This is a genomic window from Cyanobacteria bacterium GSL.Bin1, from assembly GCA_009909085.1.
Lineage (GTDB): Bacteria > Cyanobacteriota > Cyanobacteriia > Cyanobacteriales > Rubidibacteraceae > Halothece.
Map to the genome: position 1 here is coordinate 1 of JAAANX010000044.1, position 57,671 is coordinate 57,671.

Below are 57,671 nucleotides of genomic sequence, written 5' to 3' on the forward strand. Positions count from 1 at the left end.
GTGTAGCCTAAGAAAATGTGAGTCTCAACCGCATCGAGCGGTATCGACTCACCCGCTTTCCTCCCCCACCTGTTCCGAGGTGGGGGAGTCCCACGGATCTTTTGTTGAATCTTTATCATTGGTTGTTGCTGATTCTCACCAGCACTTCATTGATCATTTTTGCAGCGGAACAACGGACTCGACAACCGGGCTGAATTTCCCACCAACCCCAAGCACGATCTGGGCTTTGCCACAGCCTTAAATGCGGAATCGCTGGAGAGCAATAAAAGTTTTCGCATCCCTTCCCGAGTAACTGAGACGTGGTGTAAGTGAAGAAATCATGACTGACCCGGTAAATGGGAAAAGAACCGAATAAAGGGACTCCCCAGCCATCGAAAGCGATTAATCCGTTCACTGTTCCTCCCTGTTGCTGCCAAACTAATGCAGTTCCCATGGCACCGACGACCCCCGCACTAAAACCAATGAACGTTAAGGAGGTTCTCTTGCGGTCGCACTGTTGAGACAGCCACTGGTAAAGATCTAGAACATTGTAAGAAAGAATTGTTGGCGGAATGACTAATAAATCAAGATCAGTTTCCTCACGCCAGCCCATCGCAGTGATAAAATCTTCAGTCAGTTGGGGAGGATGAAAGCCCGGGCAAATAATAATCACGTTTTTTAGATATTTCATATTAGTTGCTAGAAGTTTATAAAGGCAGATTGGACAAAATAATATGATTTTAATCACAAAAACTTTCTACAAGATGCACCGCGATCGCGCAACATCAAGAAATTTTCACGCTCTCAGAACCGCCCAAATTCTTCGGTAAAGGCGTTAACAGTGAACAGTGATTCGTCACTCAACGTAAGTGCAGTCGGTCAAAAGGGAAGGGCATGACCTCAACTTTCCCTATTTTCTGGATTTTCCTGTGCTTCATCAAGAGGATCTGGCTGGGGAGACATTTCTTCTTCATTCTGGCTAGATTGCTCTTTTTTCTGAGAATGTCTTTTTCGAGAAGCCCGTTTTCGGATCTGTTTCAACCAGCGGATTTCCCACCAAGAACGAATTAAAAAACTGCCAATCAGCAAGGCTTGGAGATTGACCCGTATCGATTGTCCAACAAGCTGACGAGAACGATTGCCCTTTTGGTTGGTCACTTGTTGTCTTAGCTGTTTTTTTCGGTCCTCAATTTCTTCGATTAAGGTGGTACCTAGTTGAGAAGAATTAGACACCTCTTGTAAATTTAAAGCGACTGCAAGACGCTGGAGTTGCTGTTGAGATAATTGCTCACTCTCAAGCGTTTGTTGTAAGTTATTTAGCTGTTCGGTGCGAGCGGTTTCTTGACGACTAAATTGAGCAACTGTATTTTGCTGAATCCGGATTGTATTCATGATGCCTAACGGCACTAAAAGAATAAATAAGATACCGCCCAATAAAAGACCCCAACGAATTAGGTTTAAAAAGTTAAGTTCTAAGCGACGGACAAAATCCCGTTTGGGTAAGAAAATAAGCAGGATTGCCAGCAACAAAGCCCAGGCATTATTCACCATTTGGGTAAAGGCTTGAAATTCCCAATTTGGATTAGTTAACTGTGGCGGATACAGAATTAAAAGATAATCAATGACTGAGCCTAATAAGATAACGTATCCGAGCCAACTCAGTAGAAATAGGGAATTGGTTTCTTCTTGCCGAGAATAAGAAACTTGCTGAAAAGGGGAAACGAGATTAAAGGAAGGAAGTTTGAAAGTAGGAAAACTTAGCCCACGTTTCTTCCGACGAGACTTTTTCCGGAAACGAATGTTCAGAGAAGGAAGACGGAACTGAGAGTGCTTCCAAGAACGTTTCAGCCGACGGAACTTCCTGGATAAACCAAAATTGAGAGGAGGTAGCTGTAATGGTAACGATTTAAAAAAACGTTTGACCGGATTTCGTTTGCGAGTGGAACGTCTTGTCATGAAGTTTCATCGATTGTCAATAAAGGTCTATGATTTCGACATGAACTAATCATGATGATAATACCATTGAAAGTTATCGAATGTAGAAAATTAAAGGGATAGCACTCGCCACTATCCCTGTTTACGAATTAATTAACTGTTATTCCATCTAAAGGGTCAACTGTTCGATACTCAAGGGAAATGTTCAGAGTAAACCCGTTTCTTTCTGAGTAATTGCCTATTTCATCAAAATCATGAAGATTAAGCCCTTCAAATCTTCGATTCGGTGCCAGAGGCGATCGCGCTGAGACAACTTTTGCTTATGATCCAAGATTAATTTTCCTGAAGCTATTTCAGAATATTAATACCATCTCTCAGATTGGAAGTGACAGTCCCAGTGCTTCCATTCTCTGTGTTCTCTGTGACTCTGTGGTTCAATTTGTAGCAATCGTTTTCAGAAATAGTATAAGTTTTCTACTTTTCTGCCATTGGATCACTTGCTGGCAGTAAATTAATTAACGGTAAGGGGAGTAGTGTGGAAAGATTTGTGCAAATTACTAATAACCAAAGCCGGTCAAAATTATTTTCTGTTACCCCGAATAAAGCAGTTAATAACCCTCCTAATTCCTGAGATAGAAAACCTGCTAGATTGAAAATGGACATGATTAAGGCGAAAAACGTTGCTTCAATGCCCGCCGGGCATAGACGTGCTGCGAGGACTAAAATTGGCATCAAAGCAATTTCACCGATCGCGCTTAAAATTAAGTTATCACCGAGACTAAACCAATAATCATCAATTCCTAAGGCTCGGTTGGCATGAGTAACCAGCAGTAGAACACTCATTCCTAAAACCGAGGAAATAACGGTACTCCACCCTAAAACTTGCCGAAACGGAACCGTTTTCAAAAAACGTTGAAAAATCCAAACCCCAGCTAAAGAGGCAAAGCTACTCACTAAGCGCACCCGTCCCAAAAATTCAGGTTCAAAGCCTAATTCGTTGGTAATAAAGAAGAAAATGGCTGAGTCTGAGGTGGGAGTGGATTGCCAGATAAAAATAAATAGAGTGGGCAATAAAATCCGCTTTTGGCGAATCGCTTGCCAAAGTTGTTGAATTTGCGTTTGAATATTAGTTAAGGCTTGCTCCTGTTTTGCTTGGGGAAGCGGTTGTTCTGCAATCAACCACGCCATGGTGCAAAATACTAAGGGAAAGACGGCTGTCATGGCAAAAATCGTTTTTGGCGCAAATAACTCTAATAGCGAACCACTAAAGTAAGCTGTAATTAATCCCCCGAAAGCCGTTGCCCCCCAACTAAGCGATTGCAGCGAACCAGCATTGGCTAAAGATTCTTCTCGGGCGCGTTCGACAACTTGCGAATCGACAATGACATCGCTGATCGCGATCGAAGCGGAACTGATTAATAGTGCAATTGTAGCGGTCCAAGCACTATTGACCACTGTTGCCAAGGCTAACCAGGAAAAACTTCCCAGCAATCCAGAGAGGATTAAATAAGGACGACGACGATACCCTAAAATCGGAAACCCATCGGAAAGGAAACCAAACAGGGGTTTAATCACCCAAGGTAGAACCGCCAACCCAGTTAAGACAGAGACTTCTGCTGGCGTTAAGCCTAACTCATCTTTCAGGAAAAAGCTAATTGCCAGTCGGGCTAAATTGAGAACGCCCCGCACCACATAAATACTGACAATTGCAATTAATTCGGGTGTGGGATCATTGCCTAAAAATAGTTTGTCTTTAATAAAGGTTCGTACCCGCGTTTTCAGCTGCTGGGTACGAGACGCTGTAGAAATACTCATAAATATTTTGAATTGAGTTAGGTTGAACTGTCTTCAACTCAACCCACTGTTTCCGGATTACCCGCGACTGCTGTCATCACCCAATCTTTAATTTTTTCGTCCACCTCCTGTGGCACTTCATCATGGGGACAATGTCCAGCATTGAGAAAATGTTCTGTGATGTTGCTGTAATATTGATGAAACTGGCGCGATCGCGCTTGGGTATTCATCCAGGGATCGCCTTCTCCCCACAGTAACAACAACGGTGCTTCTAAACGCTGCAATAACTCATCAACTTTGTCTCCACGGGGACTTTTAAACACCGACGCAAATACCTTAGCTGCCCCCGGATCACAAGATGGTCGATAAATATCCTCGACCAACTGATCGGTTACGGCACTTTGGTCCACATACACTTGCTTCAACGTGCGCCGAATCATCGATTTACGGCGGGTATATTGAAATAGTAAAAAACTACTCCAAGGGTGTAATAGTATAGATCGCACTGCCTTTTGTAACCGTTGCTTAAACGTTAGTTTTGACGGCGTTTCTCCTTTTTCTTCAGAGTCGGAAAAAGGACCAGCACTATTGAGTAAAATCACACCTCGCGCCAATTCTGGATGATTGCCAGCAACACACAGCGCCGTATACCCCCCTAAAGAATTGCCAGCCAAAACCACTGGCTGACCAATCACCTGCTCAATAAACTCACACAGTTGTTCTTGCCATAATTGGCCACTGTAAACCCAGTTTGGTTTACTGGAACGTCCGAATCCTAGTAAATCAATGGCATAAACTTGAAAATCGTTTTGTAGTTCCGCAATATTTTTTCGCCAATGGTCAGTGGAGGCACCAAAACCATGAATTAACAAGAGAGGGGGATAGGTTGCTGTAGCACTTCCCGCTTGCACATAATAAATATTTTGTTCACGCCACTGCCAATAACGACCGGTCACCGTTGCTGAAACTGCTTGATTCACTTCCATAAACTAAAAATATTAAGTTTTGTAAACTACAAGCCCAAATACCTCCAGCATAGTTGAAAGCGAAAAGGATTTGCTATGGATCAATAGGAAGAACTTACTCTCATGATTACCCACTTTAACGGCATGAAAAAGAACTATCGGCGCTGCTTAAGCTGTCGGCGCATTGCTCCCAAAAGTGAATTCTTACGCATTGTTCGGGTTCATCCGACCAAAACGATACAATTAGATCAGGGAATGGGACGTTCGGCTTATATCTGTCCTTGCGCGAGTTGTCTCAAAAGCGCACAGCACAAAAACCGCCTAGGACGTGCCTTGAAGGTAAAAATCCCTGCTAATATCTATGAACAACTGTGGGAGCGGATTAACCAATCCTCCCCACCCTCGACGTTCACTTCAAAGAGGTGAGTCGAAATTCTAGAAAACGCTAACAATGTTGGTACAATAGGATACTCAGGGTTAAATTATAGGAGAAGTCATCTTCGCTTAAATATACATAATAAACTAAACTGAGATTCATCAAACATCAAATTTGGTGAAAAACTGCAAACAACTACTGTGATTAAGGGCCAAAACTTATGCTCTAAAAAAACAGAGAACTACAAACAACACGGGGGATAGTGGATGACTAAGGTCAGAATATACGATTTGTCACGAGAATTAGATTTAGAAAATAAACAAGTCTTGGATATTTGTAACAAGCTGAATATTACTGCCAAAACCCATAGCAGTAGTATTCCAGAAGCAGATGCAGAACGCATTCGTGCTGATGTGCAAAAAGGGGGTGTTCGTAACCAGCATGAGAATGGCAAAACTGGCACCAAAAACGGTAAAATCCCTAAAAAACATCAACAAAAAATTTTAGAAGTTCGACACCACAAACGGGAAGAAACCGAAGCCTCAGACAGCAAAAATGGGGATACAAGTCAGAGTTCACCCCAACTGAAAGGACCGCCGCGTCGTCCAGCCGGTCAAACAGATGTTGATCAAGACATTAAATCGAAACCAAAGATGAAACAGCCTGTAGAGGAAACCTCATCATCTTCCCCAGACTTAGCCAGTGCTGAACAAAAACTGGAACAACCGACAACCCCTGTCGAACAAACAACCGAGCAACCTGTCGCAAAAACCACTACACCCAAACAACCCCCAACCGTTTCCTCACCAGCATCGGCTCAAACAGAAGCACAATCTGAGCTGACACCTCAATTTGATGAAAGTAAAGAGCTGATTGGTCCGCCAAGTAAGCCCAAACCACCGCAGAAAGACGGTAAAAAAGTAGAAAAACCCAAAAAAACAGAAAAACCAACGCTGAAATCGGCAAAACCGAAGCCGGAACCGGAAAAAGGGCAAGCCACATCAGAAACAGCGGGGAAAACAGAAGAAAAACCAGCCCCCAAAAAACCCGCTAAACCGAAAATGCTGGCTAAACCGAAGCGGGTCGCCGATCAAGAAGCTCCCTCGGATGAGGAACAATTTACAAAAACTGCTAAAGAGGAAACTTCCGAAGAAGAGAGCAGTGATGAGAGTGAGTTACTATTAGAACAACCGAAACGTCCTCGCCCGAAACGAGTAGAAGGGCCAACCCGCACTGGTAAGAAAAAAGGTTGGGAAGAAGAAGAGGAGGATTCCGAAAAAGCAGAAGCGAAAGCACAGAAAAAACGTCGTCCAAAACCCATTATTGAAGATGACGACGAAGAATTGGCATTGGAAGAAGAACTGGAACAACCAGAAGAAGACTCCATCGCGCTGCGATCGCTGGAACGTCCTCCGAAACCTGAAGCATTGCAGAAAAAATCCTCTCCTCCAGCCAAAGCAGCACCGAGTAAACCCAAGAAAAATAAAGGAACCAGTCAACAAACCAGCCAACGGGGTCAACGTCAAGAAAAAGAATCCCGCCAAGAGCGTCCAGAAAGTATTACGCTGACCCAGGAATTATCTGTTCCTGCTTTGGCGGATCTGTTGGCCGTATCGGAGACGGAAATCATTAAGAATCTCTTCTTCAAAGGAATTCAGGTGAATATCACCCAAACCTTGGAAATTGAGACCGCGCGGATGGTTGCCGAAGATTTAGGGGTAACAGTAGAAATCCCAGAAGAAAAATCGGCAGCAACCAAAACCGAGATGCTGGATACGGAAGACTTGGAAAACTTACAGTCTCGTCCGCCAGTAATTACGATCATGGGTCACGTTGACCACGGGAAAACCAGTCTCCTCGACTCCATTCGGAAAACGAAAGTGGCAGAAGGAGAAGCGGGTGGCATTACCCAGCATACTGGCGCTTATCATGTGGATGTGGAACATGAAGGAGAGACCAAACAAGTGGTCTTCCTCGATACGCCCGGTCACGAAGCGTTTACCGCAATGCGGGCTCGGGGGGCAAAAGTAACGGATATTGCTGTGCTAGTTGTTGCCGCAGATGATGGGGTGCAACCGCAAACCCAAGAAGCGATTAGTCACGCGAAAGCAGCAGGAGTGCCCATTGTGGTTGCCATTAACAAAATGGACAAAGAAGGGGCACAACCGGATCGCGTGAAGCAAGAATTAACCGAACATGAGTTAGTTCCAGAAGAATGGGGGGGCGATACTCCCATGGTTGGGGTGAGTGCCATTACCGGGGATAACTTAGATGAGCTACTAGAGATGATTATTCTGGTCGCTGAACTCGAAGAGCTCTCTGCTAACCCAGATCGTCTGGCAAAAGGAACAGTTATCGAAGCCAACTTAGATCGCGCTCGCGGTCCCGTTGCTACCCTACTGGTGCAAAACGGTACGCTGCACATTGGCGATGTCATTGTTGCGGGTCCCTGTTTTGGAAAAATCCGTGCCATGATCGATGATCGCGGGGAACGGGTGGAAGCTGCTAGCCCTTCCTTCGCCGTGGAAATTCTTGGCTTGAGTGAAGTGCCTTCGGCTGGGGATGAGTTTGCCGTTTATAAAGATGAAAAAGAAGCGCGCGCGATCGCGCAAGAACGGACTGCCGATATGCGTACCTCCCGCTTGCAAAGAGCGGCTAGTTCCCGTCGCGTGACCCTGAGCAATGTTTCCGAACAAGCGCAAGAAGGTGAACTCAAAGAACTGAACCTGATTATTAAAGCGGATGTACAAGGTTCTGTAGAAGCGATTCAAAGTTCCTTATCCCAAATCCCTCAAAACGAGGTGCAAATTCGTGTCTTATATGCAGCACCAGGCGAAGTTACCGAAACGGATGTTGATCTTGCAGCCGCCAGTGGCGCCGTCATCATTGGTTTTAATACCACCCTTGCCTCGAATACCAAAGCCGCTGCCGATAAAGAAGGTGTGGATATTCGAGAGTATGACATTATCTACAAACTCCTTGATGAAATCCAAGGGGCAATGGAAGGTCTACTTGATCCCGAAGAAGTCGAATCTCCCTTAGGAACCGCAGAAGTACGAGCAGTATTCCCGGTGGGACGCGGGTCCGTTGCTGGCTGTTATGTCCAATCTGGGCGCATTGTCCGCAATCGTCAGATGCGGGTTCGTCGTGATGGCGAAGTGGTCTATCAAGGCAATATTGACTCGCTCAAACGGGTCAAAGAAGATGCCAAAGAAGTCCAATCAGGGTTTGAATGTGGTATCGGTTCCAATAAATTCAATAATTGGAAAGAAGGCGATATCATTGAAGCCTACGAAATGGTCATGAAACGGCGCACCTTAAATCCTAAGAAGTAACTTCTCATTCCCTCTCTCTACTGTTGTGGGGAGAGGGGCTGAGTGGGGGAGTATGGGAGAAGAGGTGACAAGGAAAAAACAATGACCAATGACTAATGACCAATGACTAATGGCTATGTATAAAAAAGATCCTTACTTATGGATTCATTTAGCGGGACTGGCGATTCTTCCCTTGTGGTTGGAGTTAGTGTGGTTAGGGCTAGCCGCCGGAAAACCGATTTTCCCCGTGGTCGTCGAACTGATTTTAGTGGCTGCAGTGGGCACAATGCCCATTACTTTCATGCAATGGGCACGTCCCTTTGACATTTTTAGCGTGTTAATCCTGGCGGTACAACCCGATCAGTTGAGTGAACCGCAACGACAAATTTTGCAAGTCTTTAAAACCTTAAAACATCGCATTCTAACTGGTTTAGGCGCGATCGCGCTCCTAGCTGGTTTATGGATTATTGCTCGTTATGCCCCTTTGGTTGCACCTGTCACTCCGTTTGCCAATCATTGGCTGGGATTAGCCGTTGCAGCGATCGCTTTTTTAGGAAGTAATTTGTTTTTACAAGTCCCCCTCAGCGTGATTGCTGTCTTCCTGACCAGTAATCATCAATTGGCTGAGTTGACCCCAGAAGCTCCAGAACAAATCACCAGTAATTATTTTGTTCCTGGATTTCGGGTGAAAAAGATTTTACCAGCAATTACTGTTGAACAGGGGCAATCTCCGTCCCCTGAACAATAACCTAAGCTTTATGGGATAGAATCAGGAGAGGGAGATGAGGGTGGCATTTCTTCTCCTGAAACAGCAGAAGCGGAACGATCATAAAGCTGACGGAACTCTTTACTCACTCCCGCTAGACGTTCTTTCCAATCAGGGTTTGGTTCAATTCCTTCAATGGAGCGATGATAGGCTAATAAAGTAACTGCCATTGCATAAGCATCTGAAATGGCTAGTTTAAACATCCACACCCCAACTAAAACTAAAACTCCCAGTAAGGTGCGAATTGCAGTCACTGGAATAATCGCTCCTAAGATAATTGCGGGAATGCCCAATACCATTAAAACCACAATCATTTCTAGATAGTTAAGAATAGTCAGCGCCGCGGCATTTGCCAGCACGGGTTTCCAAGATTGAGCATAGAGAATAATGCCATCTTCAGCCACTGACCAGATATTCGCTTCTCGATATTGATACGCTCGACTTAAAATCGCTTCATCAATATAGGTGGTAGCAAATTTAGAAACTTGGGTAACCAGTTTATTGAAGTTATCGAATTGGTTGAAACTTTTAAAATCGGGCAGTGGCATGATTCGTATTAATTGGGCAAATGTACAATTCATCCGCTGAACAATTCGATCAATCATTTGATCTACAGCAAACATCAACGTGGTATCTCTAAACCGCGCTTTGACTTGTTGCCGACCATATTTTATTTGTGATCCTTGAGGGGTTTGACCGTAAACAATATACTCGGTCATCACTGCAATATGAGCAGCCTGTAAGAGGTAGAAGAAATAGCGTTTTGCCCATTGCACCAACGCCCAAGCCCCGCCTAGAGCAACAACAAATACAATCACTCCTAGTAAACTGAACGCTTGACCCAATAGCCAGGCAATTCCTGCGGCAACTGCCAAGTAAACCGCAAGCCCTAGACCCAGTAAAGCGTAAGTGCCAAGTCGAATCCAGATAAACGGCATGGTTTTCCGAATCAGTCCGATTGCTTCCCTTAAATAAAGCTTGATTTCCATTTAATTAACTCCTATTATGTGATTTAATTAAATGATATTCAGCGAATTCGATTCTCAGCCATAATATGTTTGTTTTGTATCCCGAGTAGCAGAAACTGCTTAACAATTTGAGCTATGTTAGAAAGTAGAGTGAATAATATTGGGAACGGTATGGCAAGTACAACGATCAAAGAACAACAATTTTCGGACGACCAAGCCATTTGGGAAAACTTACGCAGCGCGATCGCTGCTAGTTCTGGTTTTGCCAGTTGGCAAGCCGAAAAAGGGCTCAAACACACCGAATCCCACGAAAACCTAGACGAGCAAGTCCGTAGCTACCTCCGAGAAACTCTAGAAACCCTTGCTTATTAAACCCAGTCTCACCACCGCGGAAAATACTCCCCTGCGATGAGTCTACTCTAAGGGGAGTTTTGTTATTCTAGGCTATCATCGTTCTTAGAACTACTATTAATTCGTTAACAATGGGTTTTTTACAACGTCTTTGGCGCCTTATCAAAGCCAATATCAACAGTTTATTAAAGAAAACCGAAGATCCTGAAAAAATTCTTGAGCAAGCTGTCTCTGATATGCAGGAAGACCTGGTAAAAATGAGGCAAGCGGTTGCTCAGGCGATCGCGTCGCAAAAACGCACGGAACGTCAAGCCAACCAAGCACAAAGTACAGCTGAAGAATGGAAAAAACGTGCTCAACTGGCCCTAGAAAAAGGCAATGAAGAGCTAGCAAGAGAAGCGCTGACCCGTCGTCAAAACTATCAACAAACTGCTGACAGCTTGAATGGACAGCTAAGCCAGCAAAATCAAGTAATTGACAAACTCAAATCGGATATGCGGAAATTAGAAAGTAAAATTTCCGAGGCGAAGAACAAAAAAGATATGTACATTGCACGAGCCCGTTCAGCAGAAGCCACCCAACGGGTCAATGAGTTTCTGCAAGGAGTGAATACGGGGAGTTCTCTCAGCGCCTTTGAACAAATGGAAGAGAGAGTCTACGAAATGGAAGCCTCGGCAGAAGCCAGCCAAGAAATGGGGCAAGATGATATTGAACAACAATTTGCTGCCCTTGAACAAGGCAGTAATGTGGATACTGAACTTAGCGAAATGAAACAGCAATCACAAGCCAGTTCCCGCCAAAAAGAACTTCCTGCTAGCCAACAAGCAGCAGTGGATCAAGAACTGGAACAACTTCGCTCAGAATTGAAACAGTAGGACATGGAACGAGGATTAATTTGGCTTCCCCTCTTGGCATTATTCATTGGCTTAGCATGGGCGGGGTGGAATGAATATCAAAAAGTGGAAGCCTATCGCCATTGGGCAGAACAATTTGATCGGGCAAAATATGACATTTACGCCGTTTTAGGGCAAAAAGCCGATCAGATTACTTGGGGAAAACCCACTCGGGGGAAACCGGAGGCCTTACAAACTTTTTCCCTTAATGATGTCGCTGAAATTCAACTGTTCGTTGATCGCACACCGGTTTCCCTAGAGGCTTTACCTCGGAAAGGCAAACCAACAATTCATTTTGCTTTTCCCGACGCCGAAGACATAGAAATCCCCTTTACTGATATTTCCCTAGCTGCCCGTTGGACAGAAAAATTGCAAGCACTGGCTAGGGAGCAAACCATTAGTCATTAGTCATTGGTCATTGGTCATTGGTCATTGGTCATTAGGGAATAGGCAATAAAAAATTCTCCTGGTCTCCCTGGTCTCCCTGGTCTCCTTGTCTCCCCCTCACCTTGTCCCCCTACGTCTGGCTGATATGATTGCTATTGTTAAGGTCAACACAGCAACGACAATGTCAAGACGGGTTCCGAAGCTATGGTACCATCAGGGGACACTTTTACTGCATCCACCGCCACAGGGAAAAAGTTGGATTGATTTTGCGACTTGGGACGATCGCGTGGAAAAGTTTCGGATTCCAGCGATTCATTATCGCCCGTTAGTGGAAACGTTACAAAGTGAGGACATTAATTTCCTAGATGAGGCAAAAGACTTTCAGTCCTTAGCGTTAAATTCTCGCTTTGAAATGACCCCTTATCCCCATCAAGCAGAAGCTTTAGCGGGATGGAAAGCAGCAGGAAGACAGGGGATTGTGGTGTTGCCGACAGCGGCGGGAAAAACCTACTTAGCGCAGTTAGCGATGGAAGCCACACCCCGCACCACATTGATTGTCGTTCCCACCTTAGATTTAATGCACCAGTGGTACGCCCAACTCGAAGCCGCATTTCCCGATGTCGAAGTCGGGTTATTAGGAGGAGGATCGCGCGATCGCAGCGATATTTTAGTGGCAACCTATAACAGTGCTGCCATTCATGCGGAAGCCCTCGGAAATCGCTATGCCTTTTTAATTTTTGATGAATGTCATCATCTCCCAACCGATTTTTATCGGGTGATTGCAGAATACGCGATCGCGCCCTACCGTCTAGGACTCACGGCAACGCCAGAACGTTCCGACGGCAATGAACGCGATTTAGAAGCCCTCATTGGTTCGGTTGTCTATCGAAAAACGGCAAAAGAATTATCGGGTGATGCCCTCGCCAGTTATAAAACCGTTGAAATTAAAGTTAAGTTATCTCCCAAAGAAAAAGACACCTATCAAAGCGCGATCGCGCTTCGGAATCAATTTTTAAAGCAGAAACGAATTTCTTTAAGTAACTTAAAAGGGTGGCAATTATTTGTAAAAGAAAGTGCGCGCAGCCAAGAAGGAAGACGCGCCATGTTAGCCCATCGGCAAGCCAAAGAAATTGCCTTAGGAACGGATAGTAAGCTACGAGTTCTAACTGAATTAATTACTAAACATTCTCCCGAACCCATCTTAATTTTTACTAACGATAACGCTACTGTTTATCGGGTTTCTCAAGACTTTTTAATCCCGGCTATTACCCATCAAACCCCCGTTAAAGAACGCCATTTTATTCTGCAACAATTCAAATCAGGTATCTATAAAACTCTTGTCGCCTCTCATGTTCTCAATGAAGGGGTTGATGTTCCCGATGCCAGAATTGCCATTATTTTATCAGGAACCAGTTCCGCTCGGGAATATATCCAACGCCTCGGTCGTGTTTTGAGAAAAGGAAAAACAAAAGACAAACAAGCGATCCTTTACGAAGTAATTGCTGAAGAAACTAGCGAAGAACGAACCTCCGAACGCCGACGGGGTGAGCCAACTTCCAAACCAGGTCAATTGGAAATGTTTCCCTCACCAAAACCCAAGGCTCCTTTTACTCCAAAAGCAGCAGAAGAGGGTGAACGCTATGACACATAATAGGTCAATTTTTACTACTGATTCATTTTGGTAAAAAAACAGAAGACACGATATTTAATCCCTTTGCTCCCTCCTTACTTCTCCTCATTTTCTCTGAACAAGCGTAGAAACACTGTAACCCACGTTCCGCATTCTGAATGAACGCACTACTTTATTTTGCTTTTTAGCATTATTTATCCGTGAATTAAAAACAATTTTTTACTGTTTTGTAGCAAAAGAAACGTAGTTTTGGGGGAAATTTTCAGTAAAAACCGATATTTTGAAGAGGGGGTGCGGAATGTGGGTTTAAAATATGGAAAAAGCGTAAAGGAAACGGTGCCATGACACAAGTGCTTTGCTTAGGGGAAATTTTATATGATTATTTAGCCCAGGAAGCGGGGAAATCAGTCGAGAACGTCAATAATTGGATTGCTTATCCAGGAGGAGCACCAGCCAATGTGGCAACGGCGCTTGTCAAACTGGGAACATCAGCCGGCTTTATTGGTTGCATTGGCAAAGACGAAGCCGGGCAATCTCTAAAACAACTTTTGTTAGACATTGGGGTCAACTGTCAAGGGATTCAAGAACATCCCACGGCTCCCACGCGACAAGTTTATGTAACCCGCTCGCTAGATGGCGATCGCGCTTTTGCTGGCTTTGGCGATCAGCCCACTGATCAGTTTGCGGATGCCTTCCTCGATGCCGATCAACTACCGGTTGCCTTATTTGAAAAAGCCCAGTTTTTAGTCATTGGTACCTTAGAACTGGCTTATCCCATGACTCGCAAAGCTATCTTTCGCGCCCTCGATCTAGCGAATACTTATAACTTGAAAGTGCTGCTCGATGTCAATTGGCGACCAATGTTTTGGCCGAATCCCGATGCCGCGATCCCCCTCATTACCCAATTATGGAAAACGGTAGACTTTGTTAAATTATCCCGAGAAGAAGCCGAATGGCTTTTTAGTACGAGTGAGTCGGGCGCGATCGCGCACCAGCTTTCTTCGGTTGAAGGCGTCTTTATTACAGACGGCGAAGGCATGATTAGCTATTACTTCAACGATTTTGAAGGGAAAATTCCAGCTTTTCAAGTCTCAGTTCAAGATACAACCGGTGCGGGGGATAGTTTTGTTGCCGGCTTAGTCCATCAACTGTGTCAACATGGCTTAAATCATCTCAATAGCACCGTCGCAGTTAAGGAAGTGATCACCTACGCCTGTGCTGTGGGCGGGTTAACGACCACCCAACCCGGTGCCATTTCTGCTCAACCGACGGCTGAAGCTGTAGAAGCATTTCTAATGGAATTAGCTCACAATAATTAATGATATAGTAAAAATACCTGGTAAATTTCACGTCTCTCTTTATTTTTGGCTATGGTCAGTCAATTTTTCTCTTACTAAATCGATTTTTAATAGTGATTTTCTAAACAATAAATTGTTGTCTTTGCATACATAAAGATACGTTATTGGTTTTGATCTAGATTCAAACCGTCTTGAGCTCCCTATTCAATAATAGTCTCTTCAAGAGATGAAAATCACTAAAAATGTTGTTGATGATTATCATTAAGCCCACCGTCTTGAAGGTGCCAACGTAGTAGTGGGCTCCAAAAAATACTGAAATAACTCAGACCAGTAAATAATGTCTCTTGTCGGTTCTCAAGCATTCAATGCCCTCATCGAAAAGTTAAACCATCACCTTGTAGACAATCACCAGGACTGTCTTAGCGCCACAGAAATTTTAATTTTGCAAGGAATTTTGCAAGATCAAACTTATAATCAAATTGCAGAAGAATGTGCCTACAGTACAGTTTACTTTAGTAATGTCGTCGCCCCTAAGTTGTGGCGACGATTAAGTACCCTCCTGGGCAAGCGTGTCACAAAAAAAAATAGTCGTGTTTTGCTTGAGTTATATTGGGCCAATCATTCTCAAGCCCAAACACAGCCTACCTCTTCTTCATCACCATTCTGGCTTTCTCCCACTTCACAATCATTTTCTTATCCCAGTGGAGCCATTCCGCTCGGCTCTCAATTTTATATTCAACGTCGGTCTATCGAAGAAAAAATCTATCGAGGAATTGAGCAACCGGGAGCTTTGCTACGGATTAAAGCCCCTCAAGAAATGGGCAAAACTTCCCTGTTATTAAGAATTTTAGAATATGGAACAAGCTTAGGATATTACACGGTTAACCTTGACCTTCAGCAAGCCGATCAAGAAATATTGACCAATGTCAATCGGTTTCTGCGTTGGGTCTGTGCTAATCTGACCTATCAGCTCAACCTAGAAGCAAAATTGGATGAATACTGGGACGAAGACATTGGTAGCAGTGTCAGTTGTACACTCTATTTGCATTCCATTTTAGAACAACTGGATCAGCCACTGATCCTCGCCTTTGACGAAGTCAATCAAATCTTTGAGTATCCCAAAATTGCCAAAAGTTTTTTACCCCTTCTGCGCTCCTGGTATGAAGAAACAAAAGAGGTTTCAATTTGGCGCAAACTGCGTCTGGTGGTGATTCACTCCACTGAAATTTATGTACCGTTGCAATTAAACCAGTCTCCTTTTAGTAATGTTGGTTTACCCCTCGAATTACCAAACTTTAGTAGTGAGGAGGTACAGGAATTAGCCAAACGCTACAGTTTGACTTGGGGAAAATCTGAAGTCAACCAATTAATGTCAGTGATTGATGGACATCCGGCTCTTGTTCATCTGACCCTCTATTATCTCAGTCACAAAGAGATCACCCTCAATCAACTGATTAAAGATGTGCCCACGTTAAGTGGGATCTATGCCGCTCACTTACGTCGTCACCAAGTCAGTTTGCAAGAACAGCCAGAGTTAGCTCAGGCTTGTTTGAGCATTATGAGTGCTCAAGAACCGGTTTCTATCGAGCCAACTCTCGCGTACAAACTTTACAGTATGGGGTTAATTAACTTAAACGGCGATCGCGCTTTTCCTAGAATTCCTCTTTATCAGCAATATTTTCAGCAACAGTTCCAACATTATGATCAAAAAGAATAATGTATCAGTCCAATTGTGAATCTACTGCCCATCCCCATTACTCTGTTCTCCTTCCGTCCTCGATTCTGAGTGCGAGTCGTTGTGAGTTCAGTGATTTAACCCTGCAGATTGAAGGTAACCTTCCCAAAGACCTGCAGGGTCATTTTTTTATGGTAGCCCCAGTGGGATCAGTGAATTCAGGTGGACTGCCTTATCCTAGCGGCAACTCTCTTCTCAATGGAGACGGCATGATTTACCGTCTCGATTTTAATCCACCCGGTCAAGTTCAGGTGACAACGAAGCTAGTCACACCACCGGATTATTACGCGGATTTAGCCACGCGACCCGGCAGTGAGTACGCTAAGTTTGGCTTTCATAATCGGGGAATTACGCGCTTTTCTAAGACTTTAGGGCTCAGGAATCAACTGAATACAGCGTTTTTACCAATGCCTTTTTCTCCTGATGCCCCACAGCGTCTGCTGGTCACCTATGATGCCGGTCGCCCTTATGAAATTGATCCCAACACCCTAGAAACGGTTACTCCGGTGGGGGCTAATGCCGAGTGGGAACCCGAAATTGAGGGGATTCACTATCCGTTTCAACCTTTTCTCAGTACGGCTCATCCGGTTTTTGATGCTCATACGGGGAAAATGTTTACGGTGAACTATGGTCGCTCGGTTCGCAACTTCCTATACACTATTCCTTTAATCAATGAAGTTCAAGAACTCCCCCAAGAATTAGAAGAGTGGATTGATGCCATCGCAGGATTTGTCAATGGCGAGTTAACCCGAGATCTATTGCATCGGTTTTCTCATCTCTTTCGACAAGTTACAGATGAAATTTCTCAAATCATAGAAGACATTTCAGGAATCGAGTTAGATAATTTCGTTTACTTACTGCGTTGGGATGGACAAGGGAATTTAGAACGCTGGAAAGTGGTTTTACCCGATGGTTCACCCATTAAAATTAAACAAACCATCCATCAAATTGGCATGAGTCAAGACTATATTGTTTTGATGGATACCGCTTTTGTCACGGGCATCGAGCAAGTCCTCAATAATCCTTTGCCTAACCATAAAAATTTGGAGGCAATGCTGAGAGAGATCTCAGGCAGAGCAGCCAACCCCGATTCCGTGATTTACATTATTCGCCGTCGCGATTTAGAACAAAGTCAGTTGCCAGCGCTCGGGGGAACGGAAGTGAAAGTGACCGCTCAACAACTGACGATTCCGATGGAAGCTGCTCATTTCTTAATGGATTATGACAACCCCAATGGACACATTACACTTCATTTCTCCCATATTTGTGCTTGGGATGTTGCAGAGTGGATTCACAAATTTGATCGATCAGCTTATGGGACACATCCTTTTCTACCGGAACAAGTGCAAGGAATGGAAACGAATCCCATGGATATTAGTCGTTTCGGTCGTTATGTCATTGACGCCGAACCAGCGGAGTTATTGCAATCGCAGATCATTTACGAAACCCCCTACACTTGGGGCACGGGGTTATATGCTTATTTAGACCGTCTCCCATCTGGTTTGCCCCCATCGCGTTTAGATCATATTTACTGGTCTTCTTTGGGACTTTGGCCAGAACTAATGACGAAATATACGGTCCAACTCTACGAAGATTATAAATACCGAGCAATTCCCCTTGCTGATTTGCTTGATCTCGCCAAGGAGAGAATCCCCTCTTGTTTATTACATGTTGACACGACAGTCATGAAAATTGCTGATGTGTATCAAGCACCGGTTGGAACCATTCTTAATTCCCCACAATTTATTCCTCGTCAAGGTGCAGAGGGCAATTTGACGGATGGTTATTTAATGTGTACGGCTTTTTTTGAAAATCGCAATGAATTCTGGCTCTTTGATGCACGAAATCTCCGTCAGGGACCCATTTGTCAGTTATCTCATCCTGACCTAAACTTTGGTTTTACTTTACATACGACTTGGTTACCAACCATTGGACCGCGAGAGGCAAACTATAAGATTCCTGCTGTTGCAGATTATAACTCCCTGCTGAGTCAACGCTCTAATCCTCAAATTAAGGAGTTGTTTGACCAACATGTTTATCCCCATTTTCCTTAGTCAAAACTTCAGAGTCAACCATGATCTCAGGTTATACCATTACCGAAACGATTACAGAGCGCTCAAAAACGATTATTAAGCGGGCGATTAGAAATAGCGACGGTCAAGCTGTAATTATCAAACGCCTGAAGTCAGAAACCCCCGACATAATTGATATCAAGCGCCTCCAGAACGAATATGAAATTAGTAGCAGTCTAGATTGTCCGGGTATTGTTAAAGCCTATCGCCTCGAAGCCGATGGCAACAGCTTTGCTCTCATTTTGGAAGACTTTGGCGGTCAATCGCTCTCGGAGTACCTTTCTCAGCAGACCCTTTCCCTGGAAGACTTTTTTACCATTGGGGCAAGTTTAGCTGAAACCTTAAGCCACCTGCACGCCATTCCGATTATTCACAAAGATATTAAACCCAGTAACATTATCATTCATCCGGAAACGCAGGACGTTAAACTGACTGACTTTAACATTGCGATTCGCCTGCCATTTGAATATCCAACGCTGCAAAACCCGAATGTGATTGAAGGAACATTTGCTTATATGTCTCCGGAACAGACAGGAAGGATGAATCGGTATCTTGACCATCGGAGTGACTTGTATTCTTTGGGAGTCACCTTTTATGAAATGCTCACCGGACAACTCCCCTTTACCAGTACCGAACCTCTGGCTTTAATTCATAGCCATCTTGCTGAGCCTCCCATTCCCCCTCACAAGCTTTGTTCAACCGTTCCTGTCAGCGTTTCCAATCTGACTTTAAAACTGCTCGAAAAAAGAGCAGAAGATGGATATCAAACAGCAGCGGGTTTAAAGTTTGATTTAGACTATTGTGCCCAACAATATCACCAGAAACAGACCATTGAGCCGTTTCCCTTAGCGCAGCGCGATCGCGCCCCTTACTTGATTTTGCCACAACACATTTACGGTCGCGATCTCGAGGTTCAAACCTTATGCAATCGCTTTCAACAAGTTTGTCAAGGAAACACCGCTTTTGTTTTGATTTCTGGTTATCCGGGAATTGGTAAAACCTCGCTTGTTAAAGAACTGTATAAGCCGCTAGTTAAAGCGCGAGGCTATTTTATTAGTGGTAAATTTGACCACTTGCAACGCAATATTCCTTATGCTGCAATTGGTGATGCTTTACGAGATTTAACACGACAGTTACTCACCGAATCCCCACCCCAATTACAGGAGTGGCAGCTCAAAATACAAAGTGCTCTCGGCAAGAACGGTCAAATTCTTGTTGAGCTGATTCCGGAATTAGAATTACTCATTGGTAAGCAAGCAACAGTGCCCTCCCTTTCAGGAAAAGCTGCCAAAAATCGGTTTGATCAAGTATTTAACCAATTTCTACAAGTTTTTTGTCAAGCTGATCATCCTTTAGTGATGTTTCTTGATGATTTACAGTGGGCAGATTTAGCTTCTCTAGAATTAATTCAGAATTTACTCCATGAACAAACAAACCAATATTTCTTTTTAATTGGAGCGTATCGTCATAATGAAGTTGATGATACCCATCCCCTAAGCAAGATTCGGGATCAAATCAATAGGCTAGCCATACTAAGTGATGAGATTACGATTCAGCCATTAACAATTGAGAATGTTACTGAGTTTATTCAAGATACCTTAAAACAAAAGGCTAGCTTAGAAGCGATTCAAGAACTGAGTGATATTATTCATCAAAAAACTCAAGGTAATCCCTTTTTTATTAATCAACTCTTGAAAGCATTAGATGAGACAAAAATCATTAATTATGATGTACAGAATGACAATTGGTTTTGGAATTTAGATGATATTCATAGTATCGGTCTGACTGATGGTAATCTGGTTGACCTCTTAATTGAAAATATCCAGCGATTACCTGTAAAGACTCAACAACTGCTCCAACTCGCTGCTTGTATTGGCAATTATTTTTCCTTACAACTTTTAGCAGTCATTAATCAACAATCTTCCCCTCTGACTAACCAACAATTATGGCCAGCCTTAGAAGCAGGTTTAATTTTATTACACTCAGATATTAACGCTGAAGTTTTGGAGTATAAATTCCTTCATGATCGGGTTCAGCAAGCGGCTTATGCTTTAATTCCACAAGCTAAAAAAACAGCAATTCATTTTAAAATTGGTGAGTTTCTCCAAACAGAACTGAAGTGCAAACAGACAGAAAAAAATATTTTCATTTTAGCCAATCAGTTAAATTTAGCTCAAGACTTAATCACTTCACGCTCTCAAAAAAATCAACTCGTCAAACTTAATTTAAGAGCAGGAAAAAAAGCTAAAATAGCAACTGCTCATCGCTTAGCTGCTAATTATTTAAAAATTAGTCAAAAATTCTTACCCCAAGATAGTTGGAGCACTCAATATGACTTAACTTATCAAATTTATTTAGAACGAGCAGGAATAGAGTATCTTAACACTAATTTCACTGAAGTCTTTCAATTATGTGAACAAAGCAAAAAAAGATGTAAAAAAAAGATAGATTATATCAATTTTTTAAAGATTGAAATCCAGGTTAATCTTGCACAAGGGAATATCAATAATGCTATCAATACAGGTCTTGATGCCTTAGAAATTTTGGAAATTTCTCTGATCGAGTCTCTTCCTCAATTAGAAATTGATCAGTTATTGGCATTGGGTGAAATGACTAATCCATGTGCTTTATGTGCCATGGAAATTCTCAATTTAATTATGCCGCCTGCTTGTTATAGTGAAAGTGATTTAGCATTGCCCATTATTTATACAATGCTTGATCTTTCTATACAATATGGTAATTCTTTACCAGGAATTTTTGGCTATGTGAGTTATGGAACTCTCATCGGATGGCTCAACTTAGATATTGACTCTGCTTATCAATTATGTCAGTTAAGTTTAAAGCTCTTAGAGGAGTTCGATGGGAAAACAATATTAGCACCAATCAAAATTTCTGTTTACGTTAATACATTTTGCAAAAAAAGACATATTAAAGAAACCCTGAATCCTCTGTTTAATGCAATATCAGAAGCTTTAGAGGTAGGAGATTTAGAATATGCTTGTCATAATGCTAATTTTTATTGTACGCACTTATTTTTAGCCGGATATCCTTTACGAGAAGTTCATGAAAAACAAAAACAGTATATTGAATTTATCGCTAAATATGAACAAGAACACCAGCTTGCCTTGATCAAAACTGCGAGTCAAGCGGTTGCAAATTTATTAGACAATTCTCAATTCAAAGTATATTTAAATGGTTCTTTCCTTAACGAAACAGAAACAATTCCTTATTTATTGAATCATAAAAATCGAATTGTTCTTTTCAATATCTATTACTTAAAAGCACTCCTCTGCTACTTATTTAAACGCTACTCTCAGGCAATTGAAAATTGTCGCCAAGCTGTAATGTATGCTGGCTTTATTAAAGCGGAAGTTATCTTTACTGAACATAATTTTTGTTATTCTCTCGCTCTTCTGGGTCAACATAGAGATAGCAGCATGGAAGTTCATGAAGACTTGCAAGAAGTGAATAAAAACCAAGAACTTATGAAGATTTGGGCGTATCATGCACCGATGAATTTTCAATATCGCTATGACCTCGTTGAGGCAGAAAAAGCCAGAGTTTTGGGAGATACTTTAAAGGCAATGGAACTTTATGATCATGCGATTGCTGGCGCAAAGGAGAATGGTTATATTCAACACGTTGCTTTGGCAAACGAATTGGCAGGAGAATTTTATCTCGCCTTCGGTCGAGAAATTATTGCTCAAACTTATCTTGCGGAAGCATACTATGCTTATCGGCGTTGGGGCGCAGCAGCAAAAGTGAAACACTTAGAATCGGAATATCCTCAATTCCGTTTAGCTGAAATTCTACCTTTACCCAAAATTAAACAATTTACTGCTCTTGATTCGAGTACGAGTAGCAATCCCCAAGATCTTGATTTAATGAGCATTATCAAATCGTCACAAACCCTTGCTGCAGAAATTATTTTAGAGCAATTGTTAGGTAAGTTAATTCAAATTGTTGTCGAGAATGCAGGGGCCCAATGGGGATATTTGATTTTAGAGAAAGAAGGTCAACTCTTGATCGAAGCGCAATGTCATCGAACAGAAATTACTGTTTCTCAATCGATCGCGGTGATTAATAGTAAACAGCTACCTCTCTCAATTATTAACTATGTCGCTAGAACTCAAGACTCTGTTATCCTCGATGACGCCACGACTGAAGACCTATTTAACCAAGATCCCTACCTGCAACAACATCAGTGTCGTTCCATCTTATGTACCCCCCTCCTCAATCAAGGAGAACTCCTCGGTCTCATTTACCTGGAAAATAATTTAACCACCGAAGCCTTTACCCCTAACCGGTTAGAGGTCATTCAAATTCTCTCAGCGCAAGCCGCCATTTCTCTCAAGAATGCCCTCCTTTACCAAGAAATGGAAACCCTCAACATGGATTTAAAGCAAGCTCAAGAGGCGTTAGCGCACTCCAATCGTAATTTGGAACAAAAAGTTCAATCACGGACACAAAGCCTCAGTGAAGCCCTCGACCTCCTTAAAGCAACACAAGCTGAACTCCGGTTTGAAAACCGTCTCCTGAAAAGTGAAGCCGACTTTTCTGAGTACCAGTATCAAGTGGGGGGGAGTTTACCGATGGATGCACCGACTTATGTGGTGCGTTCGGCCGATCGCTATCTCTATCAAGCCTTAAAACAAGGAGAGTTCTGTTATGTGCTCAATCCTCGACAGATGGGAAAATCCAGCTTAATGATTCAGATGATGCACCATCTGCGCAAAGAAGGATTTTGTTGTGCGTCTATCGATTTAACTCGCATTGGCAGTGATGAGGTGACACCTAGCCAGTGGTACAAAGGGTTAGCCGTGGAGTTATGGAAGAATTTTGGGCTGCTGCGGACGGTGAATTTGAAAAGCTGGTGGAATGAACAAACCGATCTCTCACCCGTGCAACGGTTTAGCGAGTTTCTGGAGGAGGTGATTTTACCTCATGTGGGGGTGAAAAACGACAACTCAGAGAAAAATATTGTCATCTTTATTGATGAAATTGATTGTGTGCTGAGTCTAGACTTTTCAGTCAATGACTTTTTTGCCCTGATTCGCGCCTGCTACAATCAGCGCAGTTTCAAACCAGAGTATCAACGCTTAACGTTTGTCTTATTAGGGGTCGCCACCCCTTCCGATTTAATTACCGACTACCAAAGAACCCCGTTTAATATTGGTCAAGAAATTTCTCTGAAAGGGTTCAAACAACATGAAGCGCAGCCGTTGTTACAGGGGTTAAGCCAAAAAGTCGATCACCCACAAACGCTGTTGCGAGAGGTATTGTCTTGGACGAACGGACAACCTTTTTTGACCCAGAAAATTTGTCGCTTGATTCGTCAGAGTTCGGAGGCGATTCCCCCGCAGGAGGAAGCAGAGTGGGTGAAAAATTTAGTGGAGACAAAGATAATTCAGAATTGGGAGACGCAGGATGAACCAGAACATCTCCGAACAGTGCGCGATCGCGTTTTCCATTCCTCAGTTCCGACCTCGCAACTCCTCAGGTTGTATCAACAAATTTTAGAGGCAGGAAGGGTTCCCAGGACGGATATGCCCGAAGAACAAGTCTTATTAATCTCAGGGTTAGTGGAAAAAGAAGAAGGCCATCTCAAGGTGAAAAATCGCATCTATCAGGCAATTTTTAATTCAGATTGGGTACAGCGCTATTTATAATCGGTAGATGATCGGGTGAGTAAATCCTGAACGCTCATTTGTTCGTAACGTTCAAATGGCTGATGAATCCAAGGGTTGTCGGGGAGATAGTGAACATAGTAGTCAGGAATAATCACGGAACAATCTTTGCGCCACAAAACAGCACTCCGTAGTTCCTCAATCTCTGCTGCATAATGTTGTTTTAGCCAATCCATCGTCACTTTCAGACTCACTCCTGAATCCACTAAATCATCCACCACTAATACTTGATTACCCAACTGCGGTGTGGTCATTGCCAGATGTTGCGAGAGTTTAATTTCTCCTCGGATTTGATTTTTTTCCCCACCATAAGACGAAGTAGACATAATCGCTAGGGGTTGGTTAAAGAGTCGGGAAAAGATATCGCCAACCCGCAACCCCCCCTTGGCAATACAAACAATTTGGTTAAACTGCCAACCTGACTGGTCAATCTGAATCGCCAGTTGTTCAATGGTTTGATAATATTCTGACCAAGAAACATAGAGATCGGACATTGATTTGATGATTGATGATTTGTTGTTTGTTTACCCTGTCCCCTTGTCTCCCCCTCACCCCCGATCAATATTATCGTGAAAATTGACCAATTTGATATTAAGTCAACTTCTGATAGGCTTTGATCAGATTGCCTTGCATGAGGGCAGCAACCCCATCGAGCGTGTGCAGAATGTCAAGATTGGGATTAAGCTTTAAAGCAGTGGCAAGGGCTGTTTCCGCAGCGTTCGGTTGCCAGCTATACAGATAGACAAAGGCAAGATAGGCGTAAGCATAAGGGTTTTGCGAGTCAAGTTGCGTAATTTGTTGAAACTGCGCGATCGCGCCCTCTGCATCTCGTTGCAGCACTTCGGCAAGGGCTAGAGGATAAAGCCAGTCTAACCGTTGTCCCTTCTGTTGCAGGCGGTATTTCAGTGCAATTTCCGTTTGTGCTAAATAGTCTTGAATGGGATCATATTGATTAATCCGTCCGGTTTGGGCAAAAATCTCTTCTAAGGCGGTTTCTCCGAGAGGAAGAGTGATAGCTGCTTTGCGCAGTTGAGTGACTAAGTCTAATTCTGGTGCCGATGGCGCAGTGGCATTAGCATCAACCGTGACTGAGATGGCGGGTGTCTCTAGCGGGTAAGTTTTTCCTGTTTCTCGGTTTAAATATCTCGCGCGGAGGGTATAGTTGCCTGGCTTCGTTTCAGGCGGAATTAACATCGCTGTATTTTCTCTGACTTGAAATCCCCCTTTTTCTTCTAAATTTCTCGCTAAACGTCCCATGGCAATACCATGATCATGCAACCAAAGATTCCCCTCTCCTTCCCAGGTTAAGAGGACAATGCCAGGTTGTAGTTCTTCCCAACGCCCTTCCCAGGTATAATTGACTGGAATGGGACCCCCCGAGGGAATAGTCTCGGGAACCTCGACCGCGGTTAATTGCACCTTGGAAGAAATATTTTGAATTGGCGTAACAGCAACCGTTTGCTTGTTCTGTTGATACAGTTTGAGAACGCTTTCATCGGGTAATTGCCACGTTTCTTTTAAGCGAAAATCTTCACCGGTTTCGATGCGTTCAGTAATTAATTTTTGTGCTGACGGAATTGATCCTTGTTCTCCGGTTTTTGTAAGAAACCAAGGCAGCGATCGCGCATCTTGTTCAATGTTACTTTCCTCCACTCCCACTTGCCGACCATACACCTGAAAATTGGCTTGTGCGCCATAAAAGGAAAAGTTATGTTGATTAATACTTGGGGTTGAAGGTAACACCCCTAATGTACTTCTTAAATAAAGATTAGTTTCAACAATTTCTGCAATTACTTCTTGATGCGGATAATTTTTTCCTACCTCAGGATAATGCTGCACTCTTGGACTCAGGTATTGAGTTATCCATTGTCCACCCAAAGGAAATAAGTTTAAAATCATTAGGATTAATCCTAATCCCAAACTGCCCATCATCAGAGAAGAACGCCATTTGCGATCCACTAAAAAAAGTCCTTGGGCAATGATTAAGGATACAACAGGTAAGAGCGGTAAGATATAACGAGCATCTTTATTCAAATTCAGAGAACTCAGCACGTAACCCCCAATCAAAAAAATCCCTAACCAACGAATTGTTTGGATTTGCTTTTCTTGCCAACGATTTTGTCGGATCAACCATGATATTCCATAGATTAAAAAACAAACCAGCGGAATAATCAAGAGTGGCCAAGATAATAAATAAGGTAAAACTTTGCCATAATAAACCCAAGCATCAAGAGTATTTAATGCCGGATCGCCTTCCGCGATCGCTGAGTCAACGGTTGCTCGTTTACCAGAGGTTAAAATCAGTAACCAATTGGTTCGATACCAAGGAAAAAAAATCAAGAAAGCAGTCAAAAACCCAAGGAAAAATTGACTTAAATTTTGCCATTTTCTCTGCCGCAATGTTACCAGTAATAACCAGACAATTGGGAAGAAGAGAAACAACACAACTGTTTGCTTAATCATTAACCCGATGCCCAGGGCAAACCCTACTAAAATAGCCCATAACCAACTCTGAAAACGAGGTCTTCTGACATCACAGGCTGCTTGTTTCCATAGGGTTAAACTCAAAAAGCCAAAGCTTACTATTGCCGTTACCGGATAATCAAGAACAAATTCGGTGCGATAGCGGTATAAACCAGGCAAAACTTGACAAAATGCAGCAGCCAGTAAGCCCACTTTGGGATTGAATAATTGTGTGCCTAAGCCATAAACGGAAACCAGTAAAAGAGCACTAAAAAGACTTAGAATTAATGTTGCTGCATCCGCATTCGTGCCAAAAATTTCAAGAAAAGGCACCGTTACAATATAAGTTCCAGGGGGAATTTTAGAAGAGAGAAGCCACAGCTGTTCCCACCAATTGGAATCGAACCATTGGGGCGTTTGCAAGGCATACCAATAGTTCATCACCCCATTTAAATAATCGGCTTGATCCCAAGCGGGAACCCCCTGATCCAGGCAAAACCAAAAGCGATCAATGAGAAAACCGCTTAGCCAAATCAACAGCAGAAGCAAGGGAAACGACTTTTGATGAAGACTCAATTTTCGCTGGTGCATTACTTCAAGACTTCCCTTGATTTGAAAATATTAGCTATTCTTTCTTTGCAAATAGCTTGTAACCACCAATACCACCTAAAGCACCTAATGCAATGTTGACTAATTTTTCCGGCAATTCCCTGTCTCCAGTAAAACCAGAATAAATAAATCCTGCTATCACAAGTAGCACACCAGCAATGATAATCAATCGGTTAGTCGTTTCCTTACTTTGATTAAGATTATAATCATGCTCTTCCTTAGCCCGAGAAAAATTATAAATTCTTTCTTCTGCTTGATCAGCAAGTTCAATTAACTCTTGCGGTGAATTTTGAGCAAGAGTTTCTAGAGTTGAAGGATTTAATCTAACATCAATTGATTTTTGTGATGATTCTGAGGCAGAAATTGCTGGCTCAAATGTATCAAGAGTCAAATCAGTTTCATCAATGTCATTATCGTTTTGACTAATTTGTTCTTGATTTACGTTTTCTGATTTGCTACCTTCTTCGCTACTCATGCTTACTTGCACATAGTTTCATGAAATCGACTCAGGGCAGTACCAACTCGAATCCCAGCATAGATTGCTTTTTGATTTGTTCCAGCTTCTTTTGGTATCACAATATAAGACACAGCTTCTCCCCGTTGTGTCCAATCAGGATAGATTGCCCACTTGGATTTTGGACTTTTTAAAAAAGCAATATCTCTTTTGAATTTACGTTGTTGGTCAAGTGTTGCATTAGTCGGCAACACGTATCGAAAGGGTTTTTGCTTCCCTTTATTTCGATCAGTGGAAGTAACCATAATCTTTTTCAAGCCCTGATATAGAGATCAAAACTCTATTTGTAAAATACCATATTCTATAACCATGAGCAGATCAGTATTATCTATTATTTTTACTCTTCTCTATAGGCTACAGATTATTTCAAGACTTCTTCTAGTTGATGTTGTTTCCACAGCGCTTGGTATAAGCCCTCTGTTTCTAACAATTCTTCATGAGTTCCGCTTTGGACAATTTGCCCTTGATCCATCACCAGTAAGCGATCCGCTTTGGCAGCAGCAGACAGTTGATGGGTAATAAAAATCACTGTTTTTCCTTCCACACCAGCGGATAAATTACTGAGAATTTCTGTTGCCGTGCGATTATCGACACTGGAAAGGGCATCATCTAAAATCAATACCGGTGCATCTACTAGCAATGCCCTCGCCAGCGAGGTGCGCTGACGTTGTCCACCGGAAAGGGTAATCCCGCGTTCGCCAACAATCGTCTCATACTTCCTCGGGAAATTCAGAATTTCTGGATGAATTTGGGAGTCTTTAGCGGATGTTTCAATTAAGGAGGAATCGGCATAGGGATCGCCATAAGCAATATTATTGCCAACCGTGGTGCTGAATAAAAAGCTATCTTGAGGGACATACGCGATCGCGCGACGCAAATCCGCTAACCGAATTTTGGTAATATCATAGCCATCTAAGAAAACCTGCCCTTCTTCAACTGCCAACAAACGAGGCAGAATATTGGCAAGCGTAGATTTTCCGGCGCCAATTGAACCCACAATAGCCACGACTTCTCCTGGTTCAATCGTAAAGTTGATTCCTCGCAATGCCCACTGTTGGGATCCCGGATAGCTGTATCTTAAGTCTTTTGCTTCGAGATGTCCCCTTACCGTCTCTACGGGAAGCGAAATTGAGTCTGATGTGTCTTGAATCTGGGGTTCTGATTCAAAAATCGCTTGCACTCGATCAACACTGACCGCGCCTCGTTGATAAGCGGTAATCGTAAAGCCCAACAGCGCAATCGGAAAGACCAGACGCTGGGCATAAATAATTAACGCGACAAAATCACCATTGCTGATTGTATTCCCAATTAAGCCCCGAGAACCAATGCCCAATAAAAGCAGTAAACTCAGGGCAGCTAATGCCTCAATGACAGGAAATAAAATATTCCGCGTTCGTGCCAACCTTAAATTAGACCGGAGAAGAGTTTCATTTTTCGTCGCAAACGCTTGTCGTTCGTTTTCTTCCTGGGCATAAATCTTAATTAAAGACATCCCACTCATGTCTTCTTGAATCAACTGACTGAGATCAGATAAGTTTTCTTGGACCTCCTGCTGTTGCCGACCGAGATTGCGACTAAAAAGTTGTACAGCCACTAAAATGAAGGGATAGGGCGCGATCGCGAGTAAAGTTAGCTTGACATCAATCGACAACATAAACGGCAGCGTAATTCCATAGGCAAATACGGTATTGACCAAACTCAACACTGCAAACCCAACGAGGCGGCGGACATTATCCACATCACTGGTTGCGCGATTAATCAAGTCTCCGGAGGTATTTAAAGCAAAGTAAGCGGGTTCTAACCGCAGTAAATGCTCAAAAATCCGTTGTTTGAGGTCATATTCGACCTTACGACCCACCCCAAAAATTAAAACGCGCGAAAGCAGCCGAATGCCCAACATGACTGAAGCAAGCAAGACAATCGCCACCACATAGTACCAGAAGCGATTATTGTCAAAAGATTGATCAACGCTATCGCGAATTAACAGGGGAATCGCCGCGCTTAATAAATTAACGACCAGCAGCGCCCCAATGCCCATCAGCATTCGTTTCCGGTGGGGACGCAAGTAAGAAATGAGTTTTCGCAAACGTGACTGTGCCATGTTATACAATTTAACAAATTTTGCCTTTGCCTTATTCCATCTCTAGAAAGGAGATTTCATCTGATCGCTAAGGCGTGGGGGCTGCTTCCTGACTTTGACCATTGTTCAAGTTCCCTCAATCCAGCTCTAAGATTGAAGTGAAATAATACCAGTGATTTTTGTTCAGAAGCTGTTATCGCTATGTCAACAGATCTGTTAGATGGTCAACCGATGCAATGGCGACGAGGGATCTCATTTCAAGTGTGTCATTCTCTAGGGAAAGCTCCCCCTCTCATCTTCCTTCACGGCGGATTAGGAAATCGCTACAATTGGCGATCACAGTATGAGTTTGCAGTTAGTCAAGGCTGGGAAACCCTGGCCTATGATTTAGCCGGACATGGCCAATCTCAACCCTATTCCCGTTATTCCATTGGGCGACACTGTCGAGATTTAACTCGATTACTAGCTCGCTTGCAGATTGAAAAGCCAGTTTTGTGCTGCCATAGCTATGGCGTACCAATTGGTCTGGAATGGGCGAGACAGCATTCCGTGCAAGGTTTAATTTTAATTGCGGGGGGGACCCATGAACTCGCCCCTTGGTGGGAAATTCCCCTGATGAAACTACTCAAGTGGGGAGGACGCCACTTTTATCATTTACCTCCCTTACAATGGCTAACCCAAAAGGTGTCAACTTCGTCTCGCCATGCCAAAATTGATCAGTTCTTTGCTGAAAGTCCTGTCCCCACAGAACGACATCCCTATCAAGCACTAGAGATTTTTTGGAATTATAATTTCTTTTCCCATCGCCAAACGAAAGCAAAATTTAAAGATCTGCCGGTTCTGGTGATGAGTGGGGGACAAGATCCCATGTTTACAGAGGACATGGGGCGGGAATTAGCCGGTCATTTTCCTCAAGGACAACATCTTCATTTTCAACAGATGGGTCACTTAATGATGGCTGAAGCCCCTAATGCAATTAATCGCGCGATCGCGCAATTTTTAAATCGTCTTGAATGATCACAAAATTGCTTTCATACTTCCGATTCCAATCAAGGTGTTTGACTCAATCTAGCTCGCCATCATGATGGAATACTTCCTTTGCTTTAGGATGTCTGAAGAACAAGTATACTTTGATATGAAATGAGTCAACACTTCAAATCCACTTTCAGTCAACGATCACGCCGTAGCCAAATCAGCTTATGGATTGCTGCTTTACTGACAGCAACTGTGGGTGTAATCAACTTACTTTCGGCAGCAACACCTGGCTTATCGGCACGAGTGGAATGGTTGCAACAAATTTTCCCCTTTGAAGTGCGTGCCGGGGCCCATATCTTTGCTGCCATGACTGGCTTTCTGTTACTCGCGCTAGCAACGAATCTATTGCGACGGAAGCGAGTTGCTTGGTTGCTTATGGTTGGGTTATTACTGGTCTCCATCACCAGTCATTTAATTAAAGGGCTGGACTGGGAAGAAGGGTTATTATCTGGTCTTTTACTCATCCAATTGCTGCTCATGCGAGACACGTTTACAGCTCGCTCAGATCGGCCCTCAATCGCCCAAGGGGTGAGAGTTTTAATTGGGGCAGCCTTGTTTACCCTGGCTTATGGAACGATTGGCTTTCTCCTCATGGATCGCCACTATTCTGTTCAATTTGATTTGCCGGGCGCGATCGCGCAAACTTTGGCGATGTTTTTCACTCTGGATAATGCCGGTTTAGAAGCAACAACGCGCTTTGGACAGTTCTTTGCCTATTCCATTTATGTGATTGGTGCTGGCACCCTAATGACCGCTCTAGTGATGCTATTTCGCCCTGTGTTGATGAAAACGGTTGCGACGAGTGCAGAACGGGAACACGCCAGAGCAATTGTCCAAGCCTATGGTCATACTTCGCTGGCAAATTTTACCCTTTTAAGCGATAAACAGTATTATTTCAGTCCGTCTGGGGAAAGTGTCATTGCTTATGTTCCCAAGGGACGAGGCGCGATCGCCCTTGGTGATCCTATTGGTCCCATCGCGGATCGGCGGCAAACCATCCAAGGCTTTCAACGCTTTTGTAAACGCAATGACTGGTATCCCAGTTTCTATCAAACCCTTCCTGATGACTTGCCACTCTATCGAGAATTAGGTTTCAAAGCCGTTCAAATTGGACAAGAAGCGATTGTTGACCTGAAGTCCTTTACTCTTGAGGGCAAAGCGGGCAAGAATTTACGAACGGCAATGAACAAGTTTACAAAAGCCGGGTATAAAGTGACCTTTCACCAACCGCCAATTGCTGATGAGTTGCTGGAGAAACTACAGGGAATTAGCGATGAATGGTTAAGGATGATGCAGGGATCAGAGAAACAGTTTTCGGTAGGGTGGTTTGACAAGGAATATTTACAAGGATGTGAAATTGCCACAGTGATTAATCGGGAAGGAGAGGTCACTGCCTTTGCTAATCTTGTGCCGGAATACCAAAAGAATGATGCCACCATTGACTTAATGCGCCGGCGACAAGATGCAGAACATGGCACCATGGATTTCCTCTTTATTTCTCTTTTCCAGCGTTGCAAAGCCCAAGGCTACGATGGATTTAATTTAGGATTATCCGCTTTATCGGGAATCGGAAAAGCGCCAAAATCCCCTCGACTCCAACAAGCACTCCGTTATCTCTACAAACACCTCAATCGCTTTTATAATTTCCAAGGCTTACATACCTATAAAGACAAGTTCCGTCCCCGTTGGGAACCCCGTTACCTGGTTTATCCTAGTTTAGCGGCCTTACCAGAAGTGATTGTTGCGCTGATCCGGGCTGATTCCGGTGATCGCCTACTTGATTATTTTCGACCCGGTGCTTAAATTATGGGGGGACACTTAAAAATCCCCTCTCTGTTACAGAAAGGGGATAGAAAAATTAGCTAGAAAGAGCCAACTGAGCTAAAACTAGTCTAAATCAGGCATGGATAGTACTGGCTCAGTTTCGCGGTTGAGACCTCTTTCAAAACCGGCTGCTGCAGCACGAGCACGACCCGCGTGCCATAAGTGACCGATTAAGAAGAAGAAGCCTAAGACAAAGTGAGAACCAGCTAACCATTGACGAAGGTTAACGTAGTTGAAGGAGTTGGGTTCGGTAATAATACCACCCACAGAGTTGATGGAACCGTTTGGTGCGTGAGTCATGTATTCAGCAGCACGACGAAGTTGCCAAGGCTGAATATCATTTCTGATTTTGTCCACATCAAGACCATTCGGTCCCCGTAACGGCTCTAACCAAGGACCACGGAAGTCCCAGAAGCGCATCGTTTCACCACCGAGAATAATCTCACCAGTGGGAGAACGCATTAAGTATTTACCCAGACCTGTTGGACCTTGAGAGGTGGCAATATTTGCCCCTAAGCGTTGGTCACGGGCTAAGAATAAGAAGGCTTGTGCTTGAGACGCTTCAGCGTTGGTCGGACCATAGAATTCACTGGGATAGGCAGTGTTGTTGAACCAAACCATTGCTGTGGCGACAAAGCCCATTAAGGAAAGCGCACCCAGGCTGTAGGAAAGGTAAGCTTCACCAGACCAGACAAAGGCGCGGCGAACCCAGCCAAAGGGCTTGGTGAGAATATGCCAGACACCGCCAGCGATGCAAATTAAGCCAACCCAGATATGTCCGCCAATGATGTCTTCCATATTGTCCACACCAATGACCCAACCGTTACCCCCAAAGGGAGAGTCGATTAAGTAGCCAAAGATGGCGGCAGGGTTGAGGGTGGGATTATTGATGACACGGACATCGCCACCACCGGGTGCCCAAGTATCGTAGACACCGCCGAAAAAGACAGCTTTGAATACTAAGAGTAGTGCGCCAATTCCTAGAACCACGAGGTGGAACCCTAGGATAGTGGTCATTTTGTTTTTGTCTTTCCAGTCGTAACCGAAGAAGGAAGAATATTCTTCTAAGGTTTCAGGGCCCCGTACTGCGTGGTAAATCCCACCGAGACCCAGTACAGCGGAAGAAATTAAGTGGAGTACCCCAACAACGAAGTAGGGGAAGGTATCAACTACTTCTCCACCCGGACCAACGCCCCAACCCAGGGTAGCGAGGTGAGGGAGAAGGATTAAGCCCTGCTCGTACATGGGCTTTTCAGGGACAAAGTGACCCACTTCAAATAAAGTCATAGCGCCTGCCCAGAAGACAATGAGACCAGCGTGGGCAACATGAGCGCCAAGTAACTTTCCGGAAAGGTTGATTAAACGGGCGTTACCAGACCACCAGGCGTAACCGCTAGATTCTTGGTCACGACCTGTACCGACAAATGTATTAGAGAGCGTTACCACGGGGTAGTACCTCCTCTGGGAATTCAAACTGTTCGTGGGGTTGGTCATCCGGTGCCATCCAGGCGCGGAGACCTTCGTTTAATAAGATATTTTTCGTATAGAAGGTTTCAAACTCGGGATCTTCTGCGGCACGGATTTCTTGCGACACGAAGTCATAAGCCCGCAGGTTCAATCCTAAACCAACTACTCCGACTGATGCCATCCACAGTCCAGTGACGGGGACAAACAGCATGAAGAAGTGTAACCAACGTTTGTTAGAGAACGCAATCCCAAAAATCTGACTCCAGAACCGGTTCGCGGTTACCATCGAGTAGGTTTCTTCCGATTGCGTTGGCTCGAAGGCGCGGAAGGTGTTGTTGCTGTCGCCCCCTTCATCAAACAGGGTATTTTCTACGGTCGCGCCGTGAATTGCACACAGCAGCGCACCGCCTAAAATTCCGGCGACTCCCATCATGTGGAAGGGATTCAAGGTCCAGTTGTGGAATCCTTGGAAGAAGAGAATAAAGCGGAAGATGCCGGCGACCCCGAAGCTAGGAGCAAAGAACCAGCTCGATTGTCCGAGGGGATACATTAAGAAGACGCTGACAAATACCGCAATCGGACCGGAGAACGCGATCGCGTTGTAAGGACGAACGCCGACCAAGCGGGCAATTTCAAACTGACGGAGCATAAACCCAATCAGTCCGAAAGCACCGTGGAGGGCGACGAAACTCCAGAGTCCGCCGATTTGACACCAGCGGACAAAGTCCCAGTTGGCTTCGGGTCCCCACAAGAAGAGTAGGGAGTGTCCAAAAGCGTCTGCGGGGGTAGAGACGGCAACGGTTAAGAAGTTGCAGCCTTCTAAGTAAGAGCTGGCTAAACCGTGGGTGTACCAGGAAGTCACGAAGGTGGTTCCGGTGAGCCATCCCCCAATTGCCATGTAGGCACAAGGGAATAGCAGTAAACCCGACCAGCCAATAAAGACAAATCTGTCGCGCTTGAGCCAGTCATCGACGAGGTCGAAGACTCCTCTTTGTTGTTGGGCGCGTCCTACTGCAATAGTCATTGCTAATACTCCAATTTTCTATGGATATTGGTTTGCTATTTATGATTACTAGCTTGCCTTTAAGCAAACTTTGGGCAAATGTGTCAGAAAAGTTTACTTTTCTTTACTAAAACTATCATAATCTAACTTTTCTTAATTTTCCACTCTTCCTTAAAGAAGTTTTAAGTTTTGTTAAGTTGGTGCGCGATCGCGCACAGGAGCAGGGTAAAAATGTCAAACTGTTTGCTGTAGGGAACTTTGGTCACTGAACTCTTATGGCGAAGCGCGGGATTAGTGCTTTTATTGGCGGCATCGCTCTTGGTAGTGCGATCGGCGCAGTGGTCGGACTGCTGGTTGCTCCTCGTTCTGGACGGGAGACCAGACAGACCTTAAAAAAATCAGCACAAGCACTACCAGAAATGGCAGAAGATGTTTCTAGTAGTGTGCAGTGGCAAGCCACTCGTTTCTCAGAAAGCACCTTACATAGGTGGGATGGGACATTGAATCGTCTCAAAAGCGCGATCGCGGCAGGAATTGAAGCCAGTAGAATGGAAACAGCAACGGTTGAAGAACAGCCAGACGCTTCCTCCGATCAAAAATCAAGTACAGAATGACCACGACGCGTAAAACTTCACCCATCGAATATCCGAAACGAACCATTCAACGCGCTCAACGCGCCCTGCAGTGTTCGCCGTTTCGATTAAAACTATTTCAAGCGCTGCGATCGCGCAGTGTTCCCCTGAGCCAAATTGCTCATCAATCTGGCGTCGATAACCAATATAGCAGTGTCGTCCTCTCAGAATTAAAAGCTGAAAATGAACTGGCTTGGCTGATTCAGGTGGGCTTATTACGGCGTGAAGTGGACGGACAAGGAATTACCGATAGTTTTCGTCTCACCCCCTTAGGACGACAAATTGTTGCCATATGGGAACAGGAAACTGATGAGATTCCCTCTCCCTCTTGGCTAGAGAAACTGCACAATTTTACGATTCGTTCGTTTCGTTCCCCCTTTTAAGTTTTCATGAAACAAGCCTTGATGGTTGTGGGTGCCACCTCTCACGCCGGGAAATCACTCCTTTGTGCTGCTATTTGTCGCCTGTTAAGCCGTCAGGGTTGGCGAGTCAGTCCCTTCAAAGGACAAAACATGGCACTCAATGCTTATGTCACTAATGCCGGAGATGAGATTGGGTATGCCCAAGCGGTGCAAGCCTGGGCAGCAGGAATAGAACCGACCGTAGAAATGAACCCCATTCTCCTCAAACCGCAAGGGGATATGACCTCGCAAGTCATTCTCAACGGGAAAGCTGTGAGACGGACTCAAGCCCAACAATATTACGAGCAATACTTTGAGCGGGGTTGGGCTGCGATTAAAAGGGCACTGGCAGTATTAAGTGAAACGTACGACTATATTGTCTGTGAAGGGGCAGGAAGTCCTGCTGAAATTAATCTTATGCACCGCGACTTAACGAATATGCGCGTTGCGGAATATCTTAATGCTCCCACTTTACTCGTAGTCGATATCGAACGCGGAGGCTCTTTTGCCCATATCATTGGCACCTTAGAAATTTTAAAACACGCTAATGCCGGACACCATCTGGTGAAAGGCATCCTCATTAATAAGTTTCGCGGACAGCAATCGATCTTACAACCGGGGATTGAATGGGTGGAAACCTATACCGGTATTCCCGTTGTGGGTGTGATTCCTTATTTACAACAAGCGTTTCCCGCAGAAGACTCTCTAGATTTATTAGAACGTCGCGGACGGAAACGTAACACGGATCTCACCATTGCCATTATTCATCTGCCCAAAATTGCTAATTTCACAGATTTTGACCCGCTAGAGGCGGAAACTAGTGTTAACTTGCGTTATGTTCGTCCAGAAGAGGAATTAGGGAATCCCGATGCGGTGATTCTCCCAGGTTCTAAAACCACGATTACCGACTTACAAACCTTACAAGCAACTGGAATGGCAGCTGCACTGCAAGCCTACGCCAAAAAAGGAGGAATCATTTTCGGCATCTGCGGTGGTTTTCAAATGTTAGGAGAAACTTTAAGCGACCCGGATGGCTTAGAAGGGGAACCGGGGAACTACGAGGGGTTAGGCTTATTTCCTTTACAAACCATCATCACGGGTGAAAAACTGACCCGTCAGCGTACTGTACAAGCAATTTTTCCGGAAAGTAATACTCCGATTACTGGTTATGAAATTCATCAAGGGCGCACTCGTTTCACCACTGAGTCGGAAATATTAATGCCTTTGTTTAAGGATGCAGACTTAGGTTATGTCAATCCACAACAATCGGTTTGGGGTTGTTATTTACATGGACTCTTTGAAAATGGCACCTGGCGTAGACAATGGCTCAACCAATTACGACAGAGAAAAGGACTCTCTCCCCTAGAGACGAATGTTCCGCACCATCGCCAACAACGGGAGGAAGTTCTCGATGCTGTAACCGATATAATAGAAAACCATTTGGACTTAACCCCTTTATTAAAATGAGTGTACAGGTTCATTTTCTTCCCGACGATGTCATCATTGAAGCTGAACCCGGCGAACCAGTTTTACAGGTAGCCGAACGCGCTGGACTGTTTATTCCCACTGGTTGCATGATGGGATCTTGTCATGCTTGTGAAGTGGAATTAGAAGATGGAACGCCCTTTTGTGCTTGTATTAGCGCCATTCCCGAGGAGGAAAAATTCGTAATCAACTTAATTGATGATCCCATTTGGTAAAAAGTAGAGAAGGTCTGCATCATGGAAAACAAGCAGCACTCAAACTCTCTATGATTTAGTTTCTCGACAAAATAAGTCGCAGCAATTTACCTGATTCGCTATGCTTAGTTCAACGCCTTGATTATATAATCAATGTAGCTATTTATTTTTTGAGCAGCTTTCCCAGTTAAGCCATGATTACTCTTAACGTAACCTAGGGCTTTTACATACCATACGGGTGAATGATCCAAAGCGGTTAAGGATTCAGAAAAATCTATAAGAAGGTAATCATCAAGTAATTCTTTTCCACCACCGGCTAAAGACCATGCAAGAGACTTGAGTATCAGGCTTACCATTTCTAAGATTTCACCATATTTCTGTTTATACTGTTCAGTTTCTAGTCCTTGCTTTGCGCCTTGTGGTATCAAAAACTCATGAAAAATTAAATCACTAGCCTTTTTAGTAAGATCTTCAATATTTTCTGTAATCTGTCTTGCTGCATTCAGGCGATCAACTTTTTCTTGAAGTGTACTTACAACTTGATTTAGGTTATCCGAACCAATAGAGTTTTTTCTTCTTGTTTCTGATAAAAGGGTATTGACCACAGCGACTTCCTTATTAATTACCTGTCTATGTAAATCTATGATAACGTTTTGGAGGATGTTGGATTTTGATGAATAACAATAAAAAAAGTGGGCTTACTAGACAAATTCAACAAAGATCTGGATAGTGGTATTGAGGCTTTTTACTCAAAAGAGCTAGAGAGTTACAGAACAATGTTTAATAAAGTTCAGTCTCAAGCTCTAGAAAAGTGTAAAACAGGCGTGCCGTTTTGGAGAAGGTTACATTACGGAGCAGCTTCATCATCAATCATATCTTCTCTGGGGTCTTTGATCTTGACTTTTTCAGATCATCAGGGTTGGATTATTGCTTTATCTATAACTTCAGCTCTCTCAATAACAGTGATTATAGTTTTTAATCCTTCAAAACGCCAAGCCGAACTAAAACAGTTAAAACAATTATGTGAGTCGATAGATCAAGATTTCATTTTCACCGAACAAGACTTGAAGAAAAAACCAGATCTTTATAAGCAAGCCATTTTAACTCGTCTTGCAAATGAGATCAAAAACTTAAGTCAAAAAGTCAATAACTTCTGAGGTGACCGTAACTAGGGCAAACCAGGGCAATTACCGGGAGTTAGATAAAATTAGCCTGCACAAAGTTCTCTTCCTTTCTGCAAAGATGTCGATCAATTATTAAGTGATCGAGGTTTTATGGAGAATAACTATTTCAACAGCCATTTTGGAGACGTGAGTAAAAATAATTCGCTTTGTCCAAGTGGCGATTGATCGTCTGGACAGTTCAAACCAATCACGCCTGCTTTCTTCACCACGAGCTTTTGCTGCGTTTTTCCCCAGACTAATGATTCTGCCCAGTTGCCTAAGTCGGGTTGATGACCCACTAGCGCAAGGGTTCCCGAATGATGACTACCCTCAGTTTGCCAATGCTGCCACCACTGCACCCAATCTTTAATGTTTCCACCGGGGGCTAAAGGAGGAAAGGTTTCTAAGGTTTGTGTTAATCCCACATCACGCAAAATTTCTGCCGTTTGCATTGCCCGTACTAGGGGACTGGTTAAAATGAGGTCGAACGTCACGCCCACTGCTTGCATTTGTTGGGCAACTTTTTTGGTTTTCTTTTGTCCTTCTGCGGTTAAAGCGCGCGTTTCATCCGGTTGAGAGGGGGCGCGATCCACAGCGATTCCGTGGCGAATTAAATAAACTGTTTTGGACATAATTTAATCGGTATTAATTACACTGTCGTCAGGATTGACTAAACGGAGGAGTTTCTGTTTAATTTGGGTATCAAACACTTCCCATTTCAACTTCGCATAGTCGGAATGTTCATTAAACCCGTATAAAAATCCTAACGGTACTTCAAAACCACCTGCCATATAACGTCCACCGCCAAAGTAGCGCCCTTGCGTATCTTGACCGAAAGCTTCTTTAATAAATTCATCGGGATCCAAAGTCAGCTTACTGGTGCGTAAAGAACCAATGACCACTTCTAACTCTTCGTGTTCATTGTGAACGATGCCATAGACAACCGCAGTATGCACATTTTCTTCTGTAACGAGGAAGTCCGCGGCTTGCGGAATAGCATCGCGGTCATCATAGCGTAAATAACCCACTCCCGCGATCGAGAAATTATTTTGCACCAGACGATTGCGTAGCGACCGTTCAATTACATCCATAACTCGCTTGGAACGAGAGGTTTGCAAAACGGCATTTAAGAGCTGTACATCATAAAACCGGCTGAGATAAGCAGCCGCTAAAAAGTCTTCTTCTTGGGCTTGCATCAAACGATTCGTATCGGAACGCAAGCCATGCATTAGTGCTGTTGCGCATTTGACGTGCTTACTATTACTGGTGTTGAAATTTAATAAGCCGGCTTGAATATACTGGGTGAGAATAGTAGCTGTGGCTCGGGTTTGATTTCGCAAATCCACAAATTCTCCATTGGCTTCTCCTTGATCACTGTGATGGTCGATAATCACTGTCACCGGGAGTTCTTGTTCACGAACCAAGGGCATTAACTGACTTGTCGTACCTTGGGTATCAATCAAAACACAGCCTTGATACACCGATAAATCTCTTTCCTTCAGCGTTTGAATGCCCCATCGCTTTGCTGGAAGACCGGTTAATTTGACTAAAGCAATATTTTCCTGATGAGATAAAATTCCGGCATAAACAATATCACACTGAATTTCGTATTGTTGGGCAATGAGTTGATAAGCCCAAGCACTCGAAAGGGCATCGGGATCGGGAAAGTCTTGAATAATAACGAGTTGTCTTTCCCCTCGATGACGCTCTAAGGTTTCCTTGAAAGCCTCAATAATCTGGTTTAAGGAGATATCAGTCTTGTTATATCGCTGATCTCCTTCTAGATGATTTGAGGAGGAGGTGTGGTTGACCTCTGGCATTTCTTCTGCTTCAACCGAATTGCCATTGGCTTGAGAATATCGAGAATTGGGATCAAAAATCAGGTTAGATGACATTGTTTAACCAGAATATTAGACTCAACCGCTATGTTATCGAAGGCAGCCCAAATAGGGTTAGAGGTGCTGGTCGATATTTGGGCGTTTCCTAATTGTGACTTGCCTTTTAGGAAAAAGACAAGTCATCTTTGGTCACAAGTTAGCTCAATAACGGCATATGCAGCGTCCTGTAGGAGCCTGGATATAAACCGTTAGTCGATTTTCTTGATTTGCTTCTGGTTTTTATGTTACTCTCTTTTAACGCAAGGTTCAGTGAGGAGCCTACTGAATACCAATTACATATTTCCGCCATTCCTGATTACGATTCCCTTGAATGTGCCGAGCCAATTCAAAGTGGAGGCTACTGTACGGACGGCGCGGTGGACGAGAGAGAGGCATTTCTGCTTCCCTGGGAGTGCGACTCCCTTTCTTTACGTTACAGCGCACACAAGCAGCGACAATGTTTTCCCAAGTGTCGCCACCGCCACGAGAGCGAGGAATAACGTGATCTAAGGTGAGTTGATCGCCTTTATAGCCACAGTATTGGCAACGATTGCTATCACGTTCTAAAATATTCCGACGAGTTAAAGGGATTTCTTTATAGGGAACGCGGACATAGTACCGCAAACGAATCACTGTGGGTAAGGGGAAGCCAGTGTAAATCAGTTTACCGTTATATTCCAGTTGTTCAGCTTTCCCTTTGAGCAACAAAACTACCGCTCGTCGCCAACTGGTGAGGTTGAGCGGTTCGTAGGAGGCGTTTAGCACCAAAACCTTGCTCATGGGCTCAAAATCTAAATCTAATTTAATATTACTCCAGATGTTAGCACAGACTGTTTTTAGTTTGAGAATTTTTCGTTTAAGGAAAGTTTAACAATTAGCGGGAAGCAGGATAAATTTTCTGAGCAATTCTGAGTTTAGCAGAACGAGCACGGGGGTTCTGGCGAGTTTCTTCGGCGCTAGCGATCATCGGTTTTTTAGTGACAACTTGTAGTTCAGGGTGTTCCCGAAAGCTGTGTTTGACGATGCGATCTTCTAAACTATGAAAGCTAATTATGGCAATTCTAGCGCCGGGTTTCAGCCAGTTGGGGGCAATTTCTAAGAAGGTTTTTAGGTTGTCCAGTTCATGATTAACAGCGATGCGGAGGGCTTGAAAAACACGAGTGGCTGGGTGAATTCTGCCATATCTTTTCTGAGGTGGAAAACAAAGCGCGATCGCGTTCGCTAGTTCCGTTGTCGTGTAAAAGGGTCTTTTTTGTAACAGTCTACGGGCAATTTTCCGGGAATATCTTTCTTCGCCATAATGATAAAAAATATCCGCTAAAGTGGTTTCATCCCAATGATTAATAATTTCAGCAGCCGTTAGAGATTGATGAGAATTCATCCGCATATCTAAATCGCCTTCTTTTTGGAAACTAAACCCTCTTGTCGCGGTATCAAGTTGAGTTGAACTCACACCTAAATCCGCAAGAATGCCATCAAATTGTTGTCCTTTGGGGTCATAATCGGCAAAGTTAACGTGGTAAAATTCAACGGCAGGGTAAGGAGCAAAGGCTAATTTTTCTTTTGCTGCTGCGATCGCGCTTTCATCTTGATCCAAGGCTGTGATTTTAACGTTATCTGCTGCCTTCAAGATCAGCTCACTGTGTCCCCCTCCCCCAACGGTTGCATCCAAATAATGTCCATTTTCTTTAATTGCTAATTCTTGGATCACCATCTCAGGCAAAACAGGAAGATGGAAAAAAGGTTGTTTTTCGTCTTGGTTCATTCTTGGATGCAGTTAACTGTTTATGAGAATATATCTTTAGGATTTGTATTTCCTGAGAACAGGGCTTTACTGGAAGTATGGTCTTTCTCCTGCAAGCATAACATTTACATTTACCCTTGAGGATGATTCCTAAAACTCGCCTGACTCTCATCATCATCCTTCTCTTGGGCAGTCTTTTAAGGATGATGAATCTTGGGAAAAAGCCCCTCTGGTTAGACGAAATTATTACGGCTTTGTTTACTTTCGGGCAGGGGTATTCAGTCATTCCGAGAGAAACAGTTTTCTCAATTGAAAGTATTCCTAATTTTTTCACTTATCAAGCTCAGAGTTGTTCGCAAATTGCCCATTTTTTAGCGGAACAATCGACACATCCACCACTTTTTTTCTGCCTCTTGCATCAATGGTTAGGCATCATAAAAGAAGTCAAAATATTTGATCATTTTTTAGCCATTCAATTACGCTTTCTACCCGCGCTTTTCGGGATTATTACTATTTTAGTATTGTATTATCTCAATCGACAGGCTTTTTCTGAAAAGGCGGGTTTGATGGGAGCAGCAATAATGACTATTTCTCCATTTGCTGTCTACTTATCTCAAGAAGCAAGACAATATACGTTACTATTGGCTTTTATTACCATCGCACTTTTGGCATTCGTGCAAATTTTAAAATCCGCTCGCCACAGTTGGTTTTATTGGTTACTCTGGGGAGTTGTCAATAGTTTAGGGGCTTACACTCACTATTTTTTCTTCCTCTCTTTTATCGCCCAAGTGATGGTTCTTTTTGGCTTTTTCGTCTGGCAATTTCCACGGCGTTTATTGCTTCTTTTTGGTGTTACTGGAGGGGTTATTTTAAGTTACTTACCTTGGTTACCGACCCTAATAACTCATTTTTCCAGTCCGAAGACAGATTGGTTACCGAGTTTTGATTGGTTTGCTCCAATTTACCAATTACTTCTCGGCTTGATCATTATGTTTGTTACGTTTCCGGTGGAAAATCAACCGATTTTTATGCAAGTGATTTCTGCTGTAATAATGCTGAGTTTTAGTGGTTGGCTGGTCTATCAAGTTAGTATGGGTTATCGGAAATTATTACACAATAAAGCAACGCAAAAAGTCACTCTCGCTTTATCTTTATATATCGTTTTTGTATTCTTGCAACTTTTAGTAATTATCTATGGTTTAGAGAAAAATATCGCGATCGCGCCTCGCTATAATTATGTTTACTATCCTGCCCTTTGCTCACTCGTTGGGGCAAGTTTAATCGCACGCAATGAGCCAATCCGTTCTCATTTGTCTTGGAAACGATTGAGTATGATTGGCATGATCGGATTAGCCAGTTGTTTATTTGTCGTTGGGAATCTCTTTTTTCTCAAACCCTATTTTCCAGGGCTAACTGCCCAACGTTTTAATCAGTCTCCAGAACCGATGTTAATTGTTATGGGCTATCGAAATGAAATGGATTTAGCCATTGGTTTAAGTTATGGTCTCGCTCTAAATCGGATCCGAGATCCTTCATTAACCAGCGATTTCATCTTTTTTGACGATCGCGATGGCTATGATCAAATGTGGGAAAACATACGTCAACTCCCTTTAAATGTTGCCCAAGTGTGGGTGCTGGGAACAGGCTTAAAGCGAGTTGATTTTCCAGAAACATTACGTTTAAATCAGAGTCTAACTTGTCAGCGCGATCGCGATAATTATTACCGGATTGGTATTCCTTATCAACGTTATCAGTGCTAGGTTGCAATCCTAAAGATAGGGATAAAATGACTCAATTCAACTTCATGGATCTAAGTTTTTCAGCTTGGTTTCTACCTAAAACGTATTAAAGCTAATTTTGCACTGAGCAGGCGTTACCTTAAAATGACAGGTGTAAGTAGCAAGACAATCTTCCTGTTTGCTAATTAAGATTAAGTTGTAATTATAATCACGAGCAATGGTTCCGAATTGATTGACTAAACTGTATTGATCTAAATAATCTAGAGTTTGCCAAAAGCGGTTATCCACCACTAAATTGATCACTTTCGTTGTGACATCCGCTTCCCAATGAGTGACTAATTTACCCTCTAAGGGATCATATTTTTCGACCGCCCACCACAAGCTAGGCTGGCTTATTTGTGTTTGTGAGGGTGTCGTGGCGCTAACCGTTTCTTTTTCACCAAGATTTGGGGTGCGCATTTGAAAACCCGCTCTTACACCATTTTCTGGCATAACATTGCAACTTGTTTTCTGTAATGATTGTGCAAAAGTTACAGTTGCTAAATTTGCCCAAAGCAGGGGAATGACAGGGATCAAGGGGAGAAGTTTGCTGAGTGACATGAGCTGATTGAAATGGGCTTAGCTGTTCATTCTATAGCTGAGAACAGTTCGAGAGAACAACGGTTTGCGTCTAATATACTCCAATGCTGACTTAAACGTTTAGACTATTTTTTATCTCCTTTAGTGCCAAGATTAAGTTGGCTTGTGTCCAGAGTAAGGGAGTTGCATCACTGGGAACATATTCCCTCTGTTCACGGTAATAGAGTTCTGGACATCGGTAAGGTCCAAATTCACTATTCTTGCCCGTAATTTGTCCTAACGAACGATTGAGGTAATGAATCTGTTGCTGAAGATCCAAGGAACTATGTGTATTTTGATATTGCTTGCCAAAAATAACGGAAACGATGGGGTCAAAAATACACCATTGGGCTTCTTCCCCCGGTTTCAAGAAGGCATCTCGCTTTTCTATGTCGTTACTAAACTCTGCTGTGCGCTGTTCTTGACTTAAAATCTGTTTGTAGTTGGGAAACCAGAACGAATCGCCAACATAACGAGAAATACCATAGTTGCCTTCGAGGGTATCCAAAACGCGATCGCGCACTTTAATCGCCGTTGTCTGGGAGACGACTTTTAGGGGGTAAATCAAGAAGAGTAATGCCCCATCCGTTTCTCGTTTTTTCTTGGGATCGGTTTGTAGACATTCTGCGGGGAGAATTTGCAGGAGGGCAGTATTGCCGTTGTCGATTAAATCATTTAAAAGTTGGGGGGTTATGACTTCTCCGTCATACTGACAGCAGTGGGCAACAAACTCGGCATTCAGGTTCATTTGTTTGAGGGCTTTTAACCCTGCTACTACCGTACCAATACTCGACGCTGAAATCTTGCGGGTTTCTTCCCAATGTCCGCTATCTTCATCTTGCCAGTACGCGATCGCGCGAAAATAGAGCGGAAATAATGCTAAGGTTTCCACATCCGATTCACTCACACTAAGTAAGCCATCCCGCGCCAAGAGACAATAAAACCATAAAAAGTAACCGAGGGCATCATTTTGCGCGTGGGGCCAATATTCGGGGTTTTCTGCCAGTGTTTCCCCCTTGAAGCGAATATGAGGACGATTCATCACGTTTTGCGCTAGACTCGGTTCTTTGATAATACTTTCAAAGCGCGATCGATGCTTGGTAAAGTATGCCATTAAGGTTTGAGCCGTTTTAACCGCAATGTCTGTTTTTCCCCACACATAATGGGCATGGGCAACATGAATGTTATCGCGGACCCAAACATTAGAATATCCGGTGTATTCGGTTTGATCATCTAAGACGGCTGCGGGAAATAGACCATTACTCAAGCGAGGAAATGTTAGTGCTTTCTTTTCTACAAGCAGCGTCAATAATTTTTCAAGATGGGAAGGGGTGTAACTCCTCTGAATCAGATCCAGTAACTCTTCATTATGAATAATGAGCATATTAGCAATTAAGAATTAAGTCGTTAGTGATTAGTCATTGAATCAAAAAAGAGGGAAGAGAAAGAAGGATACAATTCAAAATTAATCCTCACTTCTCCCCCTCTCTCCATCTAGACGAAGGAATAAAACAGCCTAGCTTGATTCAGGTGCAACAAAAACGGCAGTCGTCCGCGCCGGGACTTCAAATTCGCCCGTTGACACATCAAAATTGGCTGATTTCACCACATCATCATGAGAATTCGCTTGTACCGGGTGTAACACCATGGACGTTCCCGCTAATTCCGGAATTTTAAATTTTTGCCCAAATTTATCGGCATTAAACAAAGCCACAACCTTTTTGTAGTTGGGGTCTAAGTTTTCTCCCACCGTATCATCCAAGGACATAACAATTAAGGCATCTTGTTGATTTTGTCCCATGTTGTGGAAGTTGACTCGCTGTTCAATGTCTTCTTTGGTTCGCAAACGGAATAGCGGAGAACTGCGCCGAAGTTTCAGAACTTCTTGAAAATGATGAGTATTGGCTAAAATATGCTCTGGTTCCGGATCAAATTTGGAGTTTCTCAGCATAGGCGACATAATGTCCCACCGTTCTTGGTTACTACTCCAGGCTGGCGGTAGCCCCACACCAAAGTTATTTTTGCTGTAGGTAAAATCAATGCGATTAAACCAATCTCCTGAATCATAGCTATTGTGATCCAACGATTTGGAACGCAGCATATCGCTTCCCAGTTGGAAGAAGGGAATCCCTTGACTTAACCCCACTAAACTTAACCCTAAATTCTGGACACGAACCCGTTCGTTCATGCTGGTAACAGCACTTCCCGATTTGCCCAGAGGAAGTTTGAACATATTTAAGTCAAACAGGGTTTCATTGTCGTGTTTGGAAATGTAGTTGATACTTTCTTGGGGATCTTTGGTGTAACCCGTTCCTTCCAACTCAATTCCGGATACTTGGCGGTTATTTTGGTCAATAATTTGGAAGTCTTGGAGGCTACCAGCTAGATTGATCCGCAGTTTATCGCTCTTGCCTTGCAAATCATAGCGAAATCGCTTGTCGTAAAAGTAACCATTCCAGTCGTAGGATTGACCATTGATAAACCCTTGACGATGAATGGCTTGCGGGTTGGTTGAGTAGCCCCCATGAACCGTATCGCGGATTTTATCGTTGAAGGTGCCAATACCGGTTCCTGCCATATTGTACTGAGTCGCAGCATAGAGTCCTTTGCCTTTTGCCGAACCGAAGTCCCAACCTTCCCCGTAAAGATAAATACTTTCTCCATCAACGCCATCTTGTTCTGGAGTCAGTTGATTAATGGTATCTCGCAGGGTGACTAAGTTTTCAACGGTGTGCAGATTCATTAAGTCGAAGCGAAACCCATCGACTTTGTAGGCTTTGATCCAGCGCAGAATCGTATCCACCATTAATTTTTCCATCATGGTAAACTCCGTTGCCGTATCCGGACAACAACTAGAGTTTTCTTGATAGCCATCTTTGTTATAGCGATGGTAATAGCCGGGAACCACTTTATCCAAGACGGCTTGGGTATAGAGACCATTGGCAAAGGTGTGGTTATACACCACGTCCATCACCACTCTCAAGCCAATCTCATTGAGGGATTGCACCATTTTCCGAAATTCAATGATGCGAGTGGTACCATCTTGGGCGGTAGCATAACTGCCTTCAGGAACGCCATAGTGATAAGGATCATAGCCCCAATTAAAGCTATCATTGCCCCGTGTGGAACCAATAATGGCTTGTTGTTGCACTGAATCCCGTCCAAAACTAGCAAGGAGATTGGGATCAGGATTAATTCGAGCTTGGGGATTTTCTTCAACAGAAGCAAAATCCGAGGCTGGTAACAAATGGAGATGGGTTAAGCCTGCTTCTGCCAGTTGCTGGAGATGATTCATCCCGTTAGAAAGGGGTTTGCCATTTTTACCGCTGTAACTAAAAGCATTAAAGGTACCGCGATCGCGCTCAGGAACGCTTTCATCATCGCGACTGAAGTCCCGCACATGGGCTTCATAAATAGCCATATCTTCGGGGGCATCCAGTGGGGGCTTAGCAATGCTATCCCAACCGTCTGGTTTTAAGCTTGGATCCTCGTACAGATCGACGATTTGGCTGAAACGGCTGTCTTGAGACAAATTCACTGAATAGGGATCCGTGACAAAATTTCTCTCAAACTTACCCGTAAAAGGGACATATACTTCCACTTCGTAAAGGTAATACTCTTTATCCCAGCTGCGATCGCCAACAACAGACCAAACTCCCGTTTCCGGATTAAAGTCCATTTCGTGAGTGGTGGCTTTCGTATTGGGCTGGGCATCTTCAAAGCGATGTAACGTCACTGACTTCGCCGTTGGTGCCCACACTTTTAAGGTAGGAGTGCCTTGATTATAAATCACTCCTAATTCACCGGAGTAACTGTAGAGTTCATCGATTACGCCCTGCAATTGAACGCCTGTGGCATCAATCAATTTGCCATTTTCGTCATAAGCTGCGATCGCGGTTTCACTTTTGACAATGGCGGGAATCAAAGGCTTGGCAGCACGAGGAACCTGTAAATCATGATAACCGTCAATATTAGGAAATTTGTAACTGGTATCCCAACTCAGGGTATCTCCATTCCTTAAGTTAATGCCATCGCCACTACGAACGGGCACCAGCAAATTTCCATTGGGAGCGTAATGCAGTTCATATGTGGTTCCCTGGTCTTGATTCCAAGCAATATTTTCCTGATCGATCCACATTGCTTTTCTTTGTTCAGGGACATTAGGAACAGGACTCACCGTGAGACGACCATTGCCGCCGCTTTGCCAGCGAACCGCTGAGGTTTCCTGTTGAACACAGCGGGTCGTGTATTCATACAAGCCTGTGTCCGGAGCAATAGCACCACGATATTCATCATTATTATTGGCATCCCCAATGTAGGACATGGGCGTAGTCATGACATTTTGCCAGGGTCCGCCAAAGACTTCGACTTCTCCCCAATAGAGCGTACAAGTAATGTCATCTCCGCGACCATACGCATCAGTCACCCCTTTTTTATAGACTTGGGTGTAAACGCTAAATGATTCTCCGGTGGGGAGGATAATATTGGAACTTCCCGAGGGGAACATATTTCCCACCCAATTTAAAGGAGAGTTGGAGTCCGCACAAGCCGGCTGACTCCAACTGAGAAAGAAACAGAGAAGGGGGAATAAAATCAGTCTTTTCCAGGATTTCCCCCGGGGGGAATGTCCCCCCAGACTTGCCATTGGCAACGTTTTAGTCATATCTACGGACGGTACGTTTGATAGAAGTAGTAGTCATCGGAACGCGGCCGCTCAATAGAGGGTGCAGCAGGAGTTTCTCCTGTGGGTTCGGGTTGATAGCCATCGGCTTGGACTAACCCCACCACTCCATAAGCGTCCAAAGAAAACTCTACCTCATGATCTTGCGCTTGGGTATAGGTTGGATTTTTTCCGTCTCCGCCATACATCGCGCGATCGCTGTCGAGAGCAATCTCAAACTTCGCATCCTCGGGGTATACAGGAATTTTATAATTGTCAATCGCGTTATCCCCTAAATTGGTTACTGCGTACACTCGTTGTCCGGTTTCAAAATCAATGCGCTCAAAGACAATCACTTTATTATCATGATCGATCCAGTGCAACATATTGCGGTGCATATTATAAGGCGCAAACGCCGGTTGCGCGCGGAAGAAGCGTTTCATATCGCCTTGGAACTGCACCATTTCTGTCACTTCGTCGTTTGTCAGTTGAGACCAATCAATGGGTGCATTACTGTTTAAGTTCCCGTCTTGCATTGTCCACAATTGGAACATATCCAAGTAGTAAGAACTGGCAAACATCGTTAACGCTGACCAAGAGCGAATTTTTTGGTTATGATGACCGCCATCAATGGCATCGGCTAAGTAGCGACCGCGGGCTTGGAAGGGATTACCGGGGTTGGCAAATTCATCATGGTTCCCTGGATAATACAACATCGCCAGGGGCCAATCTTGGGAGAGCATATAGTCTAGCTTCCAGGTATCGATTTCCTCGGTATATTTCAAGAGGTTTTCCGTGAACCAGAGGTAAAAGCGATCGCTGTAAGTGGTGAGTAAACCAGCACCACCCGCATCCCGGGCGCGATTGAGATAAGGATCGCCAAAGTAACCTTCGCCAATCACGACCGATTGCGGACGATAGGTATCAACCGCTGCGGTTAACTCTTTGAGAAATTCCCGACCATAAGGTTGGGCATCAATCCCATTCACATTATCAATCCGTAACCCATCAAAGCCATAATCAATCAAATTCACTAAACCGGCATCAATCAAGTTTTTCCGAACTTCGGGGGTATAGTTAAAGCGACGAGTTCCCCATTCAGTCCAATCGCCAGCATAAAGTTCACTGCCATCTTGGGCTTGGTATTGAGAAAAGCCAACTGGCGCAAACTCCCGAGGCGGATTATTCCCGCGCGGAGAATAGTGACTGTAAACCACATCTAACAAGACCGCCACATCCGTATCGTGGAAGGCATTAATCATCTGACGCAGTTCATCGGGGCTACCAAAGTCCGCGTGCTTGCCGTACATACTGATGGTTTGATAGCTATAGCGCCAATCGGGAAGATATTCCGCACCCGGTTCCCAGAAATCGACATGAGTATCAAGGGGCATAAACTCAACGGTGTTGTAGCCCAATTTTGCCATTGCTTCAGGTAAACCGCACTCGCGAACAAAATTGTATAAGCGGGGAATATGATCTTCTCCCGTATCGCCATAAAAACTGGACTTCGGATTTTGACATTGCCATTTCAACGCCATCGAAAGCACATCCGTTTCCGCAATGGTTAATTGTTTACCCCGTAAATCGAGCGGAGACCCCTCTGCTTTGGTTTGCGGATCCGGTTTCCAGAAAACAGAATTGAGTTCGTCGCTTCGTTCCCCGTTATAAAAGCGTTCATTAAAGCCTGGGGTTGAGAGTAAAGTAGCCCCTAAATCAACCCGATGCTCACCATCTTGATCCACTAGACGATATTGTTGTTTATGGTAATCGCCTGGGGGAAGCGTAACAGCATGGATATGAGGATTTTCCGGCAAGGGTTGTAATTGATAATCTGCCAAGCTAGCGACGTTGCCCCAGTTATTGAAATCGCCAATGACGTGCAAACGTTCATAATCGTTACCAACCAGTACCCGTAGGGTAAGTGAACCGTCATCATGGAAACGCGTTCCCACTTGCGGTTGAAAGGTATCGCGCTGGGGTTCCCGTTCTAACTTCTCCACCGATGCCAGACGCAGGGATTCAACGTCTGGACTGACAACGGGCTTTTTCTTCATGGGGGCAAAGTCGTCAATTTCTTTCGCCGACAGACGCGTTAAATTATTAATATCTTTAATGCCGAGGTAGCGTAACTGAGAATAGGTGGGTTCAGTGACCAATTCCCCTTCCGCGATCGCCTCTTTTTCGGTTTGGCCGCCTTGCACGTTGATAATCAACTGTTGCAACGCTTCCATTACGCGCATAATCCCTTGTTTGAGACTGCTTAAAACCCCTGACAATAAAGAATTAGAGTGATCGCCACTGAGAGCTAATTGCAGCGATCGCGCTGCTGTTGCTGCAACATTTTCATTGTCCTCTTGCGAAGACCAGTTGAAATTTACCTGCGTTGTAGAATTAGGTTGTTGCTCATTCGATGACACCTGAAGAATTAACTTAACTTCTTCATCACTAAAGTCTCTAGCCAACTCCGGTGTCGGTGAAACAACATTTAATTGGTAAGCTAGCCAAAGTGAAATAAAATCCATATATTATATCTTTTGTAGTTTGTGTAACAGAAACAAATATTTAGCAGTTAAGGAGCAAATCCTCACGAATAACGAACTAGCTGAGGAAGATTTGCGCAAATTAAATTTATTATACTTAACATACCGTTAATAACCAAAATATTAACTTAATAAAAATTGCTTAACGATAAGACAATGCAAACTAAAGCAAATTTTCTATTATCAAAATTTATGAAAAATGATACCTCTGCGGTTGATCCCCAAGAGTGGGATGCGGGTTATAGAACCCAATTTCTCTCTCAGATCACGGCAGTGTTTGCCAATGGGACGGTTAACCTGCGACTAGTGGTTTATTTACCGCGAGGAGAGCACAATCCAGAGGTATTTGCAGTGGAAGTCAAGGCAACGCAACATTGGCAACCTTTGCATCCCCCCGATCACGAACATCCCTATTGGTGGTTAGAATTAGAAGGCATTGCGGAAGGGACACAATTGCAATTTCGCTATCAAAAATCAGGAGAAAACTGGCAAACCCTTGCTCCCTTGAGCGATCTTGCCAGTCGCCATGAGAAAATTTATGTTCCAGCCTTACGCCACAACTGGCAACATGATCCCCCAGCCATTGCTCAGGGTCGCGTTTTAATGGAAACTACCCTGGAAGGGTTACTCGCAGGGTATAAAGCGGGAAAATATGCCCCGAATAATAAAAAAGAAGATCTCGCCAATGAATCTCTTGCCAAACGGATTCTTAAAACGGATATTCCCGGTAGTTTAGGCGAACTGGGGATTGATGAAATTATGGTTCCAGTGGGGGCATCAGTTGCAGATCGCAGTCATCTCAATCCCAAATATAACTACCTCACCTACAACTTTGTTGATTTAGATTGGCAAATTGGTACCCCCCAAGAATTTAAGCAGCTAGTCGATACCTTCTACGGTGAGCAAATCCACATTATCCCTGATTTAATCTTTGCTCATCAAGTCCGGAAGCCCTTTCCCGGCTCGATGGATCAAGTAGAAGGATTAGATACCGGATTCGTGGATCATGATGCGTATTTGTTCCGGGACTACGGGACTTGGATGCTGAATCTTGCGATTCCTGAAATTCGGCAGATGCTCATCGAGAAGATTGTGAGCTTCATTAAAAAATATCGCCTGAAAGTGATTCGGATTGATTACATTGATGGTCTGATTCTGCAATATTGCCAGCGCGACCATAATTATGCCGAGGACTTTTTGCGGGAATTAAAAGCAGAAATGAGACACGCGTGCCCGGAAGTGATCATGTTGGGTGAAACGTTTGAAGTCTCTCAAAATGAAGTGGTGCAAGACTTTATTGATGTTTTTTATGCGCCGATGGGCTTTTCCATTGTCGAGGAATTGTATAAACCAGTCGGGAAACGGGAACATCATTTGGCTCCCAATATCGGCTTAATTGCCGATCATGTGCGAAATGTGGTGCAATCGCAACGTCCAGAAGCGGTTTATGCTCAACTGCATGATGAAACGTGGTATTGTCCCCATATTATGGCCGGTCGTCCTCATGTCAATTGGGCGTATGGGGGTCATCCAGCGCAATTGGCAAAAAATCAAGGGAATGAGTTAGTCGAAATGGGAGCTTTAGATGCCCATCATTTACTTGATTATGTCCGGCGCACAGTGCGTAATGCGGAAACGCTGACGATGTTTATTGCGAAGTCGCGTTATATGTTTACGCCTGGGGTGGATGCCCTGAGTTTAGGGGCTTTGGATGATGAAAATCAGTGGAAAGTGCAATGGGAAGGGGCTTCGATCACGCAACTAGAAACCTGGCAAGCAACGGGATTATCCAGTCGCGCTATCTATCATTTCCACGAGCAACACCGCAACGATATGATCCAGTTACGGAATATTTTCCGTCGCTACACCAAACTGAATGTGAATACCGGTGAATCCCTTGTCTTCCCAGAACTGAATCATTGTAACGGGATGGCATCTCTGATTAGTATCTTCCGCCGTAGCCATTACCGTAAAGATGATTCCCTGCTCATTGTTTTTAATCTCGGCACCCAAACCTTTGAAGGGGAACACACTTATGAGTTGCCAATTCCTGAAGGCTTTAGCGGTCGCTGGGAAGTTTTATTTGATGGTGAAGCATTGAGCCCGGTCGCGCAACCTCATTTAGGAGAGTTCCAAACCAGTGCTGCTTACTCACCAGGAACTCTAATTAATACCACTCAAGGCGAATATTCTAATGTCGCGCAAGTGATTCCGGTAAAAATTGGTGCCAGAAGCATTGTTGTTCTCAAGTATCGGGAAGATTAGAATTCCAAAATAAATGTAGGGGGACAATCGCTCACCCCTACTCCCAGTTATTTAGTATCGATGATCAATCAGTCGTAGTCGGCTTAGCTATAGGAAGCACCACTCCGGTCATAGGAAGCACGAAAGCTGGGATGGGGTTTCCCTTGAATATGACCCCAATATTTTGCGCTATCCACATCCATGCCGATTTCTGATGCCGCTCGTCCTAACATCGATTGTTGACGATTTTTAATCATCCTATGGTGACGCATCATAAGAGCGCGAGCTTGTTGTTCTGCAGACATGGTAAACCTCCTTTAAATTCGTTTAATTAGCGAATGAAATGTAATGTATTTTTTGTTCTTCAATCACTATAACACAGAATTCTGTATCCAATGTTACGAAAATGCCCTGAACAATATAAAGATTTGTTAAAAATGACCCATTCATGAAGATTAAGAATCAGTAGGATGCAATCTGAGACTTGTTTTGACCGGATTGTACTGGAGAAAAACACTTAGAGATAACACTCGACTCAAATTTTGTTGCCTACTCTGACCGTTGCTCAGATTGGTATGCTAAATACACTGTAGATTAAGGAAAGTTAAAGCATTATTGTGACAACGACATCCAATCAAACGGCACAGACTCCGCTCTATGATTTAATTGTCCAGCAACAAGCTCGCATGACCGAGTTTGCTGGCTGGGAAATGCCCGTTCAGTTTTCCGGGTTAAAGCCAGAACACACCGCGGTTCGTGAAGCCGTCGGAATGTTTGATATTTCCCACATGGGTCGGTTTTTACTCTCAGGGGAAAACCTCAGAGAACAACTCCAATTTCTGGTTCCCTCTGATCTGTCTCGGTTAAGGGCTGGCGAATCCCAATACACTGTCTTACTTAATCCTCAAGGCGGGATTATTGACGACTTTATCTTTTATTACCAAGGCAGCGATCGCGCCGTTGCCATTGTCAATGCTGCGACCAAAGAGAAAGATAAAACCTGGCTACTCGAACAACTCAAGGATACTTCGGTGCAACTGAATGATATCTCTCAAGAGCAGATTCTACTGGCGGTACAGGGACCCAAAGCACTTGCTACTCTTGATCCCCTGGTAAAAGGAGAGATTACCTCCCTCAAAGCCTTTGGTCACACAGAAGTGTCAATTTTTGGAGAAACGGCATTTGTGTCTCGCACCGGCTATACCGGTGAAGATGGGGTAGAAATGATGCTTCCCATTGCTGCTGGGCGCAAACTATGGACCACTTTACTGGAAAAAGGCGTTACCCCTTGTGGTTTAGGCGCACGGGATACCTTACGATTAGAAGCAGCGTTATCCCTCTATAGTCAAGACATTGATGACACCACCACTCCTTTAGAAGCCGGACTAGGTTGGTTAGTTCATCTGGGGAGTAAAGGGGAGTTTATGGGGCGAGAGGTTCTTGCCAAGCAAAAAGCGGAAGGAGTTAACCGACGCTTAGTGGGGCTAGAAATGCAAGGACGAGGCATTGCTCGCCATGATTATCCGATTTTATGTGAAGGGAAGGAAGTGGGAATCGTCACCAGTGGTACCTTGTCACCGACGCTCGGTAAAGCCATTGCTCTCGGTTATGTCCCGAAATCTCTCGCCAAAGTCGGACAACCCTTAGAAGTAGCCATTCGCGGCAAAAAATACCCTGCCCAAGTCGTGAAAAAACCGTTCTATCGGAGTAATAATCCCCCACCGAAGGGATAATTAAAAGTTAGCTTTCTCGGCAGAAGAGAGGGCGAGAAATTGGTACATTACTGCAATTTGTGCCGGATCAGGATGGGCATTCGCATGTCTGTCCTGAACATGCGCGATCGCATCGGCTAAAGAAATTCCTTTTATCGTAGCAATATAGGCAGCGCAAACCGAAGGAGAGCGCCCCACTCCCGCTAAACAGTGAACATAAGTCACATGATTTTTTTGTTGCCACCGCAATAAAATCGCACAGGCTTGTTGGAAATGTTTGATGTCTGGAATTCCTCCCTTTGCCCCATCTGGGATCGGCACATTTTTCCAAACAAATTGATTATGAATTGCTTGCGGAATTTTCACTTCTCTAGGCATTGTTAAAGATAAGACAGAAGTGATCCCAATTCGCCTCAGGTAAGCAATAGCATAATCTGATTGAGGGAGCGAACCAACAGCCAGCCGATCAGGAATAATCCAAGAAAACCAATTAGACATTAGCATCAGTTTGGGTCTAACCACATTATGTTTTAGGATAGCAAGAATAAGCAGAAACCGTTATTCTTCTTGTTAACTCTGATAATCAACGAGAAATAATGATTGAACCTTTAACCCATTGCCCGTTTTATGATGTTTAGGAACATTACTTCCCACACCAGACGGGGTTGAACATAGTTTAAAAGTAGTTTGCGAGTGCTTTCTAATTGCTCTAATCTGGAGCGTATCGTCAAGGGAGAGGTTCCTTGGAGAGCATTGTTCCAATACCATTGTTGAAGATACTGAACCAGCCAGATTTGTGTTTTGAAATCAAGGGTTTGTGCAATCTCTTTTGCTAGAGTGAGAGCAAGTTGAATCTGTGCTAGGGAAGCGTTTTCTTGATGATTAAGGAGAGTTTTGAGTTGTTCTAAGAGCCTTGAAGGAAGGCTGTTTAAGTGTTCGGTTGCGATCATGGCTTCCCCTGGACTTCCTTGCGCGATCGCGAGAATGGTGTCTTGTTCAACAATGTCATGATAATTCGTTTGGACTAACACTTGTTTCAGTTCCGCTTTCGCCAGACGAGAAAAAGGAATCCGTTGACAACGGGAAACTAAGGTGGGTAGCAAAGCATCTGCACTGGGGGCAATTAAAATAATCGTTGCTTGTCCTGGTTCTTCCAAGGTTTTCAGCAAGGCATTTGCTGCAGCTTCCGCCATAGTTTGTGCTTCATTAATAATTACAACTGCGCGCGACGCTTCAAGAGGTGGACGCGATAGAAATTGAGCAATTTCGCGAATTTGTTCGACCCGGATTTGCGGCGGGGCTTTCCGTTTCAATCCTTCTGCTTTGGCTTGGGCTTCTGTCAGGAGTTTCCCTTGTTGGAGATAAGTCGGTTCAACCAAGAGTAAATCAGGGTGATTTTGCTGGTTGACTTTACGGCGAACTAAAGATTCTGCTTGTTTTCCCGTTAGGATTAACGTGCTAAACTCAAGAGCAGCCAAATAGCGTCCCACCCCTTCAGGACCGCTAAATAAATA

45 protein-coding genes (1 of these 45 running past the window's edge) are annotated in these 57,671 nt (G+C 43.8%); 21 read left to right on the forward strand and 24 right to left on the reverse strand.

The window, feature by feature from the left end:
- Positions 1-115 precede the first annotated feature (115 nt).
- From GVY04_04220 to GVY04_04235, 4 genes are all read right to left on the reverse strand, one after another.
- Positions 116-652 carry a hypothetical protein gene (locus GVY04_04220; GenBank protein ID NBD15359.1) on the reverse strand — a complete coding sequence of 179 codons (537 nt, stop codon included), beginning with the start codon at positions 650-652 and terminating at the stop codon, positions 116-118.
- 227 nt (positions 653-879) lie between these two features.
- Positions 880-1,935 carry a hypothetical protein gene (locus tag GVY04_04225; protein ID NBD15360.1) on the reverse strand — a complete coding sequence of 352 codons (1,056 nt, stop codon included), beginning with the start codon at positions 1,933-1,935 and terminating at the stop codon, positions 880-882.
- A 453-nt stretch (positions 1,936-2,388) separates the two neighbouring features.
- The gene (fbt, locus tag GVY04_04230; GenBank protein ID NBD15361.1) at positions 2,389-3,729 is read right to left on the reverse strand and encodes a folate/biopterin family MFS transporter; all 1,341 of its coding nucleotides are present in this window, start codon (positions 3,727-3,729) and stop codon (positions 2,389-2,391) included.
- 38 nt (positions 3,730-3,767) lie between these two features.
- The gene (locus GVY04_04235) at positions 3,768-4,694 is read right to left on the reverse strand and encodes an alpha/beta fold hydrolase (GenBank protein ID NBD15362.1); all 927 of its coding nucleotides are present in this window, start codon (positions 4,692-4,694) and stop codon (positions 3,768-3,770) included.
- 123 nt (positions 4,695-4,817) lie between these two features.
- On the opposite strand from GVY04_04235, the gene GVY04_04240 reads away from it, so the two are divergent.
- From GVY04_04240 to GVY04_04250, 3 genes are all read left to right on the forward strand, one after another.
- Positions 4,818-5,099, forward strand: a complete 282-nt coding sequence (locus tag GVY04_04240; GenBank protein NBD15363.1) for a DUF448 domain-containing protein — start codon at positions 4,818-4,820, stop codon at positions 5,097-5,099.
- A gap of 216 nt (positions 5,100-5,315) precedes the next feature.
- The gene (gene infB / locus GVY04_04245; protein ID NBD15364.1) at positions 5,316-8,384 is read left to right on the forward strand and encodes a translation initiation factor IF-2; all 3,069 of its coding nucleotides are present in this window, start codon (positions 5,316-5,318) and stop codon (positions 8,382-8,384) included.
- A gap of 109 nt (positions 8,385-8,493) precedes the next feature.
- On the forward strand, positions 8,494-9,111 hold the full coding sequence (locus GVY04_04250; GenBank protein ID NBD15365.1) for a low-complexity tail membrane protein: 618 nt from the start codon (positions 8,494-8,496) through the stop codon (positions 9,109-9,111).
- Positions 9,112-9,119: 8 nt separating this feature from the next.
- Here GVY04_04250 and GVY04_04255 read toward each other — a convergent pair whose 3' ends face one another.
- Positions 9,120-10,118 carry a hypothetical protein gene (locus tag GVY04_04255; protein ID NBD15366.1) on the reverse strand — a complete coding sequence of 333 codons (999 nt, stop codon included), beginning with the start codon at positions 10,116-10,118 and terminating at the stop codon, positions 9,120-9,122.
- Positions 10,119-10,268: 150 nt separating this feature from the next.
- Between GVY04_04255 and GVY04_04260 the strand changes: the two genes are divergently transcribed.
- The 8 genes from GVY04_04260 to GVY04_04295 all read left to right on the forward strand — a co-directional run bounded on the left by GVY04_04260 (position 10,269) and on the right by GVY04_04295 (position 24,132).
- On the forward strand, positions 10,269-10,469 hold the full coding sequence (locus GVY04_04260; GenBank protein NBD15367.1) for a hypothetical protein: 201 nt from the start codon (positions 10,269-10,271) through the stop codon (positions 10,467-10,469).
- A gap of 110 nt (positions 10,470-10,579) precedes the next feature.
- Positions 10,580-11,323, forward strand: coding sequence for a PspA/IM30 family protein (locus GVY04_04265; GenBank protein ID NBD15368.1), 744 nt, complete (start codon positions 10,580-10,582; stop codon positions 11,321-11,323).
- 3 nt (positions 11,324-11,326) lie between these two features.
- Positions 11,327-11,749, forward strand: a complete 423-nt coding sequence (locus GVY04_04270) for a hypothetical protein (protein ID NBD15369.1) — start codon at positions 11,327-11,329, stop codon at positions 11,747-11,749.
- 160 nt (positions 11,750-11,909) lie between these two features.
- Positions 11,910-13,379, forward strand: coding sequence for a DEAD/DEAH box helicase family protein (locus GVY04_04275; protein ID NBD15370.1), 1,470 nt, complete (start codon positions 11,910-11,912; stop codon positions 13,377-13,379).
- A gap of 320 nt (positions 13,380-13,699) precedes the next feature.
- A complete protein-coding gene (locus GVY04_04280) occupies positions 13,700-14,677 on the forward strand; it encodes a carbohydrate kinase (GenBank protein ID NBD15371.1) in 978 nt (325 codons plus the stop codon).
- 316 nt (positions 14,678-14,993) lie between these two features.
- The gene (locus GVY04_04285) at positions 14,994-16,373 is read left to right on the forward strand and encodes a serine/threonine protein kinase (protein ID NBD15372.1); all 1,380 of its coding nucleotides are present in this window, start codon (positions 14,994-14,996) and stop codon (positions 16,371-16,373) included.
- Positions 16,373-18,445: a lignostilbene-alpha,beta-dioxygenase gene (locus tag GVY04_04290; protein NBD15373.1), complete on the forward strand. Its 2,073-nt coding sequence runs from the start codon at positions 16,373-16,375 to the stop codon at positions 18,443-18,445. The genes GVY04_04285 and GVY04_04290 overlap by 1 nt, the downstream gene beginning before the upstream one ends.
- Before the next feature lie 20 nt (positions 18,446-18,465).
- On the forward strand, positions 18,466-24,132 hold the full coding sequence (locus tag GVY04_04295) for an AAA family ATPase (GenBank protein NBD15374.1): 5,667 nt from the start codon (positions 18,466-18,468) through the stop codon (positions 24,130-24,132).
- Here the strand turns inward: GVY04_04295 and GVY04_04300 are convergent.
- The 5 genes from GVY04_04300 to GVY04_04320 all read right to left on the reverse strand — a co-directional run bounded on the left by GVY04_04300 (position 24,123) and on the right by GVY04_04320 (position 29,837).
- Positions 24,123-24,644 (reverse strand): phosphoribosyltransferase, encoded by a 522-nt coding sequence (locus GVY04_04300; GenBank protein ID NBD15375.1) that lies wholly within the window; start codon positions 24,642-24,644, stop codon positions 24,123-24,125. The two genes, GVY04_04295 and GVY04_04300, sit on opposite strands and share 10 nt — an antisense overlap.
- 97 nt (positions 24,645-24,741) lie before the next feature.
- Positions 24,742-27,204 carry a phospholipid carrier-dependent glycosyltransferase gene (locus GVY04_04305; GenBank protein ID NBD15376.1) on the reverse strand — a complete coding sequence of 821 codons (2,463 nt, stop codon included), beginning with the start codon at positions 27,202-27,204 and terminating at the stop codon, positions 24,742-24,744.
- A 34-nt stretch (positions 27,205-27,238) separates the two neighbouring features.
- Complete coding sequence (locus tag GVY04_04310) at positions 27,239-27,697, reverse strand: hypothetical protein (protein ID NBD15377.1); 459 nt, start codon at positions 27,695-27,697, stop codon at positions 27,239-27,241.
- Between the two features lie 2 nt (positions 27,698-27,699).
- Positions 27,700-27,981 (reverse strand): hypothetical protein, encoded by a 282-nt coding sequence (locus GVY04_04315; protein NBD15378.1) that lies wholly within the window; start codon positions 27,979-27,981, stop codon positions 27,700-27,702.
- A 116-nt stretch (positions 27,982-28,097) separates the two neighbouring features.
- On the reverse strand, positions 28,098-29,837 hold the full coding sequence (locus tag GVY04_04320; protein ID NBD15379.1) for an ATP-binding cassette domain-containing protein: 1,740 nt from the start codon (positions 29,835-29,837) through the stop codon (positions 28,098-28,100).
- A 180-nt stretch (positions 29,838-30,017) separates the two neighbouring features.
- On the opposite strand from GVY04_04320, the gene GVY04_04325 reads away from it, so the two are divergent.
- Both GVY04_04325 and GVY04_04330 read left to right on the forward strand, forming a co-directional pair.
- Positions 30,018-30,833: an alpha/beta fold hydrolase gene (locus GVY04_04325; GenBank protein NBD15380.1), complete on the forward strand. Its 816-nt coding sequence runs from the start codon at positions 30,018-30,020 to the stop codon at positions 30,831-30,833.
- A gap of 123 nt (positions 30,834-30,956) precedes the next feature.
- Complete coding sequence (locus tag GVY04_04330) at positions 30,957-32,654, forward strand: DUF2156 domain-containing protein (GenBank protein ID NBD15381.1); 1,698 nt, start codon at positions 30,957-30,959, stop codon at positions 32,652-32,654.
- 84 nt (positions 32,655-32,738) lie between these two features.
- On the opposite strand, the gene psbC is transcribed toward GVY04_04330, so the two are convergent.
- Both psbC and psbD read right to left on the reverse strand, forming a co-directional pair.
- Complete coding sequence (gene psbC / locus GVY04_04335; GenBank protein NBD15382.1) at positions 32,739-34,121, reverse strand: photosystem II 44 kDa subunit reaction center protein; 1,383 nt, start codon at positions 34,119-34,121, stop codon at positions 32,739-32,741.
- Positions 34,105-35,166, reverse strand: coding sequence for a photosystem II D2 protein (photosystem q(a) protein) (psbD, locus tag GVY04_04340; protein NBD15383.1), 1,062 nt, complete (start codon positions 35,164-35,166; stop codon positions 34,105-34,107). The genes psbC and psbD overlap by 17 nt, the downstream gene beginning before the upstream one ends.
- A 254-nt stretch (positions 35,167-35,420) precedes the next feature.
- On the opposite strand from psbD, the gene GVY04_04345 reads away from it, so the two are divergent.
- Genes GVY04_04345 through GVY04_04360 form a run of 4 tightly spaced genes read left to right on the forward strand, consistent with a single transcriptional unit; the run spans position 35,421 to position 37,878 of the window.
- Positions 35,421-35,759 (forward strand): YtxH domain-containing protein, encoded by a 339-nt coding sequence (locus GVY04_04345; GenBank protein ID NBD15384.1) that lies wholly within the window; start codon positions 35,421-35,423, stop codon positions 35,757-35,759.
- Positions 35,756-36,160, forward strand: coding sequence for a hypothetical protein (locus tag GVY04_04350; protein ID NBD15385.1), 405 nt, complete (start codon positions 35,756-35,758; stop codon positions 36,158-36,160). Before GVY04_04345 ends, GVY04_04350 begins: the two co-directional genes overlap by 4 nt.
- Before the next feature lie 6 nt (positions 36,161-36,166).
- Positions 36,167-37,645, forward strand: coding sequence for a cobyric acid synthase CobQ (cobQ, locus tag GVY04_04355; GenBank protein NBD15386.1), 1,479 nt, complete (start codon positions 36,167-36,169; stop codon positions 37,643-37,645).
- Positions 37,642-37,878, forward strand: coding sequence for a 2Fe-2S iron-sulfur cluster binding domain-containing protein (locus GVY04_04360; GenBank protein NBD15387.1), 237 nt, complete (start codon positions 37,642-37,644; stop codon positions 37,876-37,878). The genes cobQ and GVY04_04360 overlap by 4 nt, the downstream gene beginning before the upstream one ends.
- A 104-nt stretch (positions 37,879-37,982) precedes the next feature.
- Here GVY04_04360 and GVY04_04365 read toward each other — a convergent pair whose 3' ends face one another.
- Positions 37,983-38,462 carry a hypothetical protein gene (locus GVY04_04365; protein ID NBD15388.1) on the reverse strand — a complete coding sequence of 160 codons (480 nt, stop codon included), beginning with the start codon at positions 38,460-38,462 and terminating at the stop codon, positions 37,983-37,985.
- Positions 38,463-38,549: 87 nt separating this feature from the next.
- Here GVY04_04365 and GVY04_04370 point away from each other — a divergent pair, with 87 nt between their 5' ends.
- A complete protein-coding gene (locus GVY04_04370) occupies positions 38,550-39,014 on the forward strand; it encodes a hypothetical protein (GenBank protein ID NBD15389.1) in 465 nt (154 codons plus the stop codon).
- Positions 39,015-39,142: 128 nt separating this feature from the next.
- Here GVY04_04370 and sixA read toward each other — a convergent pair whose 3' ends face one another.
- From sixA to rsmH, 4 genes are all read right to left on the reverse strand, one after another.
- The gene (gene sixA / locus GVY04_04375) at positions 39,143-39,652 is read right to left on the reverse strand and encodes a phosphohistidine phosphatase SixA (GenBank protein NBD15390.1); all 510 of its coding nucleotides are present in this window, start codon (positions 39,650-39,652) and stop codon (positions 39,143-39,145) included.
- A gap of 3 nt (positions 39,653-39,655) precedes the next feature.
- Positions 39,656-40,915 (reverse strand): bifunctional oligoribonuclease/PAP phosphatase NrnA, encoded by a 1,260-nt coding sequence (locus tag GVY04_04380; GenBank protein ID NBD15391.1) that lies wholly within the window; start codon positions 40,913-40,915, stop codon positions 39,656-39,658.
- Between the two features lie 261 nt (positions 40,916-41,176).
- Positions 41,177-41,677 (reverse strand): HNH endonuclease, encoded by a 501-nt coding sequence (locus tag GVY04_04385; GenBank protein ID NBD15392.1) that lies wholly within the window; start codon positions 41,675-41,677, stop codon positions 41,177-41,179.
- A 94-nt stretch (positions 41,678-41,771) separates the two neighbouring features.
- Entirely contained in the window at positions 41,772-42,662 is an 891-nt protein-coding gene (gene rsmH / locus GVY04_04390; protein NBD15393.1) for a 16S rRNA (cytosine(1402)-N(4))-methyltransferase RsmH, read from the reverse strand.
- Positions 42,663-42,784: 122 nt separating this feature from the next.
- Between rsmH and GVY04_04395 the strand changes: the two genes are divergently transcribed.
- Positions 42,785-44,401 carry a hypothetical protein gene (locus tag GVY04_04395; protein ID NBD15394.1) on the forward strand — a complete coding sequence of 539 codons (1,617 nt, stop codon included), beginning with the start codon at positions 42,785-42,787 and terminating at the stop codon, positions 44,399-44,401.
- Positions 44,402-44,476: 75 nt separating this feature from the next.
- Here GVY04_04395 and GVY04_04400 read toward each other — a convergent pair whose 3' ends face one another.
- The 4 genes from GVY04_04400 to GVY04_04415 form a co-directional block, all read right to left on the reverse strand.
- Positions 44,477-44,980 carry a hypothetical protein gene (locus GVY04_04400; GenBank protein ID NBD15395.1) on the reverse strand — a complete coding sequence of 168 codons (504 nt, stop codon included), beginning with the start codon at positions 44,978-44,980 and terminating at the stop codon, positions 44,477-44,479.
- Between the two features lie 91 nt (positions 44,981-45,071).
- The gene (locus GVY04_04405) at positions 45,072-46,382 is read right to left on the reverse strand and encodes a phosphorylase kinase (protein ID NBD15396.1); all 1,311 of its coding nucleotides are present in this window, start codon (positions 46,380-46,382) and stop codon (positions 45,072-45,074) included.
- A 132-nt stretch (positions 46,383-46,514) separates the two neighbouring features.
- Positions 46,515-49,643, reverse strand: coding sequence for a pullulanase-type alpha-1,6-glucosidase (pulA, locus tag GVY04_04410; protein NBD15397.1), 3,129 nt, complete (start codon positions 49,641-49,643; stop codon positions 46,515-46,517).
- Positions 49,644-49,663: 20 nt separating this feature from the next.
- Entirely contained in the window at positions 49,664-52,183 is a 2,520-nt protein-coding gene (locus tag GVY04_04415) for a 1,4-alpha-glucan-branching protein (protein ID NBD15398.1), read from the reverse strand.
- 174 nt (positions 52,184-52,357) lie between these two features.
- Here GVY04_04415 and GVY04_04420 point away from each other — a divergent pair, with 174 nt between their 5' ends.
- Positions 52,358-54,466: a hypothetical protein gene (locus GVY04_04420; protein ID NBD15399.1), complete on the forward strand. Its 2,109-nt coding sequence runs from the start codon at positions 52,358-52,360 to the stop codon at positions 54,464-54,466.
- 83 nt (positions 54,467-54,549) lie between these two features.
- On the opposite strand, the gene GVY04_04425 is transcribed toward GVY04_04420, so the two are convergent.
- Positions 54,550-54,750 (reverse strand): hypothetical protein, encoded by a 201-nt coding sequence (locus GVY04_04425; protein ID NBD15400.1) that lies wholly within the window; start codon positions 54,748-54,750, stop codon positions 54,550-54,552.
- A gap of 312 nt (positions 54,751-55,062) precedes the next feature.
- Between GVY04_04425 and gcvT the strand changes: the two genes are divergently transcribed.
- Positions 55,063-56,178: a glycine cleavage system aminomethyltransferase GcvT gene (gcvT, locus tag GVY04_04430; protein NBD15401.1), complete on the forward strand. Its 1,116-nt coding sequence runs from the start codon at positions 55,063-55,065 to the stop codon at positions 56,176-56,178.
- Here the strand turns inward: gcvT and GVY04_04435 are convergent, their stop codons facing one another.
- Both GVY04_04435 and GVY04_04440 read right to left on the reverse strand, forming a co-directional pair.
- On the reverse strand, positions 56,179-56,655 hold the full coding sequence (locus GVY04_04435) for a phosphatase (GenBank protein ID NBD15402.1): 477 nt from the start codon (positions 56,653-56,655) through the stop codon (positions 56,179-56,181). It abuts the gene before it with no gap.
- Between the two features lie 110 nt (positions 56,656-56,765).
- Positions 56,766-57,671, reverse strand: the 3' portion of a protein-coding gene (locus GVY04_04440; GenBank protein ID NBD15403.1) for a DNA polymerase III subunit delta'. The gene runs 84 nt beyond the window's last position; 906 of the gene's 990 nt are visible here — the last part of the coding sequence; the start codon falls outside the window, past its right edge; the stop codon is at positions 56,766-56,768.

Excerpts from the sequence above, each read along its gene's own strand:
- GVY04_04225 (NBD15360.1), bottom strand. The coding sequence starts at position 1,935 with ATGACAAGACGTTCCACTCGCAAACGAAATCCGGTCAAACGTTTTTTT.
- fbt (NBD15361.1), bottom strand. The coding sequence starts at position 3,729 with ATGAGTATTTCTACAGCGTCTCGTACCCAGCAGCTGAAAACGCGGGTA.
- GVY04_04235 (NBD15362.1), bottom strand. The coding sequence starts at position 4,694 with ATGGAAGTGAATCAAGCAGTTTCAGCAACGGTGACCGGTCGTTATTGG.
- GVY04_04240 (NBD15363.1), top strand. The coding sequence starts at position 4,818 with ATGAAAAAGAACTATCGGCGCTGCTTAAGCTGTCGGCGCATTGCTCCC.
- infB (NBD15364.1), top strand. The coding sequence starts at position 5,316 with ATGACTAAGGTCAGAATATACGATTTGTCACGAGAATTAGATTTAGAA.
- GVY04_04250 (NBD15365.1), top strand. The coding sequence starts at position 8,494 with ATGGCTATGTATAAAAAAGATCCTTACTTATGGATTCATTTAGCGGGA.
- GVY04_04255 (NBD15366.1), bottom strand. The coding sequence starts at position 10,118 with ATGGAAATCAAGCTTTATTTAAGGGAAGCAATCGGACTGATTCGGAAA.
- GVY04_04260 (NBD15367.1), top strand. The coding sequence starts at position 10,269 with ATGGCAAGTACAACGATCAAAGAACAACAATTTTCGGACGACCAAGCC.
- GVY04_04265 (NBD15368.1), top strand. The coding sequence starts at position 10,580 with ATGGGTTTTTTACAACGTCTTTGGCGCCTTATCAAAGCCAATATCAAC.
- GVY04_04270 (NBD15369.1), top strand. The coding sequence starts at position 11,327 with ATGGAACGAGGATTAATTTGGCTTCCCCTCTTGGCATTATTCATTGGC.
- GVY04_04275 (NBD15370.1), top strand. The coding sequence starts at position 11,910 with ATGTCAAGACGGGTTCCGAAGCTATGGTACCATCAGGGGACACTTTTA.
- GVY04_04280 (NBD15371.1), top strand. The coding sequence starts at position 13,700 with ATGACACAAGTGCTTTGCTTAGGGGAAATTTTATATGATTATTTAGCC.
- GVY04_04285 (NBD15372.1), top strand. The coding sequence starts at position 14,994 with ATGTCTCTTGTCGGTTCTCAAGCATTCAATGCCCTCATCGAAAAGTTA.
- GVY04_04290 (NBD15373.1), top strand. The coding sequence starts at position 16,373 with ATGTATCAGTCCAATTGTGAATCTACTGCCCATCCCCATTACTCTGTT.
- GVY04_04295 (NBD15374.1), top strand. The coding sequence starts at position 18,466 with ATGATCTCAGGTTATACCATTACCGAAACGATTACAGAGCGCTCAAAA.
- GVY04_04300 (NBD15375.1), bottom strand. The coding sequence starts at position 24,644 with ATGTCCGATCTCTATGTTTCTTGGTCAGAATATTATCAAACCATTGAA.
- GVY04_04305 (NBD15376.1), bottom strand. The coding sequence starts at position 27,204 with ATGCACCAGCGAAAATTGAGTCTTCATCAAAAGTCGTTTCCCTTGCTT.
- GVY04_04310 (NBD15377.1), bottom strand. The coding sequence starts at position 27,697 with ATGAGTAGCGAAGAAGGTAGCAAATCAGAAAACGTAAATCAAGAACAA.
- GVY04_04315 (NBD15378.1), bottom strand. The coding sequence starts at position 27,981 with ATGGTTACTTCCACTGATCGAAATAAAGGGAAGCAAAAACCCTTTCGA.
- GVY04_04320 (NBD15379.1), bottom strand. The coding sequence starts at position 29,837 with ATGGCACAGTCACGTTTGCGAAAACTCATTTCTTACTTGCGTCCCCAC.
- GVY04_04325 (NBD15380.1), top strand. The coding sequence starts at position 30,018 with ATGTCAACAGATCTGTTAGATGGTCAACCGATGCAATGGCGACGAGGG.
- GVY04_04330 (NBD15381.1), top strand. The coding sequence starts at position 30,957 with ATGAGTCAACACTTCAAATCCACTTTCAGTCAACGATCACGCCGTAGC.
- psbD (NBD15383.1), bottom strand. The coding sequence starts at position 35,166 with ATGACTATTGCAGTAGGACGCGCCCAACAACAAAGAGGAGTCTTCGAC.
- GVY04_04345 (NBD15384.1), top strand. The coding sequence starts at position 35,421 with ATGGCGAAGCGCGGGATTAGTGCTTTTATTGGCGGCATCGCTCTTGGT.
- GVY04_04350 (NBD15385.1), top strand. The coding sequence starts at position 35,756 with ATGACCACGACGCGTAAAACTTCACCCATCGAATATCCGAAACGAACC.
- cobQ (NBD15386.1), top strand. The coding sequence starts at position 36,167 with ATGAAACAAGCCTTGATGGTTGTGGGTGCCACCTCTCACGCCGGGAAA.
- GVY04_04360 (NBD15387.1), top strand. The coding sequence starts at position 37,642 with ATGAGTGTACAGGTTCATTTTCTTCCCGACGATGTCATCATTGAAGCT.
- sixA (NBD15390.1), bottom strand. The coding sequence starts at position 39,652 with ATGTCCAAAACAGTTTATTTAATTCGCCACGGAATCGCTGTGGATCGC.
- GVY04_04380 (NBD15391.1), bottom strand. The coding sequence starts at position 40,915 with ATGTCATCTAACCTGATTTTTGATCCCAATTCTCGATATTCTCAAGCC.
- GVY04_04385 (NBD15392.1), bottom strand. The coding sequence starts at position 41,677 with ATGAGCAAGGTTTTGGTGCTAAACGCCTCCTACGAACCGCTCAACCTC.
- rsmH (NBD15393.1), bottom strand. The coding sequence starts at position 42,662 with ATGAACCAAGACGAAAAACAACCTTTTTTCCATCTTCCTGTTTTGCCT.
- GVY04_04395 (NBD15394.1), top strand. The coding sequence starts at position 42,785 with ATGATTCCTAAAACTCGCCTGACTCTCATCATCATCCTTCTCTTGGGC.
- GVY04_04400 (NBD15395.1), bottom strand. The coding sequence starts at position 44,980 with ATGTCACTCAGCAAACTTCTCCCCTTGATCCCTGTCATTCCCCTGCTT.
- GVY04_04405 (NBD15396.1), bottom strand. The coding sequence starts at position 46,382 with ATGCTCATTATTCATAATGAAGAGTTACTGGATCTGATTCAGAGGAGT.
- pulA (NBD15397.1), bottom strand. The coding sequence starts at position 49,643 with ATGGCAAGTCTGGGGGGACATTCCCCCCGGGGGAAATCCTGGAAAAGA.
- GVY04_04415 (NBD15398.1), bottom strand. The coding sequence starts at position 52,183 with ATGGATTTTATTTCACTTTGGCTAGCTTACCAATTAAATGTTGTTTCA.
- GVY04_04420 (NBD15399.1), top strand. The coding sequence starts at position 52,358 with ATGCAAACTAAAGCAAATTTTCTATTATCAAAATTTATGAAAAATGAT.
- GVY04_04425 (NBD15400.1), bottom strand. The coding sequence starts at position 54,750 with ATGTCTGCAGAACAACAAGCTCGCGCTCTTATGATGCGTCACCATAGG.
- GVY04_04435 (NBD15402.1), bottom strand. The coding sequence starts at position 56,655 with ATGTCTAATTGGTTTTCTTGGATTATTCCTGATCGGCTGGCTGTTGGT.